The organism is Pseudomonas sp. MWU15-20650 (assembly GCF_023242475.1).
GTDB lineage: Bacteria > Pseudomonadota > Gammaproteobacteria > Pseudomonadales > Pseudomonadaceae > Aquipseudomonas.
Genome location: NZ_JALJFG010000014.1, coordinates 1 through 57,177 on the forward strand (window position 1 = coordinate 1; position 57,177 = coordinate 57,177).

Sequence of the window (57,177 nt, forward strand, 5' to 3'; positions counted from 1 at the left end):
TGATTGCATTTGCACTTCCAGACTCTAACAACAAGGACTTCCCCATGCGCACACTCGCCGCCTTGAGCCGCTTCGTCGGTAATACCTTCGCCTACTGGGTGTTGATATTCGCCGTACTGGCCTTCCTCGAACCCGGCTGGTTCATCGGCCTCAAAAGCGCCATCGTCCCACTGCTGGGCCTGGTGATGTTCGGCATGGGGTTGACCTTGAAACTAGAAGACTTCGCCGAAGTCGCCCGCCATCCGTGGCGCGTGGCCCTGGGCGTGGTCGCACATTTTGTGATCATGCCGGGCGTGGCGTGGTTGCTGTGCCGGGCCTTCAACCTGCCGCCGGAAATTGCCGTCGGCGTGATCCTGGTCGGCTGCTGCCCAAGCGGCACGTCGTCCAACGTCATGACCTGGCTGGCCCGGGGCGACCTGGCATTGTCGGTAGCCATCGCTGCCGTCACCACCCTCCTCGCCCCACTGCTCACACCCGCATTGATCTGGCTGTTGGCGTCGGCCTGGCTACCGGTTTCGTTCATGGAGCTGTTCTGGTCGATCCTGCAAGTGGTGCTGCTGCCGATTGTGCTCGGCGTGGTCGCGCAACGCTTGCTGGGGGACCGGGTACGCCATGCGGTCGAAGTGTTGCCGCTGGTCTCGGTGGTCAGCATCGTGATCATCGTCGCGGCAGTGGTGGCTGCCAGCCAGGCGAAGATTGCCGAGTCGGGCCTGTTGATCATGGCGGTGGTGATGCTGCACAACAGCTTCGGCTACCTGCTGGGCTACTTCACCGGGCGCCTGTTCAAGTTGCCCTTGGCGCAACGCAAGTCGTTGGCGTTGGAAGTGGGCATGCAGAACTCAGGGCTGGGCGCCGCCCTGGCCAGTGCGCACTTTTCACCGTTGGCGGCAGTGCCCAGTGCGTTGTTCAGTGTCTGGCACAATATTTCCGGGGCGTTGCTCTCGACCTACTTTCGCCGCATGAGCGAGAAGGAAGACCGCCGCGCCTTGGAAATCGCGCCATAAACTTGATCGACCGATCCATTTTCGGCACTCTATCGAGCTTCGCGGGGACGACCTCACGACGCTAGCAAGCGCCTATCAGGGGACGACCCCACTTTGTAGAAGCGAGGTCATGATGTCCTGGATCATTCTGTTTTTTGCCGGTTTGTTCGAAGTTGGCTGGGCCGTGGGGTTGAAGTACACCGTCGGTTTCAGCAAGCCGCTGCCCACGGCCTTGACGATCGCCGCCATGGCCACCAGCCTCGGTCTGCTGGGGCTGGCCATGAAGGAACTGCCGCTGGGCACCGCCTATGCCATCTGGACCGGCGTGGGGGCCGTGGGCACCGTGATCGCCGGGATTATCCTGTTCGGCGAATCCATGGCGTTGTTCCGGCTGGCCAGTGTGGCGCTGATCATTTGCGGCTTGATCGGCCTCAAGATCAGCACTTAGGCCGCGACTACCGCCATCGGGAGCGAGCCCCCTCCCACAGGTACAGCGCCATACCAGAAGTTGTGTAGCTATCTATGCCCCGATGAGGCCAGTACATCCAGCACAGAACTACCTGGCATTCCCACGCAAAACACCGACCACCGCCTGCAACTGCGCGGGCGTAGCCGCCTCTACCCCAACCGGCTCCCCCGCCACCAGCACCACCCGCGACCAGATGCGATGAAAGAAACCCTTGTCCGGATCGCGGCTGAAGAAACTCCCCCACAACCCCTGCAACGCCATCGGGATCACCGGCACCGGGGTCTCTTCCAGGATGCGCGTCACGCCACCCCGGAACTCATTCATCTCGCCATCAGACGTCAGCTTGCCTTCCGGGAAGATACACACCAACTCGCCGTCCCTCAGGTACTGGGCGATCCGTGTGAACGCCTTTTCGTAGATCTGGATATCTTCATGACGCCCGGCAATCGGGATGGCCCCGGCGGTGCGGAAGATGAAGTTGAGCACCGGCAAGCGGTAGATCTTGTAATACATGACAAAACGAATCGGCCGACGCACCGCGCCTCCAATCAGCAGCGCATCGACAAACGACACGTGGTTGCACACCAGCAAGGCCGCGCCTTCATCCGGGATCTGATCGAGGTTGCGATGTTCCACACGGTACATGGAATGGCTGAGCAGCCAGATCATGAAACGCATGGTGAACTCGGGAACAATCCTGAAGATGTAGGTGTTGACTGCGATGTTGAGCAGCGAGACCACCAGAAACAACTCCGGGATCGACAGCTTGGCCACGCTGAGCAGCAGGATCGACACGATGGCCGAGACCACCATGAACAACGCGTTAAGAATGTTGTTGGCCGCGATGACGCGCGCGCGCTCGTTCTCGGCGGTGCGCGACTGGATCAGCGCGTACAGCGGCACGATATAAAAGCCGCCAAACACACCCAGGCCGAGGATATCGAACAACACCCACCAGGCTTGGCCGTAACCGAGCACCGCGAGCCAATCGTTCGCTTGAACGTTCTGCGGGAAGCCCCCGGAGTGCCACCACAGCAGCAGGCCGAACACCGTCAAGCCGAACGAACCAAAGGGCACCAGGCCGATTTCCACTTTACGACCGGAAAGCTTTTCGCAGAGCATCGAACCCAGTGCGATGCCCACCGAGAACACGGTGAGGATCAGGGTCACGACGGTCTCGTCGCCGTACAACCACTCTTTGGCATAGGCTGGAATTTGCGTCAGGTAGATCGCCCCGACAAACCAGAACCATGAGTTGCCGACAATCGAACGCGACACCGCCGGCGTCTGCCCCAGGCCAAGACGCAACGTGGCCCACGACTCGCTGAAAATATTCCAGTTCAGGCGCAGCCCTGGTGTAGAAGCCGCTGCACGCGGAATGCCGCGACTGGCCAGGTAACCCAGCACCGCCACGCCGACAATCGCCACCGCCACAATGGGCGCGTAATGGGTCGACGACATCATGATGCCCGCACCAATGGTGCCGGCCAGGATTGCCAGGAACGTGCCCATTTCCACCAGGCCGTTACCGCCCACCAGCTCATCTTCGTGCAGGGCCTGGGGCATGATCGAGTACTTCACCGGGCCGAACAGCGCCGAATGTGTCCCCATGGCAAACAACGCCAGCAGCATCAGTTCCAGATGATTGAACAAGAAGCCCGTGGCGCCCACGCTCATGATCACGATCTCACCGATCTTGATCGCGCGGATCAACGCATCCTTGTTGAACTTCTCGCCAAACTGCCCGGCCAGGGCCGAGAACAGAAAGAACGGCAGGATAAACAGCAAGGCGCACAGGTTGACCCAGATCGAGCGATCACCGTCGAGGGTGAGCTTGTAGAGAATGGCCAGGATCAGCGACTGCTTGAAGATGTTGTCGTTGAAGGCGCCCAGTAACTGGGTCACGAAAAACGGCAGGAAACGCCGTGTGCGCAGCAAGGTGAATTGTGAAGGGTGGCTCATCGTCCGTGTTCCTGCGTGGCCTGGTAGGCTTGATTGCCTGTTTTTATAAAAAGACAGGCCACGACTTTACCTAATCCTGCTTATTTATTCCCTAACCCCGCAATGCATGGCGAAACAAAAAGCTCACCTTTATAAGCCCCCTGCACGGTGCGCTTGGCGACGATCAGCCACATCAGCGCCAAGGCCACCACCAGCACGCTGCCAAATACGCTGAAGAAACCCAGGTGCAGCAGGCTCGCCAGTTTCAACGTGGCCAAGGCGTAAACACCGAGCGGGAACGTAAACCCCCACCAGCCCAAGTTGAACGGGATGCCGGCGCGCAGGTAACGCAGGGTGATCAGCACCGCGATCAGCATCCACCACAAGCCAAAGCCCCACAGGGTGATGCCCGCCACCAGGCCCAGGCCGCTGGCTATCTCGCCGACGCCTGGCAAGCCATTGGCCGAGAAGATCGCCGGGGCATCGCCGCCCAGCAGCAACATGCCAAGGGCACCGGTGCCGATAGGGCCAAGCGCCAGCCAACTCGACGCGGCCATATTGGCATGGGGCAGTTTATGCAGGGCCATGCGCAACATCAGGATGGTCAGGATGCTGAACGCCACCGGCAGGGAAAACGCCCACAGCACGTAGCTGGTGACCAGCATGACCAGTTGCGAATGGGCGTCGGCCAAGTGCGGTGCAAGCAGGCCACCGCTGGCCGCAGCAACTTCGGCGGCGACCACCGGCAACAGCCATACGGCGGTCATTTGGTCGATGCTGTGTTCCTGGCGGGTAAACATCATGAAGGGGATCAGTACACCGCAGGCCAGGGCCATCGCCACGTCCAACCACCACAAGGCTTCGGCCAACGCAATCACACCGCTGCCCCAACGCGGCAGGCCAAACAGCAACAAACCATTGAGAATGGTCGCCAGGCCCATGGGGATGGTGCCGAAGAACATCGAAACCGTGGAGTGCCCGAAGATCCGCCGCGCCTCGTGGAAAAACATCACCCACCGCGCCGCATACAACAGGCTGAACAGCACAAACAGGGCGATGGTGAACATCCACAGCCCTTCGGCAATCGCATGCAAGCCAGGCAGGCTCACCGGTAACTGGGCCAATGCCAGCGCCAGCACGCCAGTGCCCATGGTCGCGGCGAACCAGTTGGGGGTGAACTGGCGAATCACTTCCCGTGGACGGGACAGGTGACGGAAGGGTTTGTAGTGGGCGGTAGTCGAACAGGTCATGATGGCAATCCTCTTCCTCGCATGAGGTTGGGACCATCATAGAACCTGATCGAATATCTATATAACGGGTAATATCTCTATAAGTTATCGGTTTTACAAATATATAGCGATGGCTAAGCCGCCGCCTTGCCTCGTACCGAATCCTGAAGCAGCAAACCCACCAGCGCACTGAGGGCCAGCACGATCAGCACAACACCGTAGCCATCGGAGGTGGCGATGAGGCCGAACACATGGCACAAGTAGCCGGCCAGCAGTGCCGGCACGCAGAACGCCAGATAACTCAAGACGTAAAAGGCAGACATCAAACCGGCCCGCTCATGGGGCAACGCCAACCCCACGATGCTGCGCACACTGCCCATGAACCCGCCGCCGAACCCCAAGCCGGCGATCACACTGGCAACAAAGAACAGCCACAACAGACCACTTTGCACAGCCACCAGCAGCAACGCCACACCCATCGCCAATAACGCGGCCGACAGTCGCATGACCTTATCGGCGGGGCGCTCACGCAGGCTATAAATCATCGCCGCGCCACTCAAGGTCACGACCGCCACCAGGCCGCCGCCGATCAGGTGCGAAGTCGAACCCGTCGCCGCCCGTACCAACGAGGGCGCCAGGGAAGAAATGAACCCACCCAGTGCCCACACTGCCACATTCAGCGGCATCGCCAGCCACAAGGCACGGCGCGCCCGCTCGGGCACATGCAGGGTGGGCGCCAGCGATTTCAAGGCGCCGGGTATGCGACTGACGGTTTCCGACAAGCGCCACACATACAGCGCCTGCAGCACCATCAACCCCAGCAGCGTGAAGTAAATCAATTGGGTCGGGCGTGGCGCGTACTCCACCAGCAAACCGCTGCCCAAGCCCCCGCTGGCCATGCCCAAAAGCGGCGCCAGGCTATTGAGCATCGGGCCACGCAGGCGGTCGGTGTCCAGCAGCGTCGCACTCAGCACGGCCGTTGCCATCCCCGTAGCGAAACCTTGCAACGCACGGGCAGCAATCAGGTGGCCAATACTGTCGGCGTTGATAAACAGCAGCATCGCCACAATATTGAGGCTTAACGCGACGAAAATCACCGGCTTGCGCCCCAGGTGATCCGACAGCGAACCCACGGTCAACAGCGCCGCCAGCAGGCTCACGGCATACACCCCGAAAATCACCGTGAGCATCGCTGCGGAGAAATGCAGGCTGTCCTGATAAACCTGATACAGCGGCGTCGGCGCGCTGGACGCGGCGAGGAAGGTCAACAGGGTGATGACCAGAAACGCCAGGCTGGAACGTTGAGAGATGACGCTAGGCATAGGCACACTCCGCTAAAGCTAATATTTTGCTTTTGCGAAGTGTGCTACCAGGGAGCGCTTAAAGCAAATTCTTTGTGTTAAGGTTTTACGCATGGCGATTAAAGAAGGGCTCCGCCCGGGGGGCCGTAGTGCCCGGGTCCAAGAATCAGTGCATAGGGCCGCGCGCGAACTGCTGGAAGCCCATGAGCGCTCCAGCGTCACTGTGCCGATGATTGCGGCGCGCGCGGGCGTCACGCCCTCCACGATCTACCGCCGCTGGGGAGACCTTTCCGCCCTGCTCGCCGACGTGGCCCTGGAGCGGCTACGCCCGGACAGTGAACCCGCCAGCACCGCCAGCCTGCGCGGCGACTTGTGTGCGTGGGGCGAGCAGTACCTGGACGAGATGAGCTCCGAACTGGGGCGCAACATGATGCGTGACGTGCAATGCAGCCATCCCAAAGACTATTGCAGCCACATCCTGATGGCCCAGCTGCAGATTATTCTTGATCGTTACCAAGACACTGCCCACCCGCTACCGACGCTGGACAGATTACTGAACCTGATTGCCGCGCCTACGGTGTATCGCAGCCTGTTTTCCAGCGCGCCGCTACCGGTTGAAGAGCTGCACGCGTTGATCGACTTGGCACTCAAAGGCTAGAGATCAAACACAACACCAAATGCCAGTCAGTTAAGGGTGAATGCTGTATCTGTGGCGAAGGAGTTTGCTTCCTCGCCACAGGTTACTTTTTAGCCTTTCTCCTTCTTGACTGACTGGCATTAGCAGGCCCCCTCCCAGCAATCAGCTCATCACGTACGCATCCCTCGCCCGCTCACCAGCAACCGCGCGCAACCGATATACAGCACCACCGTCGCCACGATCATGAAGGTGATCGCCACGCTTATCTTGATGTCCGACACGCCCAGGATGCCGTAGCGGAAGGCGTTGACCATGTGCAGCACCGGGTTGGCCAGCGACACGGTCTGCCAGAACGGCGGCAGCAAGGTGATGGAGTAGAACACTCCGCCCAGGTAGGTCAACGGCGTCAGCACGAATGTCGGGATGATCGAGATATCATCGAAATTGCGCGCAAACACGGCGTTGATAAAGCCCAGCAGCGAGAAGATCGTCGCCGTCAGCACCACCACCAGCAAGGTGACACCCAGGTGATGCACTTGCAGGTGCGTGAAAAACAGCGACAGTAGCGTCACGATCACACCCACCATCAAGCCACGCAGCACACCTCCCAAGGTGTAGCCGATCAAGATAGTGTGGGGCGACACCGGCGACACCATCAGTTCTTCAATCGAGCGCTGGAACTTGCTGCCGAAGAAACTCGAAACCACGTTGCCGTAGGAGTTGGTGATCACCGACATCATGATCAAGCCCGGCACGATGTACTCCATGTAGGTGAAGCCGCCCATATCACCGATTTGTCGGCCAATCAGGTTACCGAAGATCACGAAGTACAGAACCATGGTGATCGCCGGCGGCAGCAGGGTTTGCGGCCAGATCCGGGTAAAGCGCTTCACTTCGCGGTAGACAATGGTTTGCAGCGCGACAAGGTTGGGTTGCAGTTCGGAACTCATACCGCCACCTTCGCCAGATTTTTCTCCACCAGGGACACGAACAACTCCTCAAGGCGATTGGTTTTGTTACGCAGGCTCAGTACTTCGATGTTCTGGGCCGCCAACTGGGTGAACAGAGCCGTGATGCCCATGGCTTTATCCACCTGGACTTCCAGGGTATGGCCATCGACCAGGCGGCTGGGGTAGCCGAGCAGTTGCGGCGGCGCTGGCAGGTTGTTTTTCAGGTCGAGCAAAAAGGTCTCCACATGCAACTGGCCCAGCAGGTTACGCATGCTGGTGTTCTCGACGATGGTGCCGTGGTCGATGATGCCGATGTTGCGGCACAGCTGCTCAGCCTCTTCCAGGTAATGGGTGGTGAGGATGATGGTGATGCCCTTCTCGTTCAGTTCGGTAAGGAAAGCCCACATCGAACGGCGCAGCTCGATGTCCACCCCGGCGGTGGGCTCATCGAGAATCAGCAGGCGCGGTTCATGCACCAGGGCGCGGGCGATCATCAAGCGGCGCTTCATGCCACCGGACAACGAGCGCGAAGGCACATCACGCTTGTCCCACAACCCCAACTGGGTCAGGTACTGCTCGGCGCGCTCCTTGGCGATTTTCGCCGGGATGCCGTAGTAACCGGCCTGGGTCACGACAATGTCGAAGGTCTTTTCAAACTGGTTGAAGTTGAATTCCTGGGGCACCACGCCGATGGACCGCTTGAGCGCCGCCGGGGATTTGTCCAGGTCATGACCGAAGATATTCACTGTGCCGCTGGTCTTGTTGACCAGGGTCGAGAGGATGCCGATGGTCGTGGATTTGCCGGCACCGTTGGGGCCGAGCAAGGCGAAGAAGTCACCTTCGGCAACGTCCAGATCGATACCACTCAGGGCCTGGAAACCGTTGCCGTAGGTTTTGGTTAGCTGCCGGATGGACAGAGCGGAACTCATATCGGAATACGCACCAAAGAAGGGAATAGAAAGAGTAGATGAGGACGCAGCGCACGTAGTTCAACGGCGGCGCATGACAAGCATGGTGCTTGCCCGCGCCCTACAAGTACAGTCACCTGTATTAATAGTCAGTATTAAGTCAACGCGGTCATCACGGCCTTGCGGTAGGCCGGGCGTTCTTTAAGACGCTGGTACCAAGCCTCTAGATAGGGCATTGCAGGTCGTTCGATAGGCATTTCAAACCAGGCATAGATAAAGCTGCCCAGGGGAATATCACCCATGCCAATTTCGTTGCCCGACAGATACGGCTGTAGAGCCAGCGCCTGATCGACCGTCTTGAGCACATCGATACAGGTTTGGCGCCCTGCGTGGATGGCGTCCCAGTTCTGTTTTTCCGCCGGCGTACGCAGCACACCCCAGAACACGGTCCGGAACGGGTCGGCGAAGGTGGATGTGGTCCAGTCCATCCATTTTTCCGCACTGGCCCGCGCTTTCAGGTCGCTCGGGTACCAGCTCGACGCCTGCTTGGCGCAGAGGTAACGCACGATGGTGTTGGATTCCCACAGCACGAAGTCGCCATCTTCGATCATCGGCACCCGGCCGTTAGGGTTCAACGCGCGATATTGCGGCGTGTCGACCACACCAAAAGCCCCGCCCGCATCAATTGCCTCATAGTCCAGGCCGAGTTCCTCGGCGCACCACAGTGCTTTCCTGACGTTTGATGAATTTTTACGACCCCAGATTTTCAGCATGACCGCGCCTTATCGTTGATGAACATGGCTTGATGAACGCAGCAGCATACGCCGGTTCAGGCGCGGCTTAAATCGCTCTGCAGATCCCCTAACGCGCTCGGCATGTCGTCGGCAAACAGATGGGGGTAACACTGCTGGATATGCGCGAAAAAAAACCCTTCGGGCACATCGGGGAATTGCCCATGGTCCAGCACATACTCCATTGAACGCCGCCCTTGGCGGTTGTAGGCGTGAAATACGCTGTCGTTGATGCCATCGAACTCCAGCGGCGGCACGTCGAACACGTCGCACAGCTGCCGGTTAAATGCCGGCGTGGCCTTGACCCAGCGCCCCCGCAGATACAACTCGGTGTAACCGTGCATGGCAAACACATCACTTTTGAGCAACTCGAGCAAACGCGGCGTCGACAGGTGATTGCGCACATCCGCCAGGCCGATGCGCGCCGGGATCCCGCAATGGCGCGCGCACGCAGCGAGCAACGTGGCCTTGGGCACACAGTAGCTCTCACCGGCAGCCAGGGCGAAGCTGGCACTGAGCGTGCGGGGGTCGCGGCTGAACGTATAGGGGTTGTAGCGCACCGCCTCACGTACGGCGTAATAAAGACTGACTGCCTGGTCACGTAGATCCGCACTGGAACCGCGATGTTTTTCCGCGAACTCCACCACGGCAGGGTGGTCACTATCGATGAAGCGGCTGGGACTCAAGTACGCATTCATAAGCTTGATCTCCAAGGGAAGCCTGGAGTTTAACGACAGGTCTGCCCTAGCGATAACGACGATTCGGCCAAATGTCGGCGCTTGGCGATGGATGCTCCCAGTACAACTCGTTACACCCTGATCACCCCGCTTGTTCGGATGCCGACTAAGCTCCATGGTGGTTTTGCCCCTGGTTTCACGGAGGATTGAATATGCTGTTGTTGTGGATATTGGTTCTGGTGGTCGGCGTTGCCTACCTGGCACACCGTCGCACCGCGCCCCTGCCCGCTCTGGGCGTGGTCGCCGTTTACCTGCTGGCGATGGGCGCCTGGAGCCACGCACCCGGCTGGCTGCTGCTGATCTTCTGGGTGTTGATCGCCGTGGTGGCTGCGCCCTTGCTACTGCCGGACCTGCGCCGCCAGTACTTCACCAAGCCGCTGTTCAGCTGGTTCCAGAAAGTCCTGCCGCCGATGTCCGAGACCGAGCGCGACGCGATTGATGCCGGCACCGTATGGTGGGACGGCGAGCTGTTCAGTGGCCGCCCCGACTGGGACAAATTGCTGGCCTACCCCAAGGCGCAATTGACCGAAGAAGAACAGGCATTTATCGACGGTCCCACCGAAGCACTCTGCGCCATGGTCAGCGACTGGGAAATCGGCCAGGCCATGGACCTGCCGCCGGCCGCCTGGGAGCACATCAAGACCCACGGTTTCTTCGCCCTGATCATTCCCAAGGAATACGGCGGCAAGGGCTTTTCTGCCTATGCCCACTCACAGGTCGCGATGAAACTCGCGACCCGCAGCGGTGATCTGGCCTCCACCGTGATGGTCCCCAACTCCCTGGGCCCGGCCGAGCTGTTGCTGCACTACGGCACAGAAGAACAACGCAACCACTACCTGCCACGCCTCGCCCGTGGTGACGATATCCCCTGCTTTGCGCTGACCGGCCCGCTGGCCGGCTCCGATGCGGGCTCCATGCCCGACACGGGGGTGATCTGCAAAGGTGAGTGGGAAGGCAAGGAAACCCTCGGCCTGCGCCTGAACTGGGAAAAGCGCTACATCACCCTCGGCCCGGTCGCAACCTTGCTCGGCCTGGCGTTCAAGGCCCATGACCCGGACCACCTGTTGGGTGACAAAGAAGACCTGGGCATCAGCCTCGCGCTGATCCCGACCGACACCCCCGGCGTGGAAATCGGCCGTCGTCACCTGCCCCTGGGGGCGGCCTTCATGAACGGCCCCAACTCCGGCAAGGATGTGTTCATCCCCCTGGACTTCCTGATCGGCGGCCAGGAGATGCTCGGCAAAGGCTGGATGATGCTGATGAACTGCCTTTCGGTGGGCCGTTCGATCTCCCTGCCCGCCGTCGGCACCGGCGCCGCCAAGTTCACCAGCCTGGTGACCGGCCAATATGCCCAGGTGCGTGAGCAGTTCAACGTACCGCTGTCGGCCTTCGAAGGTATCCAGGAAGCGCTGGCACGCATCGGCGGCAACGCCTGGCTGATGGACAGCGCCCGCATGCTCACCGCCAATGCCGTGGACCTGGGGGAAAAGCCCTCGGTGCTGTCGGCGATCCTCAAGTACCACCTCACCGAACGCGGTCGCGAGTGCATCAGCCACGCCATGGACGTGCACGGCGGCAAGGGCATCATCATGGGCCCGAACAACTACCTGGGCCGTAACTGGCAAGGGGCGCCGATCTTCATCACGGTGGAAGGCGCGAACATCCTCTCGCGCAACCTGATGATCTTCGGCCAGGGCGCCATTCGTTGCCATCCATTCGTGCTCAAGGAAATGGCCCTGGCCGGTCGCGAAGACCATGACCAGGCACTGAAGGAGTTCGACGGCCTGCTGATGCAACACATCGGCTTTGCCGTGAGCAACGCTGCCAGCACCCTGGTGCTGAACCTGGGTGTGGGTCACTTCGAGAAAGCCCCGGGCAACCGCTTGAGCCAGGGTTACTTCCGTGCACTCAACCGCCAGGCGGCCGCCTTCGCCCTGCTGGCTGACTTGAGCATGATGCTGCTGGGCGGTGAGTTGAAACGCCGCGAACGCCTGTCGGCCCGCCTGGGTGATGTGCTAAGCCACATGTACCTGGCCTCGGCGGCGCTCAAGCGTTATCACGACCTGGAATCGCCGGATCACCTGGAGCCGCTGTTCACCTGGGCCATGGAGGAAAGCCTCGGTGAGTCCGAACGCGCGCTGGATGAACTGCTGAGCAACTTCCCCAACAAGGTGCTCGGTTGTCTGCTGCGGGTGATCGTGTTCCCGTTAGGGCGTCGCCATACCGGGCCGTCCGATGCGCTGGACGCTGAAGTGGCTGCGGTCATCGGTCGCGCCAAGGGCGACCCGACCCTGGAAGAATTGCTGGCGGGTTGCTATCGCCCGCAATCAGCGCAAGACCCGGTGGGCGCCTTGCAACATGCCTACGACCTGCTCGCTGCCAGCCACCCATTGCAGCAAAAACTGCACACCGCGCTCAAAAGCGGCCAGGTCAAACCGATTGCCGGGGAACACGCCATCGATACCGCACTGCATGCCGGCGTTCTGCAACCGGCCGAAGCGCAAACCTTGCGCGATGCCGAAGCGGCGCGGCGCAAGGTGATCGACGTGGATGATTTCAGCAAGGAAGCGCTGATGCAGGCGGAGGGTAAAGTCCGCTGATGCCCCACCCCCCATAAAACCGCAGTCATATAAAAACGGGCGCAAGAGGCATATACTCCCGCGCCCGTTTTTGCTTTAGAGGACTTATCTCGTGTCCAACGTCGTTGCCGATCATCTCGTCTTGCTCGACCACTTGCGCAGCATCCTGGTTGCCGTCGGCGAAGCCGAACAGGTGCCCGAGGAAAGCCACACCCTGTTTCTGGAGCGTTTCGACGAATTGCGCGCCCTGCTGCCGATTGACCCGATCGAAAGCCAGTACCTGGGCCAGGACCTGATGAGCCAGGTCATCCTGCGTTACCCGCAAATTGCCCACCTGGTGCCGCGCGACCTGCTGTGGTTCTTCGGCGGTGATTGCCTGCACTTCATGCCCGACGAAGAGCTTGACCTGTACCAGGCCCTGGAAGAACGCCGCTTTGAAGCCGAGCAGAACGACGAGCCGTTCGACTGGAACCAGGAAAAGCAGCTGCTGGCCATGCCACAGGACCAAAGCAAGCACTGATGCTCAATGTAGGAGAGGGCTTGCCCCCGATGGCAGTGTCAACTGAGGATAAGCTGACTGACCCACCGCTATCGGGAGCAAGCCCCCTCCCACACTTGGATCTGCTGTGTGTCAGTGAGTGAAGGTGCTGACTTGTACTGGCTGTTCACCCAATGGGCCTGACACTGCACCGTAAAAAGGTGGGTGGGGGCTTGCCCCCGATGGCTGTGGGTCAGCTGAGGATAAGCTGACTGATCCACCGCGATCGGGAGCAAGCCAGCTCCCATATTTTGACCGCGCGTCTACCGGCGACGCAACGTCGGCTCCGCGGCCATGCACGCCACCAGATAATCAATAAACACCCGCAACTTGGGCGGCAAGTACCGTGTGGGCGAATGCAGCAACCAGGCCTCGCCATGGTAGGAAGCAATAAAATCCCACGTGGGCAATACCTGCACCAACAGCCCCTCCTCCAGCGCATGCCGCGCCGTAAAGTACGGCAAGCTGCCAATTCCCACATGCTGCAACACCGCATCCAGCCGCACCCCGGTGTGGTTCGCCGCATAACGCCCACGCACCCCCACTGTCACTGCCTTGCCGGCCTGGCGGAACTTCCAGCGTGAGTCGCCCGGGGTTTCCCCGAGGTAAATGCAGCTGTGCTCCAGCAAATCATGGGGATGGCTCGGCGTGCCATGCTCGGCCAGATACCGTGGCGTTGCACACAGTAAATGCTCGATAGGCAATAACTGCCGGCCGACCAGACCGGGCGGCGGGCTGTCGGTGATGCGGATACTCAGGTCAACGTTGTCGTCGATCAGGTCCACATGCCGGTCCTCAAGGATCAACTGCACATCCACCTTGGGGTAGCGCCGCAAGAACTCCGGCATATGCGGATGCACCACAAACCGCCCCACGGCCTTGGGTACGCTGACCCGTACCAGGCCCTCGGCTTCATGGGCAAACTGCCCGCTGACTTCCATCACCGACCGCGCCGCGTTGACCATCTCCTGGCAACGCTTGAACACCTCTTCACCGCCCTCGCTCAGGCGCAGCTTGCGCGTGGTGCGTTGCAGCAAGCGCGTGGCCAGGGCCTGCTCCAGACGCGAAATACTGCGACTCACCGCCGAAGGCGAAAGACTCAGCTGCCGCGCTGCTTCGGAGAAACTGCCGGCTTCTACCACCTTGACGAAAATCGCCATTTCGCCCAACAGCGGTAGAGGAAGATTGATGCTCATAGCGCACAGGTCCATTGATAACTGAGTGGATTATCACCCATCTGCGCACTATTTATACTGCCCACAGAACCCTGATGCGGATGTAGACGATGACCGAACGCCTGTTTTTTACCCATGACCACCTGACGGCCGAGCTTGAAGTGCTCAGTTGCACAGCGCACGAGGAACAGTTTGCCGTCATTTTGCAGTCGACGATTTTCCATCCCCAAGGCGGTGGCCAGCCGTTCGACACCGGGTGGCTCGGCGACAGCCAGGTCCTGCGCGTCATTCAGGCAGACGAGCACGTGGTGCACTACGTCGATCGGCCCCTGGAACCCGGCCCGGTCACTGCGCGGGTCGATGAACAACGTCGCGCGCTGCACACGCGTTTGCATTCGGCCGGGCATCTGATCGGCAATGCCGGCGAACGCCTGGGCTGGATGCCGATCAAGGCCCATCATTGGCCGGGCGAAGGCAAGATCACCTTTATCCGTGGGCAGGCCGCACACCCCCTGGACGCCGAGATGCTTCAACTGCAGGTCAACCAATGGATCGCCGCCGGCTATTCACGCCAGACCACAGTGGAAGAGGGCAGTCGAGAGGTCGGCTTCGGCGAATTGCCGGCTTATGCCTGTGGCGGTACCCATGTGCAGACGTTAAGCGAACTGGGCCCGGTGACAATCCTGGCCCTGTCGGAGAAAAAAGGGGCGCTGTCGGTGCGCTACAGCCTGGACTAAAGCGCAATCGCCCCCGCCCGCCCCGGCTCCACCACAAACGACTTGAGCGTCGACACCGTGGCGGCAGGGTCGCGCGGGTCGGTTATCACGCGAAAATTCGTCAGCATCTTCGAAGCCTCCAACTCCACCGACACATACCCGCGCTGGCGACTGTCGAAAAACTTCACATGGGGGTTGAGCGGCATGATCTGCATGAAGGCGTCATAAGGTGGCCCATCTGAAGTGACCGATGAGCCCACGAACTCAGTCGCCACAATCGGCGAGTCGGGGTTGTTGGCGTCCGCGTGCAGGTCCGTGGTCCAGAACGAATGAATATCCCCGCCCCAGAACACCGGGTTGCTGAGCCGATGACGCTCGATGGAAGCCAACATCCGTGACCGGTTCGCCATGTAGCCATCCCACCCATCGGTCCAGCGGCCCACCTTGTGGCTGGTCAAATCACGCTGAGTCAGCGGTGCCACCAGCAAGTCCTGGGCGATCACATTCCACTGGGCTTTTGACTGGGCAAACCCCTGGTCCAGCCAGGCTTCCTGCTGCCACCCAAGCATCGTGCGCCCGGGGGCACGCAAGTCGCTGCAGGTATTGGCCGCAACATGCCCTTGGTGACTGCCGTTGGCCGGGATACACGGTTGCTCGGAACGATATTGGCGACCGTCGAGCACATGAAAACGCGCCAGTCGGCCGTAGTCCAAACGCCGGTAGAGACGCATATCCGGGCCCTTCGGCACGCTGCTGGCGCGCAGTGGCATATGTTCGTAATAGGCTTGGTAAGCGGCCGCCCGCTGTTTGAGGAACTGCGCCACCGCAATCTTCGGGTCCTGGGACCAGCGGTTGGCATAGTCGTTCTGTACTTCGTGATCGTCCCAGGTCGCCACGCTGGGGGCCGCAGCGTGCAGGGCCTGAAGGTCCGGATCGGTCTTGTACAGCGCGTAGCGGTTGCGGTAATCGCTCAGGCTCACTGCGTTGCCACTGCCGTGGGAACGGAAGACTTTCCCGGAGTCCGCCGCGTAGGAACTGTCGTAGATATAGTCACCGAGGAAAAACACCAGGTCCGGTTGCTCGGCGGCAAGGTGACGGTAAGCACTGAAATAACCCCGTTCCCAGTGCGAGCAGGACACAAACCCCAGCCTGGCCGACGCCAGGGCATGCACCTGCGGCGTTGTGCGTGATTGGCCCACCGGGCTCTGCGCGCCGAGCCCTTCGAACTGATACCAATACGGCCTGCCCGCCTCCAGCCCTGCGACTTCAACATGCACGGCGTGAGCGAAACGTGCAGTCGCCATGACCTCACCCTGCTTCACAATACGCGTCATCGCTGCATCACTGGCCACGCGCCAGCGCACCGGCACCGCGCGGCTCAACCCGCCACGGCCATCGACCGCGTTGAACACAGGTGCCAGGCGCGTCCAGATCACGAAGCCATCCGGCAAAGGGTCGCCGGAGGCCACGCCAAGCGTAAACGGGTAATCCACCCCGGCACTGCGCGCAAATGGGCTGAGAATCGAAAACGCCGTCGCCACCGCCAGCCCGGTGAGTACCCGCCGGCGGCCTGGGTCCACAGCCCCGCTCACACCCGGCGCTCCCAGTCGTCACGCACGGTGGCAAACCCCAGCAGGTCCTCATACACCCCGTTCTTGAGAAACGCCTCGCGCAGGCACCCCTCATAGCGCAGGCCGATTTTCTCCATGACCCGTGCCGACTCCTTGTTGCGCCCAAAACACTGGCTGCCCACCCGCTGCAAGCCCAGTTCGGCGAACCCGAAGTCCATCACCGCGCTCGCCGCCTCAGCGCCATAACCCTGGTTGCGAGAGTGGGCCGCCACCCAGCCACCCAGGTGCCCGTAGTGATGACGAGCGTTCAGGCGCAAGCTGACCATGCCGACCAATTCGCCGGTTTCACGCACATGCATGCCCAGGTTCAGTAACTCACCCGCACGGTATTTTTCTGCCGTCCCGGCAATAAATTCCTGCGCCGTTTCCAAGGTGTAGGGCGACGGAATGTTGGCCGTGTTGTCGGCGATCTTCGGGCCGTTGGCGAGGCTGAAAAGCACCTCGGCCTGGTCCGCTTCCAGGGCGCGCAATAGTAGACGCGGGGTGTGTAGTTGAGGCAGCGCAATCGGCATACGGGGTGGCTCTGCAGATAAATGCATCAAGAATGTACGCCATTCGTGTCAGTTTCATTACGTCACAAAACTGCCAGGTAACTTCTCTGAAAGACGCGTCCTAGAGGCTTTAAAACGTAAATTAAAGTTAACCATTCGGTCATTTTCGGCTGTTAGCGTGTCGCCCCTAATTCAATGACGGGGTAACGGAATGAGAACCTGGGACGAACCCAAGAAACGCAAGGCGCACATCGAGTTGATCCCGATGATCGACGTGATGATGTTCCTCCTAGTGTTTTTCGTACTGGTGAGCTTGAACGTGATTCCAGCGCTCGGCATGAAGACGCAATTGCCCAGCGCCAGCAGTTCACAGCAGCTCAAACCGCAAAACAAATTCATCCTGACCCTGGGCTTGGAAGGCCAGTTGCAACTTGACGGCAAGGACCTCACGGTCGATGCGTTGGTACCGGCGCTGAAGGCGGCCGAAAAGCCCGATACCAAGTCGACGATCATCGTCAACAGCGACAAGGGCGTGGAAGTTTCTCGCCTGGTGGAAGTGATGGACACCCTGCGCCTGGGTGGCTTTACCTCCGTGTCCATTGCCACGCGTAAGTCCTGATCATGTACGTTCTGTTTCGTGCGCGTCGGCTGCTGGGCAGTGTCCCGGCCCTGATCGCCCTGGTGCTGATTGCACTGGGTATCCAGTCCCAGACCTTGAAGGTCCAGCCGGTGTATGACGAGTCGGCCGTCGAGTTGGCGTTGGTCGAGCCGGAGCCCGAGGTGATTCCCGAGCCTGTGGTGGAACAAGAGCCGCCACCGCCCGTGATCGAAGATGAAGAGGCCGAACCGGCCCCGCCGCCACCGCCACCGAAGCCGCTGCCAAAACCCAAACCGGAACCCAAGCCCAAGCCAGTGCCCAAGCCCGTGGTGGCAAAACCCGCGCCCACGCCCACACCGCCGCCCGTCGCCGCCGCCAAACCGGCGCCGCCTGTGGCTGCCCCTGCGGCACCGACGCCCGCACCGCCCGCGCCACCGAAAGTCGATGGCCAAGCGCTGGAAGGCGGCTACCTCAAGGGCCTGCGTAACGAGCTGGACACCTACAAGCAATACCCCACCGGGCGCCAGGCGTCCCTCGAACGCCCGACGGGCGAGGTGGTGGTGTGGCTGCTGGTGGACCGCCAGGGCCGCGTTCTCGACTCCGGTTTGCAGACCCAGGCGTCGAGCATGTTGCTCAACCGGGCCGCGACCAACAGCTTGCGTCGTATCAAGCAAGTCAAGCCGTTCCCCGAGCAAGCGTTTGGGGGGCGCAATGAGCAGCGCTTCACCGCCACCTTCAACTACAGCGTGCAATAAGCACCCAACACCAGGACGACAGTGATGAAGTTCACCCGCATTCATCTGGCACTCGTTGCCGCGACGAGCATGACCCACGGAATGGTCATGGCAGATACCAGCGACAGTGACGTCGGTACTATTGGGGTAAAGGGTAAGGCGACCGCGGGGGGCGGTTACATGGTCCAGGAAGAGAGCATCAAGGGCCGCTCCACCGTGACCAAGGAAGCGCTGGACAAGCAGACGGCGACAGGGAACGCCATCGACAAGCTCAAATACACGCCGGGCCTGAACATTTCCAGTGAAGACAACACCGGTCTGTCGGGCTTTCGCTTCACCATGCGCGGCATGAACTCCGACCAGGTGGGGATGTCGGTCGACGGCATGCCGATCAACGACTCCGGCAACTACGCGCTGTATTCCAACCTGCTGGGCGATCCGGAAAACATCGACCAGATCTTCGTCACCCAGGGTTCGTCGGAAGCCGACGGCCCGCACATCGGCTCCAGCGGCGGCAACATCGGTATCGTGACCATTCGCCCGACCAAGGAAACCGGTGCCTTCGTCAAACAGATCGTCGGCAGCAATGCCACCCGCAAGACCTTCGCACGCCTCAATACGGGTGAAGTCAACGGCCTGAGCAACTGGCTGTCGGTGTCCCATACCGAAGGTGACATGTGGCGCGGTTCGGGTGCTGTGCGCGCCGACAAGGTGGAATGGAACAGCTTCTTCGATGCCGGCAACGGCAACACCGCCAACCTGATCCTCAAGTACCACGAGCAAGACAACAACAGCTACAGCCAATTGACCAAGGCGCAGTTCCAGCAGTATGGCCGCAAATACGACCCGTACCCGGCGACGCCGACCGTGGGCAGCAATGGCAAGTACAACAGCTACTACGCCTTGGCGCAGAACCCGTTCCAGACCTTCACCGCTGTGCTCAACACCCAATTCAAACTGGCCGACAACCTCGCGCTGTCGGTGATCCCGTATTACTACTGGGGCAATGGCAGCGGGGTCAACTCGTCGAGCTATGCCCTGAACCGCGGTTCGAACCAAGGGGGTGTGTTCGACCTCGGCAACCTGCCGACCGCCGCCCAATACAACGCCGATGGCACCCCGAACAGCGGCGTCTACTACCGCCCTTCGCGCACACAGACCTGGCGTCCGGGCATCACCACCAAGCTGAACTGGGACTTGGGTGACCACAGCCTGCAATTGGGCTACTGGTACGAGCGTGCCCGCCAGAGCCAGACCCAGCCGTTCATTGCGCTCAAGAGCAATGGCAAGCCGGTCGACACCTGGCCGGATTCCAGCAGCGCAATCGTCGACGCCAACGGCAACACCATCCAGGGGCGCGACCGTTTCACCGTGACCCCGGCACAAAAAGTCTGGGCCCAGGACACCTGGTACATCAACCCGGACTGGACCCTGATCGCCGGCCTTGCGTACATGAATGTCGAGCGTGAAGGCACCAACCATGGCAGCCTCACCGAGCTGGCGGAAAAACGTAACCAGACCTACAACAAGCTGCTGCCCAACGCCGGCCTGAAATACCAGTTGGACGAGCGTGACCAGTTGTTCTACAGCCTGTCGCGCAACATGCGGGTGCCACAGAACTACGTGCTCTACGACAAAGGCGCCGGCTCCCTCGACTCCCAGCCGGAAACCAGCTGGAACCATGAGTTGGGCTGGCGCTACACCGGCGACGACATGACCCTGGCCGCTACCCTCTTCTACATGCAGTTCAAGAACCGCCAGGTTTCCTCCAAAGACATCAACGGTGACTTCGCCGATATCAACGCGGGTGCAGTCACCAATAAGGGCCTGGAGCTGGAATGGAGCGGCCTGTTGCCCAACCACTTCAACTACTACACCTCCTACACCTACACCAAGGCCGAGCAGCAGGATGACCTGACCGTCTACAACGCCGGCAAAGCCATCGTATTGCCCACCAGCGGCAAGCAGTTCGCCAACGTGCCCAAGAACATGCTGGCGGCCAACATCGGTTATGACGACGGGCGCTTCTACGGCACCTTCGGCGGCAAATACACCAGCCAGATCTTTGGCGACCTGACCAACGACGAGGCCATCTCCGGCCGCACCATTTTCAACCTCGGCGCCGGTATCTACCTGCCGGTGGACAAGAAGGTGGTCAAGGACGCGACCCTGCGCCTGAACATCGACAACCTGTTCGATAAAAAATACTTGGACGGCGTGTACACCACCAAGACCAACGCGGCCAGCTACAGCGGTTTCCGCGATGGCGACCCGGCGTACATCGTTGGCCTGGACCGCACCGTAACGGTTTCGCTGGAAGCGAATTTCTAAGACTTACCCAAGAGGAACACCATCATGGATATGAACCTGCTCCACGACGTTACCTTCTATGTGATGTATGCGGCGATGGCCATCGCGATCTTCATCGCCATCGAACGCGGCATCTACTTCGCCTACGTGCGCCGCCAGGCCCGTGCCCTCACCGAAGTGCTGGGCACCAATGTGCACAGCGAACGCGACTTGCCTGAGAGCCTGACCCGCCGCGACAGCCTGCCACTGAACATGGTGTTGCCGGTGCTGGCCCAGAAGTCGTCCAACGGCTCGCGCAAGGACCTCGATGACGAAATCGAGACCCAGTACCTCAAGACCCGTGCTCCGTTGGCCCGCAGCCTGTGGATCATCGAGACCATCACCACCGCCGCCCCGCTGCTCGGCCTGCTGGGCACTATCCTGGGCATCATCGACACCTTCAAGGCCCTGGCCAGTGCGGGTGTGTCCGATCCAGGGCAGATTTCCGGTGGCATCGGTACGGCCTTGTTCGCCACGGGCCTGGGTATCGCCATCGCGCTGTTCTGCGTGGTGTTCCACAACTTCTTCCAGGACAGCCTGGAACGCATCAACGACCAGCTGAAGATCCTGCTGATCCGCGCGGCTACCGGCGCTCGCGTACAAGGTGAAGTGCCCCAGCGGGTGCCGACCCCGCTGCACAGCCGCACGGCATAACCCGCCGGGCGGGCGCGTCCTGCGCCCGCCCCTTTTTTTGTCCGATGAGACGCCTATGTCCCTTTCGATAAAGTTTCGTATCGCCGGTCTCACCGGCTTGCTGCTCAGTCCGCTTGCCCAGGCGGACTTTTCCATTCCGGGCTTTGAACTGGTGCATACCGTGCCGGTGGACACTGCGCTGGGCACCACCGATTTGCGCCAGCCGGGCCCGGTGTGGATCGAGCTGTTCGACGGTGCGAAAAACAGCATCGATATCGGCCAGTTCTACGCCGCCGACCATCCTGGCTCGGTGATGGACAAGGTCATCGAACACCTGGAAGCCGCCGGCAAACGCGGTGTGAAAATTCGCTTTCTGTTGGAAGAGAAAGGTATTCGGTTATCGGAAGCTTCCACCCTGGAACGCTTGCGCGCGATCCCCAACCTGACCTTCCGCGTGCTGGCGTATGGGCAATTGAGCGGCGGGATCATCCACGCCAAATACATGGTGGTGGATGGCAAGCAGGCGTTTGTCGGTAGCCAGAATTTCGATTGGCGCTCGCTCGAACATATCCACGAGACGGGTTTGCGCATCAGCGATGCCAACGTCGTCAGCCAGGTGCTGGCGATCTTCAACCAGGACTGGCAAGCCCAGGCCGCCCTTGCGGAAAAACAACCCGTGCCGCTGCCGGCCGCCGGCCAGGAACCTGCGCGTACCGGCAACTACCTGGTGGCCAGCCCGCAACGCTACAACCCGCCTGGCGTGGGTGATTCCCAACTGGAACTGCCGCGCCTGCTGAGCGAAGCGAAAAAAGAAGTGCGCGTGCAATTGCTGGACTATGCACCGCTGTCCTACGGGCCGGATCGAACCCGGCCGTACTATGCGGTGATCGACAACGCCGTGCGCGCCGCCGCTGCGCGTGGGGTGTCGGTCAAGCTGATGGTGTCCAACTGGAACACTGACAAACTGGAACTGCCCTACCTCAAAAGCCTCGCCGTGCTGCCGAATGTCGAAGTCAGGATCGTCACCCTGCCCGAAGCCAAGCAAGGGTTTATCCCGTATGCACGGGTGATCCATAGCAAAACCATGGAGATCGACGAGCAGGTGGCCTGGATCGGTACCAGCAATTGGTTGGGCGGCTACCTGGATAACTCGCGCAACCTGGAAGTGGTGATGCACGATGCAGCGATGGCCAAGCGCGTCGGTGAGTTGCATGAGCAGTTGTGGGATGGGCCGTATGCCAAGGCGCTGGATGTCGCCGCGCAGTATCCAGACCCCCACCCGGGCAAACCGTGAAAGCCAGCGTAGCGCAATAAAAAACGCCGCATCGTGTGATGCGGCGTTTTCGTATCTGAGTCGGACATTTCCCTCATCCGGGGCTCCCCTACCCTTCCTTGGCGGTGTTAGTGTGTGAAATTATTTCTGACATTTTGATCAGAAATTTCCCACATCCACTTTGCAAAGGAATGCCTCTAACAATGCACGTTCCCCTCAAGAAACTGGTCGCGGCCACCCTCTTCGCCGCCGGCCTATCAGCCCTCGCCACACCCGCCTTCGCCAACATCACCCCGCAGCAAAGCGCGCAGATCATCAAAGGGTTCAGCGAGACGTCGGTCACCGATTTCCGCGGTTTCCTCGGCACCTTGGCCAAGGGTGACCTGGGCAAGACCAACGATGTGGGCCCGGCCATCAGTTCTTTTCTGAACAACAAAACCCTGAGCGCCGACCAGCAGAACGAAATCAATCGCCTGCTCGGTATTTACACACGGGTGAAGTACGGTAAAGCCGCGCTCGAAACCCTGCGCGAACTGGTAGAAATCCCGACGTTCAACGTGGATGGCCTACCGCAGTACAAAAACCCGGAATTCCTCAAGATCGCCGACAAGATCCAGGCGCTGGCCAAAGCCTTCAACTTGAACTTCCGCAACGTTGATAACCGTGTGTACGAAATTTCCCTGGAAGGCAGCGGCGACGAAGTCGTAGGCGTGCACGCCCACGCGGATGTGGTACCGGTGACGCCGGAAAACTGGGTACTCAAGGACGGCACCAAGCTCGACCCGTTCAAGGTCACGCTGATCGGCGACCGCATGTATGGCCGTGGTACCGAGGATGACAAGAACGGCATCGTCGTGGCCCTGTACGCGATGAAAGTGATCAAGGAAGAAAAGCTGCCGCTGGCACGCACCTTCAAGCTGCTGGTGGACACCACCGAAGAGACCTCCGGTGACGCCATCCCTTACTACTTCGAACACAACCCCGTGCCGCACTACAACCTGGCACTGGACGGTGGCTATCCGGTGGTGATTGCGGAAAAAGGCTCGGGCACCGTCATGGCGACCTTTGCGGTGCGCAAAGGCGACGGCAAAGGCGCAGAAATTATCGCGCTGACCGGCGGCAAGGCGACCAATCAGATCCCATCGGCTTCGGTTGCCACGCTGGTCAGCGATAAACCCGCTGAATTGGCCGCCAGCCTGCAAACAGCGGGCGCTGCGTATGCCAAGGACAATGGCGGCAACTTCGAGGTGGCGGCTGCGGTGGTCGGCAACGACGTCAAGCTGACCGTCACGGGCGTGTCGGCTCACTCTTCGGAGCCGGAATCGGGCGTTAACCCGGTGGCGCGCATGCTGGGGTTGATCCACAGCGTCGATGGCAAGATCGCACTGAAGCACAACCACATCACCGACGCGGCACGGTATGCCGCCGATAACTGGGGCCTGGATTACCTGGGTGGCAAATTGGGCGTGGGCTTCTCCGATGCGTTCATGGGGCCGCTGACCACCTCGCTGACGCTTATCAGCCAGGATGACAAAGCCTTCAAACTGGCGGTGAACCTGCGCGTGCCCAAGGGCAAATCGCCAGAGGCGCTCAAGGCGCAGCTCGAACAGAAACTGAGCGCCTGGGATAAGCAAAGCCACGTGGCGGTCACCTTCACTTACGCGGTCGAAGCCCCGATGTATCGCAACCCGGAAGGTGAATGGGTGAAGGCGCTGTTGGCAGTGGCCACGGAAAACCTGGGCATGGCCCACGAGTTCGGCACCTCGGCCGGCGCGACCTCGGTGCACGACTTGCCCAATGGTGTGCAATTTGGCCTGGCGCGACCTGAGGTGAAGTACACCGGGCACACCGACGGTGAGTTCAAGACCGTGGAGCAATTCCTGCTGGACCTGCAGATCGTCACTGAAATGATGGGCCGTGTCGGGCAGTTGCCGAAGCTCTGAGGCCGTCCGAGCCCGCCGCAACGGCGGGCTCGGTGCGCTTTACGCCTCAAGCATCAGGATATCTTCGAAGAACCCGCCCACCGGCTCCGTGGGGTGGCACAACTGAATCTCCAGCACCCAGACCATTTCGCTGGGTGTGATCTCCAACTCAGCCAGCTCCTTATGCTCGAACAGAGCGTGGGGGAAATCCGCGATACGGTGGCCGGCCAGGTTACGTGAGAGCTGCCAACCTTTCGCAACGGCGCGGCCTTCGGCGAAGTCGTAGAGCTCACAGCCGGTCATGCCGCGTTTCCAGGCATCGCGCGTTTCATCGAAGACTTCATGCAACGCCTTCGTGCAGGCCAGGTGCAGGGGCGATTCGCCAAAGACGAAGGTGTCGCCATAGTCGCCTTCATAGCCGTCCCAGACCGGGCCGAGGTCCACCACCACAATATCGGTGGCACGCAGTGTGCGCAGCGGATCGATCCCCTCCCGGGGCGGGCGTACGGTGTCGTCGCCAAAGCGGATGTAGGTCGGGTGCCAGGTGTGAGACGCGCCCATGGCCTGCAACTGCCGGCTCGCCATTTCGAGGGCGGCGCCGGTGGTCATGCCGACCTTCAACTGGCTGGCGATGGCGCCCAGGGCGCGCATGGTTTTTTCACGCGCGGCGAGCATGCCGTCCAGGGAATAGCGCGGGCCGACTTTCTCCCAGATCCCATGCCGTGTGTTCGCCAGCATCTGCGGGGTTGACTGGCCGCTGGGCACAAACGCTTCGGCGACAAAACGATGGGACGGCAAGCCCGCCTCCGAACACTGTGCCCGCACCTGGCTGATCATTGAACTGTTGCCACACGCATAGACTTGGGCCTGCGCCCAATGGTGGCCATGGCTCAACGCAACCTGTTGCACCCTGCCCGCTGATGACAGCACCGGATGCCAGCAAAAACGCGGATGGGCGCGGCTCATCTGATCAAGGAAAGACCTGTCGTAAAAGTCGGTCGAGTGCGTCCCACCCCAATACAAGGTCATCTCGACATTGGCAGCCAAGCCCGCCAACAGGATGGGTTTGATGCCGGCATAACCGGTACCCGTGGCGAACAGGATGACAGGGCCATCACCCTGTTCCTGCCAGGTGCAGGCACCAAAGGGCCCCTCCACCTGCAAACGGTCGCCGGCACCCAGGCCCGCCAGAATGTGTTCGGAGAAATGCCCCCCCATCACCCGGCGAATGTGAAAGACCAGGCGCCCTTCATCGTCGACCGGCAGATTGGCAATGGAGAAACTGCGCGAGTCGCCGTTGTCGAGGCGAAACTTGACGTATTGGCCTGCCCGTACCGCCAAAGGCGTGTCCGGCAGCAGCACCAGTTCGATGACATCCGGGCCCAGCTCACGCTTGCTGCTGACGTGCGCCTTGAACGCCAGGGCCGGGGTGTCCAGCGACCAACCGGGGATTTCCAGGCGCATGTCGGCGCAGGCGTGGCTCTGGCACAACAACAGTTCATTGGCCGCCAGCGGGTAGCACGGCGCCGGTGCGCCTGGCTCCAGGCGTTTGGCCCGGTATTGCCCCTGTGTGACCACCACCTTGCACGACCCACACGCACCGCGCCGGCAAGAGAACGGGACGGGCAAGCCGCTGGCCAGCATCGCATCCAGCAACAGCTCATCGCCGGCCTCAAAAGTGGTTCCCGAGGGAGACAGTTCGATGACGTGGCGTGTGTTCATAAAGACCTCGGGGCGTGAATGAGGTCTGATTGTTGCGCTAGACTAGGCCCATTAAAACCTCCAGATTTGGATAGTTCAGATGGTCCAGATGCGTAAATGGCGCCCTTTGCTCAACCTTGACGACGGTGTCACCCAAGCGTCCTACCGCAAGATTGCCGAAGGTCTCGTCACCGCGATCCTCGACGGTCGCTTGCCGCCTGGGACATTACTGCCGGGCACGCGGGAAATGGCACAGCTGCTCGACGTCAACCGCAAGACCGTGATCCTGGCCTATGAAGAGGCCATGACCAAAGGTTGGCTGATCAGCGAGCCGCGCCGTGGCACGTTCGTCAATACGCAACTGGCGCCACAACCCATGCCCAGCCGCGCGCAAGCGTCCTTCGCGCCCCCCATCCTGGATCAGCCGGTGGTGCCGTATTTCACCCATAACGCCCAGGTGGTCGCCCTGCAACATCGGCACGACGCGCTGTTTTTCGACAACGGCACCAGCGACCACCGCTTGCTGCCCCAGGCTGTTTTGCATCGCTACTATCGCCATGCACTGCGCAACAGCTTTGCATCCAACACCGTACGCTACGGCAGTGAGGGCACCGGCTATTATTTGCGCTGCGCGCTGGCCGAGATGCTGCGCAACAACCGTGGGTTGACGGTCAATGCCGAGAACATCTGCCTCACCCAGGGCACCCAAATGTCGCTGTACCTGAGCGCCAGCCTGCTGCTCAAGCCGGGGGACGTGGTGCTGGTGGAGCGCCTGAGCTACCCGCCGGCGTGGGAAATCTTCCGCAAGCTTGGCGCGCAACTGGTCACGGTCGACATCGACGATGAAGGCTGCCGCACGGACCAGATCGAACGGCTATGCCGCGAGCATGACGTGCGCATGATCTACCTCACGCCGCACCACCAGTTCCCGACCACGGTGAGCTTGCATGCCGCACGCCGGCAACACCTGCTGGCGTTGGCGGCGCAGCATGACTTTTGCGTGATCGAGGAAGACTACGACCACGAATATCACTTCAGCGGTCGGCCTTACCTGCCGCTGGCCAGTGACCGCGCACAGCGCCATGTGATCTACATTGGCTCGTTATCCAAGGTGCTGGGCTCAACGTTCCGCTGCAGTTATATCGTGGCGCCCGCCCCTGTCGTTGAAGCTCTGCAGCGCAATGGCGCACTGATGCTGGGCGACGCCGATGCGGTTGCCCAGACCATGCTGGCGGACTTGATCAATGACGGTGAGTTGAAGAAACACCTGCGCCGCGTCTCGAAAGAATACCGAGCACGCCGAGAAGTGTTGCAAGACTGCTTGCACCAGGCGTTCGGCGCTCGGATCAACCTGCGGGAGCCGGAAGGCGGCTTGGCGCTGTGGGTACGCTTCCAGGAAGAAACAGACGTGGATCGGTTGGTAAAAACCGCCCTGGAGCATGGGCTTGTCGTTCGCAGCGGCCGTCAGTTTTCACCCAACGACCTGCCGCAAAACGCCCTGCGCCTGGGCTTTGCATCCCTGGACCGGGATGAGATCCAGCAAGCCACGCGGCGGCTGGCCCAGGCGATGAAAGCGATGGAGCACCGCTCATCCTGAGGACTCCGCTCGCGGTCACCTAACCGTTCGGTCAGTTACCGTGCTGAAACCCTTTGCGTACCCTGCCCTCTGAATTCTGTCGGAGGAATCAGGATGTCCTTGATCAGTGCTGTCGAACGCGCCTGCACCCGGTTGGCGCCCGCTGGCTGGCGCGACCTGCTGCTGCACCACGGTTTGGACATCACCTCAGCCACTCTGCGCGAAGAACTGGCCAAACCCCTGCACGTTGATCGCACCCATCCGGGCTTCGAGGACTTCTCAACCGAAGGAATACGTGGCGTCGAAGCGGGACGCCCGGCGGCAAGCCTGCTGTTTCATGCATTCGCCTCGCCGAATGTGACCTCCGGAGCCAAGGGTGAAGCACTTACAGCCTTTCCCACACCCGCTGAATTGGAGCACATCCTTAACTATGTCTACGGTGCCAAGCCTCCCAGCCTGGAGGCTTTGAGGCTCGAAGCCGGGGGCGCGGAGCTCGCGCTCGCAGTGTTTGCCTATGAGTACCGGCCTCAACCTGAGACCGTGCATGGGCGCCAGGCGGACCTGTGCTTTTCCCGCACCGGGGTAGCCCGGGTCGGCACAGCACAAGTGCTTTATGACCCACAACAAAGAGGCTTTTTGCCTTTTGTCGCGGGCCAGCCGAGCCAGATGCGGGTGATCCCAGCGCGCTACGGCGCGTTCATTGCGGCAAAGTACGTGGGCCAGCCAGAACAATTCGGCCCGATGAACGCTCAACCCATCGACCACGACCTCGAGTTCTGGGTGCCCTTGCACAAAGTCTTCGATGGCGATGAGTGCCTGGCCGGGATGGACCTGAGCGTTCAGTTGGAAAATCACCAGGTCAATGAAAAGATCGGCCAGATCCACAGACGCTTTCGCGATACCGGCTGGCAAGAGCCTGACATTCTCAACCCACCTTTCGTGATTACAGAGGGGTTATGTCATTGGGCCGATGTCGAGACGTTTGCGCCAGGCTTGCTGGTGCCCAACGCCAGGGAAAGGCTGGTGGAATTGGCTTACTACCAAGGCCGTCCACTGTCCTTCATGATGCCCGCTGGCACGGGTGGCCTGGTGCATGGGCGCCATCATGTGCGTGATGACGGCTCGATTGAAGACCTCAATGAACGAGAAGATGTCGATGCCATCGTCAAGGCGGGTGGCTACCGAGCCCTGCACTATCAGGATGCAATGGCCGATGGCTGGGTGCGCGCGCACTGCCCTGCGCTGGAACTGGAGAGCATCGCCGCCTATTCGATCATCGGAGCACCGGATTTTTTCCCGTTGTGCGGGCAACGGGAACTCAAGCAATGGTCCAGCGACCCTGACATTTTTCCCTGCCCAACGCCGCCCTGCCCGCCGGTGTGGCACACACGGGTCAACCCCCTGTCCGATGTACGCTTTTTCATCAATCAATCCCTTGAGGGGGGTTATTTTTCCCCTGAAGACCGTAGCGTCACGTCGATTGTCTCCCACCCCCAATCTTCGACGATGCCACGCCCGGCCTACCCGGTGGCCTATGCCCGGCGGCAGTCCTGGCTGCCGGATTTCGCCAGCGGCGTCTTCGGGCCAGGCTGGGAGATAGGCCGCGGCTTGGTAGACGCCCCGTTCGCCAACGTGCTGTGTGGTTATCAATTAGCCAGCCCGTTCACCGAAGACGCGCGCATCTGTGCAGCGCTGGGTTCGTACTGGCCGGGGGTAGCACCTGACTCCACTCGCACATTTGAACCGCGCAGCGTTTCTGCCACGGTCATTCCGCTGACCGACAACGAAATCGGGCTGGGAGGCGGCCCCGCCTGGGATGGTCGCACCGGCCCTACCGTGATTGAACTGGCGGGGCGTAGACAGGTGCAATATCAAGCCTATGAGTACAGCGACTATACCCAGGCCGCACTGGACGGACGGTTATCACTGGCCGTCACCGGGCACACCAGTACTGAGCAGTACCATCAGCGAGTATTGGGGATGCAGCGTGCTTATCGGGCAGTCGGTGCGGGTTCAGACAAAGAACAGCGAAAACGCTGGCCACTGCTGTCATTTTTCCGGGTGCAAGTACCGGACGAAGCTTTCGAGGTCGCGCAGCACGAAGCCGGTTTCCAACTGGCAGGCGAGGCGCACTATTACCGGCTGTTCAAACACGGCGAGATCACTACCCCCTCGTACAACTTCAAGCTTCGCCACGTGGAAATAGAGCAAGAGGTCGAACTGTATATAAGCCAGGACGCGGTCCTTATCCGTCAGAACGGCGCATCTTGGCGACCATTCGATGAGTCACTTTGACGTCGTTGTCGTAGGCGCCGGCCCGGCCGGGTGCGCCACAGCGATCTACTGTGCACAACAGGGGCTACGGGTCGCCCTGCTGGAGAAGGCCCTATTCCCCAGACACCGGCCGGGGGAAACACTGCATCCTGGGGTTGAACCACTGCTGCACCAACTGGAGGTCACCGCCCTGGATTACCGGCGACACCCAGGCCATTGGGTGCACTGGGATGGCCCACCGCGTTTCAATTCGTTTGGTGCCGATCGCGATTCGGTCTGGCTGGGCTTTCAAGCCCCACGCGCGCTGCTCGACCAACAATTGCTTGAGCGGGCTCGCGCGTTGGGCGTGCAGATAGTGCCGGTCAGGCATGCCCGCCCGGTAGTGCAACCACAAGGCCGCGTTCAAGGCGTCCGGGTGGGCGCAAGGCAATGGATGGGTAAATTCGTAGTCGACGCCACGGGGCATAGCAGCTGGCTGCAACGTCAACTGCAGATACCCTGGTGCCGTTTTTCACCGCGCTTGATTGCACGGTATGGCTACTGCCAGGACAGCAGCCTCACAGAGGACAAACTCGGCTTGTTCGCCCACCCACATGGCTGGCACTGGATTACCCGTATCAGCCATACGTGCCTGCACTGGACCCAGATGGCGTTCACAGAGGCGGGTCAACACCGCCTGAGGCCAAAGGTACTGGAACCCTTCAAAGCGATCGGCCGGATTCGCGGTGCCGATGTTTCGTGGCGGCGGTGTCACACGACGGCCGGGCCCGGCTACTTTTTAGTCGGTGATGCCGCTGCGACGCTGGACCCTTGCGCCTCCCACGGTGTGATCAAGGCATTGATGTCCGGCATGCAAGCCGCCGCGGCGATTGTCGACTGCCTGTCTTGGCCGGCTGGGGAAGCAACCGTGCAAGCGGCTTATCAGGCGTGGGTACAAAAAGCCGTAGAGCGTGATGTGCTCGCCCTGCGTAGCTTCTATCGCGCCCATCCCTGTCCACCCGGCTGGCTGTAGGCGCCCTCAGCCCGCAGCCCCCAGAAACGGTAACGCCAGGAACAACTTGATCACCAGCGCATTGGTGATATCGATGAAAAACGCCCCCACCATCGGCACCACCAGAAACGCAATCTGCGACGGTCCGAAGCGTTGGGTCACTGCCTGCATATTGGCAATCGCCGTCGGCGTGGCGCCGAGCCCGAAACCGCAGTGGCCGGCCGCCAGCACCGCCGCATCGTAGTTGCGCCCCATCACCCGGAACGTCACGAAGATCGCAAACAGCGCCATCAACAACGCTTGCGCACCCAGCAGAATCACAATCGGCAAGGCCAATGCCGCCAAGTCCCAGAGCTTGAGTGACATCAGCGCAATCGCCAGGAACAACGACAAACTGACGTTGCCCAGCACCGACACTTCGCGCTCGAACACCTGATGCCAGCCCAACGCCGACAACCCATTACGCAGCACCACACCGACGAACAGCACACAGACAAAGGTCGGCAACTCGAAGGCGGTGCCTTGGATAAAACCATTCAGGAAAGTGCCTACCTGCAGGCTGATCGCCAGGAGGGCCAGGGTTTCGATAAACGAAAATGGCGTGATCAGGCGCTCCTGGTTTGGCTGCTCGAACCCCTTGGCCACGCTCGGCTGCGGCTGCCCGACACCTGGCACCTGGACGCGCTTGATGAGCAAGCGCGCAACCGGACCGCCGATCAGGCCACCGAGCACCAAGCCGAATGTCGCCGAGGCAATCGCCAACTCGGACGCCGAAGCAACGCCATACTTTTCGCTGAATACCGCGCCCCAGGCCGCGCCGGTGCCATGCCCGCCCGACAACGTCACCGAACCAGCCAGCAACCCCATCAGCGGGTCAAGCCCCAGCGCCTTGGCCAGAGCGATACCCATGGCATTTTGCACCACCAGCAGCGCGGTCACGACCAGCAGGAAAATAGCCAGTAGGCGCCCGCCTTTCTTCAGGCTGGCAAAGTCTGCGTTCAAACCGATGGTGGCGAAAAACGCCAACATCAATGGGGTTTGCAAAGAGGGGTTGAAACGCACCTCGATATCGCCCAGCGCACGCAATGCCAGGAGCACTACCGCGACCAGCAAACCACCGGCGACGGGCTCCGGGATATTGTAGGTGCGCAGGAAACCGATACGCGCGACCAGCCAGCGCCCCAGCAAGAGCACAAGGGAGGCGGCTACCAGCGTTGAATAGAAGTCGAGCTGAAACATCCGGGCAGTTCTCTGGAGTAAGCGAGGGATATGGGCTGGCCAGGGTAGAGATCACGGCACTGAAACGCACCCACCCTACAAAAAGTACAGACTATCCCTACATGCTTTACAAGAATGCCCTACGACCTAACTGAGCTTTTTTACAGGAAAGCACGCACACGGGGTCTATTGACGACGCCTTCGCAGCAAAGGCCAGCTGGAAGCGAGCGTGCCGGGCTCCAAACCACGCCCGTCAATCCGGGAGAGGTCGGGGAACTCAAGCAACAGCGCGCGATTGCCCCTGCCGATGTGCTCCATCACGGCCAGGGTAATGTTTTCACGCACCATGCCAGTCGAGACGTAATACATGGCCCAGGCTTGCTCTGGCGTACAGCGGCCGATCTGCTCCTCAATCTCCTTGTATGCTTTGTAGTCATCTGACTCCAAGTAGCACTGCTCACCACCTTGGCGCATGCCTTCTCCCTCCCAGTAACTCCTCGCCGCCCGAACGCTCTTTACAGGTACCGTTTTTGCAAAACCAAGCCGCATCACGTACCGCTCTTCACCTTGGTCCAGACACGGGTGCGGATACGCTCCATCTTCAACGGCAAGGGTTCGAGCGGAACCAGTGTGGCCATGGTTTTCTTATCGGGATAAATCCAGGGGTTATCACGCAACTTCTGCTCGACAAACTCAGTGGCATCTTTGTTCGCGTTGGGATAGAGCATGTAGTTCGAAGTCTTGGCAATCACCTGTGGTCGCAACATGTAATTGATAAATTCCAGGGCGGCCTTGGGGTGGCGAGCATCCTTGAGCAGCACCCAGTTTTCGGACCAGACCAGTGCGCCTTCACGTGGCAGGCTGTAGGCAATATTGCGTCCGGTCTTGGACTTTTCATTGATAGCCTGCGCTGCCAGGGCACCATTGGCCCAGCCCACGACGGCACAAATATTGCCATCTGCCAGATCCGCGTCGATCCTGGATGAGTCGAAATAGAGCACATAGGGACGGATTTTCAACAGCAGGGCCTGGGCCTTCTGGTAATCCTCAGGACTTGTGCTGTTGCTGGGGAGCCCTAAGTAGTGCAAGGCAATCGATATGATCTCACTGGGAGAGTCGAGCATTGCCACGCCGCACGACTTGAGCTTGCTGATGTTTTCTTCTCTGAAGATCAGGTCCCAACTGTCCACCGGGGCGTTATCCCCCAGTGCCGCTTTGACTTTATCCACGTCATAGCCGATGCCGGTGGTTCCCCATACATAGGGTACGGCGTATCGATTACCGGGATCATTGACCGCAAGCAGAGACAGGATGCCAGGGTCGATATGCGAAAAATTGCTCAGTTGAGCGCGATCCAGCGGCTGCAACACCCCGGCCTTGATCAGGCCGGGCAAGACATTAGAGGTGGCGACGACAACGTCATACCCGGTGCGCCCGGCCATGACCTTGCTCTGCATGATCTCAGCGCTGTCAAAGGCATCCATATGGAGCGTGGTGCCGGTTTCCTGCTCGAATTCCTTAGGGGTCTGCGGCTCAAGAAACCCGAACCAGTTATACAGATACACCGAAGATTGCGCGGCGACTGCCGGGGAGTTGATTCCGGCGCAGAGGAGCGAGGCTAAAAAAATAGCTCGCCAGTGTGAGTGACTCATATAACTATCCCTGTACACACGACATGCCTTCATGGCGATCGTAAGCTCGGGGTGAATATACCGGGCGTCGTCGAATAGTAAATACCTACAAATACTTAGCGCTGGCCTGTAAATCCTTAACCCTAAAGGGGTAGAAAATGCCGCTTGACCTTCATAGCCTGGCTTGGCACCGCTCGCTTGGAAAGCTGATCATGCAGCTCAACCGACCAGAATTCTGGAGCTCATTGGTTCGCGTATTAAATGAATATGTGCAAATCGATAATTGGGTCGTATTGGTTTTCAGCGACCGGCAGGTGCGCGTCATCAGCCTGCCCGAGGTCGCGGACAGCGATGAAGTCGATGCCTTTATTCATCGCTACGTAAAAGGCCTTTATCTGCTGGACCCGTTTTACATCGCCGATCGAGAAAACCCGCAGAGTGGTTTCTTCCACCTGCTCGATATTGCACCGGAGCACTTTCTTAACACCGAGTATTACCATCAATATTTCGCGCACTACATCTCTGTGGATGAAGCGCAATACAACGTGCGGCTCGATGCCGATAGAACACTGTGCGTGTCGTTTGGCAGTCACGTGCGATTCACCCAGGCGCAAATAACGCTACTGGACATTATCAAGCCTTGGGTGACGGCATTGATGCACCAACGCATGTGCTTTGAAACTGACCAGGAAAAAAACATCGCCGAGCCCGCGCCGTGGGCTGACGCGATCATCCAGTTAGAAGCACAAATAACGGCCCGCGAAAAAGACGTGCTGAAGTTACTGCTCAGTGGGTTTTCCAACAAGGAGATCGCCGGGAAGCTGTCACTGTCGACGGAAACTATCAAGGTCCATCGCCGCAACCTCTACAACAAGCTGAATATCAAATCACAGTCCGAACTGTTTGCCCGGTTTTTTAGGCCACGCCAGGAAACTCATGCGATCACTTGAATGAGCGCCTCCGGCACAGGCTGTGCAAACGAAAACGCCGATCATCACTGATCGGCGTTTTCGTTATTAATGCGGCGACTTCAACCGCCCTGCCTCACCCTGCCAGCCAGGTAACCTCCACCGAATGTTGATCGATTTGCCAGGTTGCGTCCCAGCCAGTCGTTTCGTTATGGGAGGGTTGATAAGCAGCGGCCAGCTCCTTGTTGACCTGCTGGGCGAACTTTTCACGCGGGTTGGGCGGGTCACCCCGATCAAGATGGCTGGCAGCCTAACCGCCCCACTGACTCAAGAGGCGCGAGGGCAAGTAAAGAATGGGTAAAGGGTGATGTTTATCTTGCTCGAGAAGAAGGCACTATGGCACTACTCGCAGGTCTTTCCTTTAGGCGAGGTCTAAAATATTCAATGGAGGCGACTGTGAGCATCAGAGACAACCCCGAGGACTATCAGGATCTCAAGCGGGCCGTCGGCTTACTGGAGTCCCCCTCCCTGACGGCGAGGCTGTCCGGCATGATCGGCTCCCCCATCGAAGGCGCGGTAAAGGCGCTGCCGGGTGTGGTTTCAAAAAGGATCAATGGCGCCGTGTCGGCGGCCCTGCACTCATCCGCTGGCGCGGCGCTGAAGAGCCTGGAGAACAGCCCGAAAAAGCCCGCTTCGACCCGCTTGCACAAGGCGTTCGCGGCGACCTCAGGCGCTATCGGCGGGGCATTTGGCTTTGCGGCACTGTTTGTCGAATTGCCGATCTCTACCACCATCATGATGCGCTCGGTCGCCGACGTGGCGCGCAGTGAGGGGTTCGACTTGGGCGACTTTGCGACCAAGCAGGCATGCATCGAGGTATTTGCCATGGGCGGCAACAGCAAAGCCGATGACGCGACGGAGACGGGCTATTACATGACCCGCAGTTTCACCACGCAGGCCATGCAACAACTGTCGAAGGAGTTGGCGGGAATCGCTGCCAAGCAGGGTTCCAAGGCCATCAGCAGCCTATCCCCAGGGCAAGCCGGAAAATGGCTGGCGATACTGATCGACCACGTCGCGACACGTTTTGGCTTTACCATTTCCAGCAAGTTCGCGGCGCAGGCCGTTCCCGTGATGGGCGCCTTTACCGGGGCGACGATCAATGCACTCTTTACCCATTTCTATCAGGACATGGCGCGAGGGCACTTCATCGTCAAACGGCTTGAGGAAAAATATGGTTTTGAGGCGGTCAAGCAGGAGTACATGACCATCAAGGCTCTCCCCCGGTTGAACTAGAAGCAGGTGAGGCAGTGTGCGGTTTCAGTTGATGCGCACGCTGCGAACACTTGGCTTTTTTCAGCACAAAAAAAAGCGCCACTCAATGAGTGGCGCTTTTCTGAATTTGGAGCGGGAAACGAGACTCGAACTCGCGACCCCGACCTTGGCAAGGTCGTGCTCTACCAACTGAGCTATTCCCGCAAATGGCGTCCCCTAGGGGACTCGAACCCCTGTTACCGCCGTGAAAGGGCGGTGTCCTAGGCCACTAGACGAAGGGGACACGCTACTGAAACACATGGTGTGTATTTCAGTGCCCAGAGGCCTCATCCGAAGACTTGGTCCTGGTTTCACTCAATGCCACCCGAAGGCAACACTGCTTAAAATTGGAGCGGGAAACGAGACTCGAACTCGCGACCCCGACCTTGGCAAGGTCGTGCTCTACCAACTGAGCTATTCCCGCATATGGCGTCCCCTAGGGGACTCGAACCCCTGTTACCGCCGTGAAAGGGCGGTGTCCTAGGCCACTAGACGAAGGGGACACACGTACAACATTCACTCCCTACCGCGTTTCGCTGTGTGCTTTACGCTGTAAGTGGCGCGCATTCTATGGATGGATTGAAAGGTCGTCAACCCCCAAGGATAAATTTATTTAAATCAATGACTTCGCACCCGTTTACCGGCCCGCGCGGGCATTGTGCGCGTCCGAGCCTTGACGCCTATATTCTGGCGTTCGACAAGGCGCTATAGTTCACCCAGGCAAATGATGGCAATGTGCATCTACGCAGGGGACGCTTGCCTATATAGAAGAAACTACCTGGGCAACTGGTCGATCTGTCCTATCCGCCGGATGGCTCAGTCACTACACTCCACAGCAAACCCTATTAAAGAGGTCACACCGGTGACACCACTCATGATCACCCTGCTGGTAATAGCCGGGATCGTAATACTGATCGCCATTGGCTACATGAACCACGTGGTGGAAAACAACAAGCTGGAAAAGAAGCGTACCGAGATCGAGCTTAACGATCGGCTGCGTCGCTGCAGTGAAATCACCGAGACCTTTCCGGGCCAACTGATGACCTGCGCGCTCAAGCTGTTGCTGACTCGCCTGGAGCTGAACGTCAACCAGCGCCTGTTGCATCTCAACAAGACCAGTGCGCCCCTCAAGGCGCGCATCGCAGAGTTGAATGCACTGATCGCCCAAGGCGAGTCGATCCCGGTGACCAACCCACCCGCGCCGATCCAGACCGAAGCCAAGGCCAAGGATGTGCGCTTCCTGCTCGAAGCCCTGCACGGTCAAGTTACCCGCGCAGCCCAGGACGGCTTCCTGCCGTCCAACGAGGCCAAGCACTGGATCAAGGAAATTCGCCATATCCTGGTGCTGTTGCACATCGAGTTCTTCAACAACCTCGGCCAGCATGCCCTGCAGCAAGGCCAACCGGGCCAGGCACGCCTGGCCTTCGAGCGCGGCGTACAGTATCTGCGCAAACAGCCGGAGCCGGTGCTCTACAGCGCCCAATTGCAATTGCTGGAGTCACAACTGGTTCGCGCCAACTCCACGGTGCTGACCAACAGCAAACCCGCCGAGGACGAAGTCAACGAGTTGACCGAAGGCTTGAAAGTCGTCGACGCCGACGCCGAGTGGAAAAAGAAAGCCATCTACGACTGACCGTACAGTCTCTGGGCGGGCCTGTGGTGAACGGGCTTGCCCCGCTCACCCCTGCATGCCATCACTTTGCATCTATCCCCCCGCCCCCGACTAGCGTAAAAAAGTGCCCCTCACTCCGTGAAGTTAGAGGCCCGCTATGCCTATTGCCGTGATTGATGGACAACCGCTGCACTATATCGACCAGGGCACCGGCCCGGCCGTCCTGCTGGGTTCGAGTTACCTGTGGGACCGCGATATGTGGGCTGCGCAGATTGAAGCGCTGTCACAACAATACCGCGTGATCGTCCCCGAGCTGTGGGGCTATGGTGAGTCGGGCCCGCTCCCGACGCACACCCAGTCCCTGGATGATCTGGCGCGCCAAGCCCTGGTGTTGCTGGACCACCTGGACATCGCGCAGGTCAATCTGGTGGGCCTGTCGGTCGGTGGCATGTGGGGCGCACGCCTGGCACTGCTGGCACCGCAACGCCTCAACAGTGTGGTGCTGATGGACACTTACCTCGGTGCCGAGCCCGAGGCCACGCGCCAGTACTATTTCTCCCTGTTCAAGATGATTGAAGATGCCGGAGCCATCCCTGAGCCGCTGCTGGACGTGATCGCGCCGATCTTCTTCCGCCCCGGCATCGACCGGGACTCGGCGCTGTACCAGGATTTTCGCAAGGCGCTGCAAAGCTTTTCCAAGGAGCGACTGTTGCAAAGCATCGTGCCGCTGGGTCGCTTGATCTTCAGCCGCGAAGATATCCTGGAGCAACTGCCACGCCTGGACGCCGACACCACCCTGGTCATGTGCGGCGAGCAGGACAAACCCCGGCCACCCGCCGAGTCCCACGAAATGGCCGAGCTGATTGGCTGCAGCCTGATCCTGATTCCAGACGCCGGGCATATTTCCAGCCGGGAAAACCCGGAATTCGTCAATGAAGCGCTGCTGACGTTCCTCGCCAACCACGCCTGAGCGCCCTGCCCTTTGATCGCGGCCCCCTTGCTGCGGTCAAAGGCGAAAATGCCCCACCATGCCCTTGAGTTCGGCCCCCAACTGCGCCAGTTGGATGCTCGACGCGGCATTGCCTTGCATGCTCAGCGCCGACTGGTCAGCACTCGCACGAATGCTGGTGACACTGCGGTTGATCTCTTCAGCCACCGAACTCTGCTGCTCCGCCGCTGCGGCGATCTGCTGGTTCATCTGCTGGATCAATGACACAGAGGCGGCAATGCTGCCCAACGCACTTTCGGTCTCCAAGGCATCACTGACCGCCAGTTTCACCAGTTCGCCGCTCTGCTGGATCTGCTGCACCGACGACTGCGCAGCACTGCGCAACGTGCTGACCAGGCGCTCGATTTCCTCGGTCGATTGCTGCGTACGCTTGGCCAGCGCGCGTACTTCATCGGCCACTACGGCAAAGCCTCGGCCCTGCTCACCGGCACGCGCGGCTTCAATGGCGGCATTCAAGGCCAGCAGGTTGGTCTGTTCGGCCACGCTTTTGATCACGCTCAATACTGTGCCGATATTCTGGATCTCCGCACTGAGGCTTTCGATACTGGCGCTGGCACTGGTGCTGGAGGTGGCCAGCAATTCGATACGTTGCAGGCTCTTGCGCACCACTTGCTGGCCGCTGTCGACCTTGTCATCCGCCATCTGCGCGGCTTGCGCGGCTTCTTCGGCGTTGCGCGCCACATCGTGCACGGTGGCCGTCATCTGGTTCATCGCCGTGGCGACCTGCTCGGTTTCTTCCTTCTGGCTACTGACCTCAACGTTGGTTTGTTCTGTGACGCTGGACAGCGAATGCGCCGAGCTGGCCAATTGTTCAATACCCGCCTGCAACCCGCTGACCATCTGGTTCAAGCCGCTGCCCATCTGTTGCATCGCCTGCATCAGTTGGCCGATTTCATCACGACGGCTGATGTCCATCCGCCCGCTCAAGTCACCCGACGCAATCTGCTGGGCCACCGCAATCACGCTACGCAGGGGAGCGACGATCAACCGGGTAATCACCCACGCAGCAATCAAACCCACCAGCAAGGCCAGGGCTGACGAGCCGATGATCAGCAACGTGCTTTTCTTCAGTTGCGCCTGCATGGACTGGTCTTCAGCGGCATACGCCTGGTTGACCCGGCTGACCACTTGATCGGCCCGGTCATGCAACTGCTTGTAGACCACTTTCTCCTGGGCCAGCAGCCCCGTGTACTCGTCGAGCTTTTCGCTGAACGCCGCGATATGCCCGGCGACTTCGTTGAGTACGGTCTGGTAGCCGGGGTCTTTGACTGCGGTTTTCAGCTTTTCGACTTCAGCCAGGGCCTGATCGGCCTGCGCGATCTTGCCCTGCTCGGCACTGTCGGCGTCCGCCTTGCGGCTTTGGTCCAGGCGGACTCGTGCTTCATTCATCGCTTGCAACATCAACCGTGACACCTGGCCGACCTGCCCCGCCTGCTCGATAAACTCGGCGCCGTCCTTGCCCTGGCTTTCCTTGAGGCCATAGGCACCGTCGTCCGCCAGGCCGGCTTGCAACACGTCCAGGTTATTGGCCACGCTGGATACCGACCAACTGGCCATTTCCAGGGCCAGGTCCTTGGCCTGGGTCAATTCGACAAACTCATCGAACGCTTTGCGATAGGCGGCCAGGGCCTGCTCGACATCGCTCATCACGGCCCCATTGGCGGCGGACTGGGCCTTGAGGCCCACCGCCAGCGCCGCCAGCGCGTCGACACTCTCATGCAGGGCATCGACAGACTTGGGGTCGGCGTGCAGCGCATAGTCTTGCTCGATCAAGCGCACCTTGAGCAGGCCGCTATTAAGCGCAGACATACTTTTGAGGCCCTCAAAACGCTGGCCAACCGTTTGCAGGGACCACACGCCAATAGCCGCCACAAGGGCCGTCAGCAGGAGCACCAGGGTGAAACCCAAGCCCAGTTTTTTTGCCATACCGAGGTTGGCGAAACGTCGTTGCACGGCCGAAATCATTGCACTTGAATCCTCTTGCAATGGCAGGTGCCATAAACCAGGTTTACAAGACGCGAGATTCGCAACCCCATGGCACCGAGCACAAGCCATTGGCGCCACAATAATGGCAAAAAGCTACATACTCGTCGTTTTCAGAATGGTCGAGGTCGATCTGGCAGGTCCCAGGGCGCGAAATAACGCCAACGCCCGCTGATCAGCAGCATAGGCCACATTGATACGTAACCATTCGCTGTATTCACCGGTCGGACTGAACAGCGCCCCAGGCGACAGCAACACGCCGAGCCGTCGAGCACACGCCTGCAGACGCGCGGGGTCCGCCACGCCAGGCCGTACCCACAGGAACATACCGCCGGCGGGCACGGTAAACACCTGCCACTCTTCATCCTCCAGCACCTGCAAGGTGGCAGTCATTTGCGAACCCAGGCGCTTGCGCAGACGCTGCACCCACTTGCGATAGGTACCGTTGGCCAACAGCGTGGCAACCACTGCTTCGGCAAAGCGCGAGGTGCCGATTCCCGTCAGGGTCTTGAGATGGGCCAACTGCGCAATGATCCCGGCACTGGCGCTGAGGTAACCGACCCGCAGTGCACTGCTCAGGGTCTTGGAGAAGCTCGAGACGTAGATCACCCGGTCATCATGAGGCAGCGCCGACAAGCGTGTACAACTGCCATGTTGCAGGTCGCCGTAGACATCCTCTTCAATGATCAGGAAGTCTTGGCTGCGCGCCAACTCCAGCAAACGCTCGGCCACCGCGAGGCACAGGCTGGTACCAGTGGGGTTGTGATACAGGCTGTTGATAAACAGGCACTTGGGGCGATGGCGCTGCAGCAGTGCTTCCAGCGCAACAATATCCGGACCGCCACGGGTTCGCGGCACCTCCAGCAGCACAACCCCCTGAAAGGCCAACTGGCGATAAAGGTTGCCATACCCTGGCGTCTCGACCACCACCGTATCGCCCGCCTTGAGCAACGTGCGTATCAGCAGGTCCTGGGCATGGCTGGCACCCTGGGTGGTGAGAATACGCTCAAGGCTGCTGGACACGTGTATCTGGGTCAGGCGCTTGAGCAATTGCTCGCGCAGCGCCGGCACGCCCAGGGGCGTGCTGTAGTTGAACAGCCCACCGGTGTCGGTGCGGCTGACTTCGCGGATGGCGTAGCGGATGTCATCGCTTTCGCGCCAGGTATCCGGCAACCAGCCACACCCCAGTTTCAGCTCGCCCAACGGACCTTCGGTAAAGGTGCCCCATGCATGTTCCGCACCTTCGTACCAATGGTTTTCGTGGTGGGCCGGTGGGTGGGCCACCACAAACCCCGAACCGGGTTTCGTGGCCAGCAGCCCCTGGGCCACCATCCGTTCGAATGCCTCGACCACATTCGACTGGCTGAGCAGGTTATCGAGGGCCAGTTGCCGAACAGACGGCAAGCGCGTCCCGGGGCTCACTCCATTCTTGCGAATCCACTCCGCCACCGCGCTGACGATTTGCTGAACCACCGGTACAAGGGCTTGTCGATCAATCCCTAAATCCATGAGCCACTCACTTCACTGTCTGTTATTCAACCCAAAGCAGTTAAGCACAGAAGCCCAGCAAACCCTGTCGCATATATTTATTAAAGTATTGATTTTATTGAGTTATTTACCTACTGATACACATTCGACAGCAACGCTTTGCCATCGATGGAAAAGCCCCACAACACCCCATTCCTTTTCGAATGGGGTATGGCGGGAAGTCTTAGATTGCCGTCGCCCCACCGTCCACCGCCAGGGCCTGGCCAGTGGTAAAAGCCGCGCCATCACAGCACAAGTACAACACGGCGCTGGCGATTTCCTCGACCGTTCCAATGCGCCCGACCGGGTGCATGGCCGCAGCAAATTCGGCCTTGCGCGGGTCGGCCTCGTAGGCACGGCGAAACATGTCGGTATCGATGACGGCCGGGCATACCGCATTGACGCGGATTTTCTTTTTCGCGTACTCAATGGCTGCCGACTTGGTCAAGCCGATCACTGCATGCTTGGACGCCGCGTAGATGCTCATCTTCGGCGCCGCGCCCAAACCCGCCACCGATGCGGTGTTCACGATCGCTCCGCCCCCCTGGGCCAACAGCAACGGCAGTTGATACTTCATGCACAGCCACACGCCCTTGACGTTGACCCCCATGATGGCATCGAACTCATCCAGGCTACCGTCAGCCAGCTTGCCCTTCTCGATCTCGATCCCGGCGTTGTTGAAGGCGTAGTCCAGGCGGCCATAGGCTGCGACGGTCCGCGCCATCAATTGCTGCACGTCCGTTTCGAGCGTGACGTTGCAGCGCACGAACAACGCTTCACCACCGGCCTGCTGGATCAGTGCAACGGTCCCCTCGCCGCCCACCACGTCCAGGTCGGCGACCACTACCTTCAAGCCTTCGGCGGCAAACGCCAGCGCGGTGGCGCGGCCAATACCGGCGGCGGCGCCGGTGACCAGGGCGACCTGGCCGGAAAACGTCATGCTCATGTGGGCTGTCCTATGGGGTTATTCGCGGTGGCGCGAGTCTAGCCAACGCGGGGCTCGGCGCGTCAGCATTATCAGAAGGCCCGTTGGCGCTGCATGAATCGCAGTGATAAGGCCGCCAGCCTGATTATCAGTGGTGCCTATTAACGGGCATTCGCCTGCCTCGGATGCCTTGCCCTCTTGCCGTTGTGGGTCTATCACTCATGTTTCACTTCTAATGAGTCCTTGCCATGACCGCCCAGACCAACCGCCAATTCCTGCTCGCCAAACGCCCGGTCGGCGCGGCTACACGCGAGACCTTCACCTATCAGGAAGTGCCGGTTGGCACGCCTCAGGACGGCCAGGTGCTGGTGCGCAATGAATACCTGTCACTGGATCCGGCCATGCGCGGCTGGATGAATGAGGGCAAGTCCTACATCCCACCCGTCGGTATTGGTGAAGTGATGCGCGCACTGGGCGTGGGCAAGGTGATTGCCTCGAACACCCCGAAGTTTGCGGTGGGGGATTACGTCAATGGCGCCCTGGGCGTACAGGACTATTTCCTCGGTGAGCCCCGCGGGTTTTATAAGGTCGATCCGAAACTCGCGCCCTTGCCGCGCTATCTGTCAGCGCTGGGAATGACGGGCATGACGGCTTACTTTGCCCTGCTGGAGACCGGTGCGCCCAAGGCCGGCGATACCGTGGTGATCTCAGGTGCGGCCGGCGCCGTGGGCAGCATCGCCGGGCAGATCGCCAAGATCAAAGGGTGCCGCGTGGTCGGTATTGCCGGGGGTGCCGACAAATGCAAGTTCCTGGTGGAGGAACTGGGTTTTGACGCGGCCATCGATTACAAGCACGAAGACGTGTCGGCCGCCCTCAAGCGCGAATGCCCCAAAGGCGTGGATGTATATTTCGATAACGTCGGCGGCGATATCCTAGACGCAGTCCTCAGTCGCCTGGCCCTGAACGCTCGCGTGGTGATTTGCGGTGCCATCAGCCAGTACAACAACAAGGAGGCCGTAAAGGGTCCGGCCAACTATTTGTCATTGCTGGTCAATCGCGCCCGCATGGAAGGTTTTGTGGTGATGGACCACGCAGCTAACTTCGCGGCGGCCGGGCAGGAAATGGCCGGCTGGATGGCGCAAGGCAAGCTCAAGAGCAAGGAGGATATTGTCGAAGGGCTGGAAACATTCCCGGAAACGCTGAGCAAGCTGTTCAACGGCGAGAACTTTGGGAAGTTGGTATTGAAGGTTAACTGACACACTGCCAGCCTACAGGTAGGAGGGGGCTTGCTCCCGATAGCGGTGTAACAGTCAACGTTGTTATTGACTGGTCACTGCCATCGGGAGCAAGCCCCCTCCTACATTAAGTGTCGGCGTGTTTGCCTCAACTATCAGGCGATCTCGGCGACCACCGCTGCCAGCGCCTTGGCCGGATCCGCCGCCTGGCTGATCGGACGGCCAATCACCAGGTAATCGGAACCTGCATCCAGCGCCTGACGCGGGGTCAGGATACGGCGCTGGTCATCCTGCGCACTGCCGGCCGGACGAATCCCAGGAGTGACCAGTTGCAGCGATGGATGGGCGCTCTTGAGGGCCTGGGCTTCCAGCGCTGAGCACACCAGGCCGTCCAGCCCGGCTTTCTGCGCCAAAGCAGCCAGACGCAACACCTGCTCCTGGGGTTCGATATCCAGGCCGATGCCGGCCAGGTCTTCACGCTCCATGCTGGTCAGCACGGTTACGCCGATCAGCAGCGGTTTCGGGCCGCTGCGCTGTTCCAGCACTTCGCGGCAGGCCGTCATCATGCGCAGGCCACCGGAGCAATGCACGTTGACCATCCACACGCCCATTTCGGCCGCAGCCTTCACCGCCATCGCGGTGGTGTTGGGAATGTCGTGGAATTTCAGGTCAAGGAATACCTCGAAGCCTTTGTCGCGCAGGGTGCCGACGATTTCCGCGGCGCAACTGGTAAACAGTTCCTTGCCGACCTTGACCCGGCAAAGCTTCGGGTCCAACTGGTCAGCCAGCTTCAGTGCGGCGTCACGGGTGGGGTAATCCAGGGCGACGATGATAGGAGTCTGGCAGACGGACATTGGAATGGGCTCTCAGGCAAGTCGAAATCGGCGCGGATTGTAGCGCAAGCTGCGCCGTTGCGGGATCCGATGATCGGTAAATACTGATCAACTGCCCAATACCGGACGTTTCAGAAACTGTGTCAGGCTCGATACATTCCCGACATGCCCCCAACACGCCCCCCGGCTAGCCTCGCGCACATGACCGCCCGTCCAGCACTTCCAGCCATGGAGCTGGGCGCCTATGCTGACAGCAACAACCAGGCAGATGATCGCACTATGCATACCCCTACCGTCTCTGTACACGAAGAGCAAAAAGGCGCGGTGATCGCCGAAGAAAAGCGCTGGAACACCCGTGCGCTGATCGTCGACGACGATGTACCGATCCGCGAATTGTTGATCGACTACCTGGCGCGCTTCAATATTCTCGCCTCGGGGGTGACAGACGGCGCTGCCATGCGCCTGGCCATGCAAGCCGAAACCTTTGATGTGGTGGTGCTCGACCTGATGCTGCCGGGTGAGGATGGGCTGTCGCTGTGCCGCTGGCTGCGCGCCGAATCGGACATCCCGATCCTGATGCTCACCGCTCGCTGCGAGCCCACCGACCGCATTATCGGCCTGGAGCTGGGCGCCGACGACTACATGTCCAAGCCGTTCGAGCCTCGCGAGCTGGTCGCCCGTATCCAGACCATCCTGCGCCGGGTACGCGATGACCGCACCGAGCAACGGGCCAATATCCGCTTCGACAACTGGCGCCTCAACAGCGTGCTGCGCCAGTTGGTGGCGGATGACGGCCTGGTGGTACCGCTGTCCAACGCCGAGTTTCGTTTGCTGTGGGTGTTTATCGAGCGCCCACGCCGCGTACTGAGCCGCGAACAATTGCTGGACGCCGCCCGTGGCCGTTCCATCGAAGCGTTTGATCGCAGCATCGACTTGCTGGTATCGCGCCTGCGCCAGAAGCTGGGGGATGACCCCAAGGCACCGCAGTTGATCAAGACGGTACGCGGCGAAGGCTATCTGTTCGATGCACGGGATATTGGCTGATGCGCAACGCCTTCAATACGCTGTTCGGAAGATTGTTCGGTGTATTGCTGGTAGCCATTGTGCTGGCTCATGTGCTGGCATTCTTCTGGTTTCACCACTATGGTCCACCCCCGCCGCCGCCGCAGGGAACCTTCGTCGAACAGCCTGACGGCACGATGAAGCCGCTGCCCAGGCGCCATCGTTCCTGGTTTGGTGGCCCGGTGGTGCCGCTGACGTTCCAGTTTATCTCGCTGATCATCGCCGCCTGGTACGGCGCCAAGCTGCTGAGCCGGCCGATCCAGCGCCTGAGCGCGGCGGCCGAACGCTTGAGCGTCGACCTCGACAGCCCGCCCCTCGATGAATCCGGGCCTCGGGAGGCGCGGCAAGCCGCATCGACCTTCAACTTGATGCAAAAGCGCATTCGTGAACAAGTCAGCCAGCGCGCACGCATGCTCGGCGCGGTCTCCCATGACCTGCGCACCCCGCTGTCACGCCTGAAGCTGCGCCTGGAACAGATCGAAGACACCAAGCTGCAAGGCCAGATGCGCCAGGACCTGAACGACATGATCGGCATGCTCGATGCCACCTTGAGCTACCTGCACGAACAGCGCACCAGCGAGACCCGGCATTGGCTCGACGTCCAGGCGTTGGTGGAGTCCCTCAGCGAAAACGCCCAGGACCAAGGCTGCGACGTGCAATTCTGCGGCACCTGCGCGCCGTTGCAGGTGCAACCGATGGCCCTGCGTTCCTGCCTCAACAACCTGATCGACAATGCCCTGCGTTATGCCGGTACGGCTCGCGTAGAGTTGGCGGACAGCCGTGGGGCGCTGGTGATCCGTGTGATAGACCACGGGCCTGGGATCGCGGCCGACAAGCGCGAAGCCGTGTTCGAGCCGTTTTATCGCCTGGAGGGGTCGCGCAACCGCAATTCCGGTGGTGTTGGCCTGGGCATGACGATTTCCAAGGAAGCCGTGGAGCGCCTGGGCGGCCACCTGAGCCTGGAAGACACACCCGGCGGTGGTTTGACCGCCGTGATGTGGTTACCCCGCGCCTAGCTCGACAACGGCTATGAAGGGTTGTCTTCGCGGCGCTCCTGCGCCTGGGTCGCACTCCAATCGGTCAACAAGCTGTAGGCCACCGCCAGCAGCGTCGGGCCGATAAACAGACCGATAAAGCCGAAGGCGATCAAGCCGCCAAACACACCCAGCAGCACGATCACCAACGGCAAGTTGCCACCCCGGCTGATCAGGTAGGGCTTGAGCACGCTGTCCACGCCGCTGATGATGAAGGTGCCCCACACACAGAGGAACACCGCGTAGGTGTAGTCCCCCTTCCACGCCAGCCAGGCCGTGGCCGGGATCCACACCAGCGGCGGGCCCATGGGGATCAGACTGAGCAGGAACGTGACAATCCCCAGCACCAGCGCACCCGGCACTCCGGCGATCAGGAAACCGATCAGCGCCAGCAGCGCTTGGGCGGCGGCGGTGCCGATCACACCGTTGACCACCCGCTGCACCGTGCCGGCCACCAGCTCGATGTAATAACCGGCACGCTCGCCGATCAGGCGCTCCAGCAGACGGTGCACGAACACGGCCAGCCGCGGCCCATCGCGGTAGAAAAAGAACACGAACACCAGGCTCAAGGTCAGTTCAAGAATACCGCCGCCGATCTGCGCACTGCGCGCCAGCAGCCAATTGCCGACCTGCCCCAGGTACGGCTTGATGCTGAGCATCAGTGCGGCGCCCTGCTGGTCGATGCTGTCCCACGTCGCCACCAGGCGGTCGCCGACAAAAGGCACCGACGCCAGCCAAGTCGGGGCGGCAGGCAAGCCATCGACCTGGATATCCTTGATCAAGCCCACGGCATCACGCACATGGTCGGCCAGGTTGAAACCCAGCCAGACCAGCGGCACCGCCACCAGCAACATCCAGCACAAGGTCAGAATGCCGGCAGCCAGGGACTCCCGACCGCCTAGCCAACGGGTGAGCAAACGCATCAGCGGCCAACTGGCGAATGCCAGTACCGCGCCCCAGAACAGCGCCGACCAGAACGGCGCCATGACCCAGAAGCTGGCACCAAACAGCACCAGCAGCAGGATTTGCACCAGTAGGCGATCGTTATTGAGCATCGGGTATCTCGAGAAGAAGGCTGTAGGAAGAGAGCTTAGGCGAACGGCACGGGTCCGTTCGCCTTGTAACGGTCAGCGTATCAGATGCAGGTGCAAACCCTTAGCATCACCTGCTGCGGTTTCCAGGCGTGCGGCACGTACACCGCTGTCGATCAAGCCCTGGCGCCAGGCTTCGGCAGTAGGGCCGGTCAAACTGACGCGCAAGGTAGCGTCGAGGTTCAACCCCCGGGAAATCAGGGTCAGCCAGGTGGCGTCCGGCTCGGCACCCAGCGCAGGAAAATCCAGCTCGCCCGTACTTTTCAGTTCTCGCAGCAGGGTCGCCGACGTGGGCAACAGATCACCCAACGGCGCGCTGGCCTCCAGTTGCTCGACATGCAGGTAAGCACGGCGGTTACCGCGGGTGATGCCGTACAGCGCTACCAGCGAGTTGCCCTGCGGTGCGGCCAGGCGCAGCAACACGTACTCCTGCTGGCCATCGGCCCCCACCAGCTTGGCATTGCCGAACACTTCATTGGCCCACAGGCTGCTTTCTCCGCAATCCCTGGCCTGGCACCAGAACAACAGCTGTGCGCCCTTGGACTGCAAGGCTTCGCGCGTGGCCGTGAAGGCGTCGCTGGAAGTGTGTTCGGCGGGCAGTTCATAGGTGATTGCAGTGGCTTGGCCGCGGGCTGTGGCTTGGCCTTCGTAACGCAATTGGCCGCTGATTTTGCGGATCGCGCCCATGGGGTAGATGCGTTCCTTTTCTTCAGCGGGGCGATAATCGACGATTTGCGCGTCAACCTGGCGGGATATACCCGGTAAGTCCTGGCTTCCCGGCACATCGGCAGCGAACACCAGCGGGCTGATACAGCACAGGCCGAGGGCACGGATACCTCTTTTACGCAGGCTCATCGGATCATTGAGCCCTGGCCATCGGAGGTCGCTGCAGTTTTGAGATCGGTGTTGAGATCGTACATGGTTGACTCCCTTTCAATCCGCCCAGCCTCGGCAGTTGACCCCGCCAAGTCAAGGCGTGGAGAAGAACCGATTGAAACAGTCTGCAACAAGGATCGCGCCGGACTCATCATTCAGGTGTAAATGATGGCCGCCTGGCAGCGTGGTTACGGTGAAGGGTAGCTGAGAAAGCAATTCGGAATGTTTCGCCAGCATGCCGTCAGCGGCGACGACCAACTGCGTAGGACACCTCACCCGCCTCACGAAAGCCATCGCCTGCTCATCGGTCAGACGCATCGGCGAAGCCAAGGTCAACCGGCTGTCGGTACGCCAGGTGTACCCCCCCGGCACCGGCATCAAACCGCGCTGGGCCAGCAGTTCGGCGGCTTCACGGCTGACCGCCACGACGCCTTTCATCCGCGCTTCGACCGCTCGATCCAGGTCGCTATAGACCGGCTTGCGCTTGTCCTGCAGGTTCAGTTGCGCCTGCAATGCCATGCCCAGGCGCTCGGCAGCGTTCTCGCCGCTGGCGGTCGGCGGGATGACACCGTCGATCAGCCCCAGGTGCGTCACCCGCTCCGGCAAGGCACCGGCCAGCACCAGGGAAACGATGGCGCCAAGGGAGTGGCCAAGTAATGCAAAACGTTTCCAACCCAGTTGCTCCGCCACTTGCAGCACATCGTGGACATAATCCCACAAGGCATACCCGGCCCCTATCGGACGATGTGCCGAATGCCCATGCCCGGCCATATCCAGCGCGACGATACGCAACCCCTGCAGCTTCGGCGCCAGGCGCGCAAAGCTGTTGGCATTGTCCAGCCAACCATGCAAGGCGATCACCGGCAAGCCATCCTCGGGACCAGACAGATGCGCCGCCAATTCGATATGCGGCAGGCTCAGGCGCACCTCTTCGACGGGAGTGCTCATGCGCAACTGCGCCCACGGGCTTGCCAGCGGGAGAACAGGTTCTTGATCAAGGTGGCGGTATCCTGGGGACGTTCGAGAGGGAACATATGGCCACCGGGCATGGTGAGCATTTCACCCATGGGCATACGGCCCACACCGCTGGCATGGTGACGCATCACCACCCGGCTCTGGCTACCGCGCACCACGGCCAGTGGCACCTTCAGCTGACGTACCTGGCCCGGGCTGGTGTGGGGCACGCCCCGGTAGATGCTGATCTCGGTGGCCGGATCGAAACGCAAGCGCAGCCGATCGCCCAAGGGCTGCAGGCCATGTTGCAGGTAAGCATCGAAGCATTCGGGGTCGAAGCCACGAAACAAGGTCTTGCCTGCGAAGTACGTGCGCGCGGCTTCCAGGTCGGTGAATTCTTCACGGCGACCCAGGGTGCGCCCGGCCGGGGTCAAGCGGTCGATAAAACCAAAACGTTTGGCGGCGCGAATCACCCAGCGGTCGGCGCGGGTCAACACCGGGGAATCCAGCATCACCACACCCCGGTACAACTGCGGGCAACGCATGGCCGCGTGCAAATGCAGCACACCACCGAGGGAATGGCCCACGCCCCACACGGGCTCCGGCTGCTGCTCCAAGTGATGGATCAGTTCGTCCACCAGGTTCTGCCAGTTATCATCCACCGGGAACCTGGGGTCGTGACCGTGCTGAGGCAAACAAGCCACCTCGTATTCCGGGGCCAGGGCGGCGAATAATTTGCCGTAGGTGGCCGAAGGGAAGCCATTGGCGTGAGTAAAAAACACGTGCTGCGACATACCGGTTCCATCAACAAAAACAGAGATAGATTGTCACCATGCCTGGCTCGCACAGCAATGACTGTAACTGCCAGGAATGATGACACTCACGCCACGCCTATCGTGCCGGCGGGTTCTCGCCCAGTGGCACCACGGCCATGGTCAGGCGCGAGACGCAGCTGGCCTTGCCATCATCGCTGGTCAAGCGAATGTCCCACACCTGGGTGGTACGGCCGATATGAATCGCCCTGGCCACCGCCGTCACCCGCCCGCTGCGCACACCGCGCAGATGGTTGGCATTGACCTCCAGGCCCACGCAGTAAAACTTGCTGGCATCGATGCACAGGTAGGCCGCCATGGAGCCAACGCTTTCCGCCAGCACCACCGACGCACCACCATGCAACAGGCCATAGGGCTGGTGGGTACGGTGATCGACCACCATGCTGGCGGTCAGGGATTCGTCGTCGAAGCTTTCGAAACGAATATCCAGCCACTCACCAATGGTGTTTTTCTGGATAGCGTTAAGTTGTTCGATGTTGGGTTGGGTGCGCCACAGGCTCATGGAATTGTCCTTATTGGTTTTATTACGACCCTAATCCTGCCACACAATGGACTCGGTGCGCTCGCTCCACACCAGGAACTGTGCGCCATAGGTCGACTCAATGACGTTGCGCCTTACCTTCAACGTCGGCGTCAGGAAGCCGTTCTCCACCGCCCAACTGTCTTTCATCACCACCAGCTGGCGCAACCGCTCATGTTTATCCAGGGCCGCGTTGACCTGTTCCAGCCAACGCTCAAGGCTAGTCTTCAGCGCTTGCGTGTCCTGGCCTGCCGCCGATAACACGCACAACCCCATCGGCGCGGTAAGCCCCTCACCGACCACGCACACCTGTTCAATCCGTGCATGCTCAGCCAAGCGGTTTTCTATCGGCGCCGGCGCCACGTATTTGCCTTTGCTGGTCTTGAAGATTTCCTTGAGGCGCCCGGTCAGACGCAGCCGGCCGTCAGCGTCCTGTTCGCCCTTGTCGCCGGTACGCAGGAAACCATCCTCGGTGAGTGTTTCAGCGGTTTTCTGGGGATCCTTGAAGTAACCGAGCATCGTCGCACCGCTGCGTACCTGCACTTCCCCGGTTGAGTCGATGCGCACTTCAACGCCAGGGGATGGCAGGCCGATCCAGCCGAATTTCTGCTCGCCAGGCCGGCTCACATGGGAATAGCCGCAGCTTTCCGTCATGCCATACACCTCCAGCACATCCAGGCCCAGGCGTTGATACCAGCGCAGCAGCGCCTCGGGCACCGGGGCTGCACCGGACAGGGCAATGCGCAACGCATCCAGGCCCAGACCCGCAAGGACTTTATGACCAACACGCGGGCCGATAAAAGGTAAGCGCAGCAACGTGTCCAGGCGTTTTTGCGGAATTTTGCCGTAGACGCCCATCTGGAACTTCGTCCAGATGCGCGGCACGCCGAACAACGCCGTCGGCCGTGCCCGACGCAGGTCGGCCAGAAAGGTATCGAGGCTTTCGGCAAAAAAAACCGTTTGCCCGGTGTAGATCGAGGCAAGCTCCACAAACATGCGTTCTGCCACATGGCACAACGGCAGGTAGGACAGCAGCCGGTCACCCTCCCCCAGGCCAAACAGCTCGGTGCCGCGCGTGGCCGCAAAGCCCAAGGCACCGAACGTTTGCATCACGCCTTTAGGCAGGCCGGTGGTCCCGGAGGTATAGAGGATGGTGGCCAGGCTCGAGGCGGCGGGTAGAGGGTTGTCCTGGATCGGTGAGCAGGCTTGCAGGTCCGCCCAGTTGAAATCGAACTCCCCAGGCGGGCACAGCGGCAGGCTGATGGTCGGCAAATCGGCCGGGATGCCTGGCGCCATCGCTGGCCAGTCGTCCAGCTTGCCGATCAATGCCAGCGCCGCCTCGGAATGGGTCAGCACATGGGCGACGGAATCGGCGGTGAGGTTGGGATAGAGCGGCACCGAGACATGGCCGGCCATCCAGATGGCCAAGTCGGCAATGACCCAATGCGCACAGTTTTTCGAGATCAGGGCAATATGAGAGCCCTGGGGCAACGCCCTGGCGCGCAGCCAATGGGCGGCGCAACGGGCTTGGTGGCCGACGTCGCCCCAAGTGAGGGTCTGCACGTCGCCGCCACCCAGAGGCTGCACGAGAAAGTTTTTGCGCGGGTGCCGCGCCTCACGTTCGAAGAAGACCTGCAACGGCAAACGAAAAGCGACAGGCATGGGACGCGCTCCTTTGTGATCCGATGATAGCCAACCAAGCACTTGCTCGGTTGACTATATAGCACACACAAAGTCGCGATTTACCCTACGGGTTCTTCACATCGACCAGGCTCATCAACCCTGCCAGCGGAAAGTCGCCCTCAAGCTCGGCCAGGCTGGCGGTGCACATCGGCTGCGGCTGGCGCTGGTGACCGTGCTGCAAAAAGCCGATCAGGCTGCCCACCAAGGGTTGGTGGCTGACCAGCAGCACGTTGTCATCGGTGTCGAGTTGCTCCAGCACCTGCAACGGGTTGCCGTCGGGAGTCAGCCACGGCACCGTGCGGATATCCGGCAGGAACCCCAAGGCTTCGCGCACCAGGTACGCCGTCTGCTGTGCCCGTGCGTAGGGGCTGGCGATGATGGCACTGATCGGCTGGTCAATCAGATGCGCAGCACTTTGCAACACTTCGGCACGCCCATGCTCGGTGAGATTGCGTTCGGCATCGGTGCGGGCGTGCCCTTCGGCCTCACCGTGGCGCAAGATCCACAGCTTCATAGCTTTGGCTCTTCATCACGCACCGGGTGCGGGGCTGGCGGCACGCTGTGGGCGGCCTCGCCTTCGGGTGCTCGCGGGGCTGGCCAATCGGCAAACGGCCAGGGCTTTTGCTCGGTGTGAAAGCTGCCGAAGCGGCCGATCTGCGCAAGGAACTGGCTGAGGCTGTCGCCAAAGCTCATCAAGCCCAGGTTGGGTGCGCCGTAGATCAGGCGGTAAACCAGTTGCACGATGACCAATGCACCGAGCAGGAACTGCGCCACCTGCCACACCAGCGCAAACACCAGCATCCACAGAATGCGCAAGGCAATGGACTCGTATTTAGGGGCTGCTTTCGGATCGTTCATGGCGCGTTCCTCAGTTGAAACCACTGGTGGAAATAAAGTCGACATCCGTTTTGGGCTCGGCCCGCATCAGCAACTCGATGACCTGGTTCAAGGTGCGCCCTTCAAACAGGATCGCATGCAGCCCGGCGACCAGCGGCATATACACGCCTACTTCCTGGGCCTTGGCCTTCAACACCTTGAGGGTATTGACCCCTTCGGCCACTTCACCCAGGCGCGTCACGGAGTCTTCCAGGCTCAGGCCCTGGCCCAAGGCGAACCCGACCTGGTAGTTGCGGCTTTTCGGCGACGAGCAGGTGACGATCAAGTCGCCCACGCCCGCCAGGCCCAGAAAGGTCATCGGGTTGGCGCCCTGGTTCACCGCAAAACGGGTCATCTCGGCCAACGCACGGGTGATCAACATGCTCTTGGTGTTTTCGCCCATGCCGAGTGCAACGGCCATGCCGGCAATAATGGCGTATACGTTTTTAAGCGCCCCTCCCAACTCGACGCCGAAACGATCACTGCTGGCGTAGACGCGGAAAGTGCGGCCATGCAGCACCGCCTGGACGCGCTCGCACAGCGCTTCGTCTTCACTGGCGACCACGGTGGCGGTCAACGCATGCTCGGCCACTTCCCGCGCCAGGTTCGGCCCCGACAGCACGCCAATGCGCGCCTGAGGCGCGATCTCTTCGAGGATTTCACTCATCAACTTGAAGGTGTGCGCCTCGATGCCCTTGGTCAGGCTGACCAGCATTTTGCCCGCCAGGCGCTCAGCGTGAGGGGCAAGCACCGAGCGCAAGGCGCTGGAAGGCAGCGCGACAAAACACAGGTCGCATTCAGTCAGCGTGGCCAGCAGGTCGGTGACGGGGTCGACCGCCGGGTGAATCTTGATGCCTTTAAGGTAACGGGGGTTTTCCCGATGCACGCGTATGGCCTCGGCCTGCTCGGGATCGCGCATCCATTGACGCACTGCATGGCCGTTCTCGGCCAGCAGGTTAGCCACGGCGGTACCAAAACTTCCGCCTCCCAGGACCGCAATAGGGCGCTGTTCAGTCATATGCAATCCGTTAATCCATACCAGTGGCGATGACGGCATTATACGGGGCGACCCGCTTGCGGCCAGCCCCTGTATCAATTCGCGCTTGTCGGAAAGTGGCATGCCGGTGTGAAGTAATTGCGAGGGCGACGACTGGCAAATAGCCTCACCTCAGTTAACATGGGCGGCTATCCGTAATTATCAAGGCCGCGCCGTGTACTTTGGGCCCCCTCGCCGCCCCTATCTGCTGTTAATGCTGCTGTGCAGTAGCCCGTTGCTGGCCGACGATCTGTTCCTCGACAGCCAACCGCTGCCGCAGGTATTGACCGCCACACGCCTCAAGCAATCGGCCGCCGCCGTGCCCGGCAGCATGACGGTAATCGACAGCGAACTGATCAAGGCCAGCGGCGCACGGGACATCGCGGAACTGCTGCGGCTGGTCCCCGGAATGATGGTCGGCTACACCACCGGCAACCAGGCGGCAGTGAACTACCACGGCACCAGCGCCAGCGATGCACGGCGCATGCAGGTCTTGATCGACGGGCGCTCGGTGTACCGCGCGGGCTTGGCCACCGTGGACTGGAGCGATATTCCAGTGGCCATGGAAGATATCGAACGCATCGAGGTATTTCGCGGCCCCAACACCGTCAGCTACGGCGCCAATGCGTTAATGGCGGTGGTGAATATCCTCACCCGTTCGCCGGCCAACAGCCAGGGCTCGCGGGTGAAGATCACCCGTGGCGAGCGCGGGATCAACGACTTCTATGCCAGCCAGGGCGTTGGCTGGGAAACCGGCAATTTGCGCCTTTCCCTGTCTGGGCAACAGGACGATGGTTTTGACAGCGACGCCGTCGGCGCCGATCGGCGTGACGGTCGCCGCCTCAACCGGTTCAGCCTGGCAGTGAGCCAGACCCTGAACACGCAACAGAGCCTCGATTGGCAACTGAACGTCAAGGAAGGCACCAATCAGCGCCCTTATACCTACACCCCGGTATTTGACGGGATTACCGAAGGTGGTACCAATTCCGACGCTACCGCCAAGGACTACGCGGGCTCTGTACGCTGGAACTTCGACTTCAATCCCGACCACAGCCTGTACATCCAGGGTTCGGCCCAACAATGGGACCGCCGGCAAATCTGGAAAGCCTGTGATGCCAAGGTCTCGTTCAGCCCGGAGTTGACCCAGCTGTGGCAACTCAACCCCAACTACGCCGAACTGCTGGCGCGACATATGGATACCTTCAGCCAAGGCACAGCCCCACCCGGCAGCGCCGCCGAACAGGCATTGGGCAACCAGGTGTTGGACCAGTGGCGCAACGGTGCCAACCAGAGCGTGTGCGGCGACATCAACCAAAGCACCCGCGAAAGCCGCTACGACCTGGAGGTCCAGGACACGCTCAGCCTCTCCGACAGCCTGCGCCTGGTCAGTGGCATGAATTACCGCTACGACCGTGCCGACTCCGACACTTACTTCAATGGCACACTGGACGACACTACCTGGCGCCTGTTCGGGCAACTGGAATGGCGCGCCAGTGAACACTGGCTGCTGCAAGGCGGCGCCATGTATGAAGACACGTACTTGAGCGGCAACTCGCTGACACCTCGTGTGGCGGTCAACTACCTGATCAACCCACGCCATGGCCTGCGCGCGGTGTATTCCGAGGCGATCCGCTCACCGGACATGTTCGAGAACAACGTCAACTGGAGTTACCGTGTCACCAATCTCAGCTCGCCGGCCTATGGGCAAAACTCCGGGCAATATTTTGTGGTAACACGCGGCCCCGGCAACCTCGATAAAGAGTTGATGCGCTCCCGAGAGTTGGGCTACAACGGTTTTTTTGCCGACTTGGGGCTCAATATCGACGTGAAGCTGTTCTATGACGAAATCACCGACATGATCAGCTCACCGCTGCGTAACAACCAATACAT

Annotated in this window: 50 protein-coding genes and 4 tRNA genes (1 of these 54 only partly in view); 23 read left to right on the forward strand and 31 right to left on the reverse strand. The window is 60.5% G+C overall.

Translation table 11 applies throughout. The features are described 5' to 3' along the window. Positions 1-44: 44 nt before the first annotated feature. The gene (locus M5B43_RS13010) at positions 45-1,004 is read left to right on the forward strand and encodes a bile acid:sodium symporter family protein (protein WP_248750498.1); all 960 of its coding nucleotides are present in this window, start codon (positions 45-47) and stop codon (positions 1,002-1,004) included. Positions 1,005-1,116: 112 nt separating this feature from the next. After that, positions 1,117-1,431, forward strand: coding sequence for a quaternary ammonium compound efflux SMR transporter SugE (gene sugE / locus M5B43_RS13015; protein ID WP_248750591.1), 315 nt, complete (start codon positions 1,117-1,119; stop codon positions 1,429-1,431). Positions 1,432-1,539: 108 nt separating this feature from the next. On the opposite strand, the gene M5B43_RS13020 is transcribed toward sugE, so the two are convergent. The 3 genes from M5B43_RS13020 to M5B43_RS13030 form a co-directional block, all read right to left on the reverse strand. Next, positions 1,540-3,414 (reverse strand): MFS transporter, encoded by a 1,875-nt coding sequence (locus M5B43_RS13020; protein ID WP_248750499.1) that lies wholly within the window; start codon positions 3,412-3,414, stop codon positions 1,540-1,542. An 80-nt stretch (positions 3,415-3,494) separates the two neighbouring features. Continuing rightward, entirely contained in the window at positions 3,495-4,643 is a 1,149-nt protein-coding gene (locus M5B43_RS13025) for a TDT family transporter (RefSeq protein WP_248750500.1), read from the reverse strand. Positions 4,644-4,756: 113 nt separating this feature from the next. Further along, the gene (locus tag M5B43_RS13030) at positions 4,757-5,944 is read right to left on the reverse strand and encodes an MFS transporter (protein ID WP_248750501.1); all 1,188 of its coding nucleotides are present in this window, start codon (positions 5,942-5,944) and stop codon (positions 4,757-4,759) included. 91 nt (positions 5,945-6,035) lie between these two features. Between M5B43_RS13030 and M5B43_RS13035 the strand changes: the two genes are divergently transcribed. Next, on the forward strand, positions 6,036-6,581 hold the full coding sequence (locus M5B43_RS13035; RefSeq protein WP_248750502.1) for a TetR/AcrR family transcriptional regulator: 546 nt from the start codon (positions 6,036-6,038) through the stop codon (positions 6,579-6,581). Positions 6,582-6,730: 149 nt separating this feature from the next. On the opposite strand, the gene M5B43_RS13040 is transcribed toward M5B43_RS13035, so the two are convergent. The 4 genes from M5B43_RS13040 to M5B43_RS13055 all read right to left on the reverse strand — a co-directional run bounded on the left by M5B43_RS13040 (position 6,731) and on the right by M5B43_RS13055 (position 9,907). Then, the gene (locus tag M5B43_RS13040; RefSeq protein WP_248750503.1) at positions 6,731-7,510 is read right to left on the reverse strand and encodes an ABC transporter permease; all 780 of its coding nucleotides are present in this window, start codon (positions 7,508-7,510) and stop codon (positions 6,731-6,733) included. Beyond that, positions 7,507-8,439, reverse strand: coding sequence for an ABC transporter ATP-binding protein (locus M5B43_RS13045; RefSeq protein WP_248750504.1), 933 nt, complete (start codon positions 8,437-8,439; stop codon positions 7,507-7,509). The genes M5B43_RS13040 and M5B43_RS13045 overlap by 4 nt, the downstream gene beginning before the upstream one ends. A gap of 134 nt (positions 8,440-8,573) precedes the next feature. Next, entirely contained in the window at positions 8,574-9,191 is a 618-nt protein-coding gene (locus M5B43_RS13050) for a glutathione S-transferase (protein ID WP_248750505.1), read from the reverse strand. A gap of 56 nt (positions 9,192-9,247) precedes the next feature. Continuing rightward, positions 9,248-9,907: a transglutaminase family protein gene (locus tag M5B43_RS13055; RefSeq protein ID WP_248750506.1), complete on the reverse strand. Its 660-nt coding sequence runs from the start codon at positions 9,905-9,907 to the stop codon at positions 9,248-9,250. Positions 9,908-10,098: 191 nt separating this feature from the next. Here M5B43_RS13055 and M5B43_RS13060 point away from each other — a divergent pair, with 191 nt between their 5' ends. Both M5B43_RS13060 and M5B43_RS13065 read left to right on the forward strand, forming a co-directional pair. After that, positions 10,099-12,546, forward strand: coding sequence for an acyl-CoA dehydrogenase (locus M5B43_RS13060; RefSeq protein ID WP_248750507.1), 2,448 nt, complete (start codon positions 10,099-10,101; stop codon positions 12,544-12,546). Positions 12,547-12,637: 91 nt separating this feature from the next. Then, complete coding sequence (locus M5B43_RS13065; protein ID WP_010567536.1) at positions 12,638-13,045, forward strand: PA2817 family protein; 408 nt, start codon at positions 12,638-12,640, stop codon at positions 13,043-13,045. A gap of 281 nt (positions 13,046-13,326) precedes the next feature. Here the strand turns inward: M5B43_RS13065 and M5B43_RS13070 are convergent, their stop codons facing one another. Continuing rightward, positions 13,327-14,259, reverse strand: coding sequence for a LysR family transcriptional regulator (locus M5B43_RS13070; protein WP_248750508.1), 933 nt, complete (start codon positions 14,257-14,259; stop codon positions 13,327-13,329). 89 nt (positions 14,260-14,348) lie between these two features. Here M5B43_RS13070 and M5B43_RS13075 point away from each other — a divergent pair, with 89 nt between their 5' ends. Continuing rightward, complete coding sequence (locus M5B43_RS13075; RefSeq protein WP_248750509.1) at positions 14,349-14,975, forward strand: alanyl-tRNA editing protein; 627 nt, start codon at positions 14,349-14,351, stop codon at positions 14,973-14,975. Here the strand turns inward: M5B43_RS13075 and M5B43_RS13080 are convergent. Together M5B43_RS13080 and M5B43_RS13085 are read right to left on the reverse strand one after the other, a co-directional pair. Further along, positions 14,972-16,546: an alkaline phosphatase D family protein gene (locus tag M5B43_RS13080; protein ID WP_248750510.1), complete on the reverse strand. Its 1,575-nt coding sequence runs from the start codon at positions 16,544-16,546 to the stop codon at positions 14,972-14,974. The genes M5B43_RS13075 and M5B43_RS13080 overlap by 4 nt on opposite strands. Then, positions 16,543-17,097 (reverse strand): GNAT family protein, encoded by a 555-nt coding sequence (locus M5B43_RS13085; RefSeq protein ID WP_248750511.1) that lies wholly within the window; start codon positions 17,095-17,097, stop codon positions 16,543-16,545. The genes M5B43_RS13080 and M5B43_RS13085 overlap by 4 nt, the downstream gene beginning before the upstream one ends. Before the next feature lie 190 nt (positions 17,098-17,287). On the opposite strand from M5B43_RS13085, the gene M5B43_RS13090 reads away from it, so the two are divergent. The 6 genes from M5B43_RS13090 to M5B43_RS13115 all read left to right on the forward strand — a co-directional run bounded on the left by M5B43_RS13090 (position 17,288) and on the right by M5B43_RS13115 (position 24,606). Next, the gene (locus M5B43_RS13090; protein ID WP_005786670.1) at positions 17,288-17,695 is read left to right on the forward strand and encodes a biopolymer transporter ExbD; all 408 of its coding nucleotides are present in this window, start codon (positions 17,288-17,290) and stop codon (positions 17,693-17,695) included. A gap of 2 nt (positions 17,696-17,697) precedes the next feature. Next, positions 17,698-18,429: an energy transducer TonB gene (locus tag M5B43_RS13095; protein WP_248750512.1), complete on the forward strand. Its 732-nt coding sequence runs from the start codon at positions 17,698-17,700 to the stop codon at positions 18,427-18,429. 24 nt (positions 18,430-18,453) lie between these two features. After that, positions 18,454-20,739 carry a TonB-dependent receptor gene (locus tag M5B43_RS13100; RefSeq protein WP_248750513.1) on the forward strand — a complete coding sequence of 762 codons (2,286 nt, stop codon included), beginning with the start codon at positions 18,454-18,456 and terminating at the stop codon, positions 20,737-20,739. 24 nt (positions 20,740-20,763) lie between these two features. Beyond that, positions 20,764-21,411 carry a MotA/TolQ/ExbB proton channel family protein gene (locus M5B43_RS13105; RefSeq protein ID WP_248750514.1) on the forward strand — a complete coding sequence of 216 codons (648 nt, stop codon included), beginning with the start codon at positions 20,764-20,766 and terminating at the stop codon, positions 21,409-21,411. A 55-nt stretch (positions 21,412-21,466) separates the two neighbouring features. After that, on the forward strand, positions 21,467-22,684 hold the full coding sequence (locus M5B43_RS13110; protein WP_248750515.1) for a phospholipase D-like domain-containing protein: 1,218 nt from the start codon (positions 21,467-21,469) through the stop codon (positions 22,682-22,684). A gap of 182 nt (positions 22,685-22,866) precedes the next feature. Continuing rightward, positions 22,867-24,606, forward strand: coding sequence for a dipeptidase (locus M5B43_RS13115; RefSeq protein ID WP_248750516.1), 1,740 nt, complete (start codon positions 22,867-22,869; stop codon positions 24,604-24,606). A gap of 39 nt (positions 24,607-24,645) precedes the next feature. Here the strand turns inward: M5B43_RS13115 and M5B43_RS13120 are convergent, their stop codons facing one another. Then, complete coding sequence (locus M5B43_RS13120; RefSeq protein WP_248750517.1) at positions 24,646-26,307, reverse strand: NAD(P)H dependent flavin oxidoreductase family protein; 1,662 nt, start codon at positions 26,305-26,307, stop codon at positions 24,646-24,648. Between the two features lie 79 nt (positions 26,308-26,386). On the opposite strand from M5B43_RS13120, the gene M5B43_RS13125 reads away from it, so the two are divergent. From M5B43_RS13125 to M5B43_RS13135, 3 genes are all read left to right on the forward strand, one after another. Then, positions 26,387-27,883 carry a PLP-dependent aminotransferase family protein gene (locus M5B43_RS13125; RefSeq protein ID WP_248750518.1) on the forward strand — a complete coding sequence of 499 codons (1,497 nt, stop codon included), beginning with the start codon at positions 26,387-26,389 and terminating at the stop codon, positions 27,881-27,883. A gap of 93 nt (positions 27,884-27,976) precedes the next feature. Further along, positions 27,977-30,157, forward strand: a complete 2,181-nt coding sequence (locus tag M5B43_RS13130; RefSeq protein WP_248750519.1) for a hypothetical protein — start codon at positions 27,977-27,979, stop codon at positions 30,155-30,157. Further along, the gene (locus tag M5B43_RS13135; protein ID WP_248750520.1) at positions 30,144-31,148 is read left to right on the forward strand and encodes an NAD(P)/FAD-dependent oxidoreductase; all 1,005 of its coding nucleotides are present in this window, start codon (positions 30,144-30,146) and stop codon (positions 31,146-31,148) included. The genes M5B43_RS13130 and M5B43_RS13135 overlap by 14 nt, the downstream gene beginning before the upstream one ends. Positions 31,149-31,154: 6 nt before the next feature. Here the strand turns inward: M5B43_RS13135 and gltS are convergent, their stop codons facing one another. From gltS to M5B43_RS13150, 3 genes are all read right to left on the reverse strand, one after another. Beyond that, complete coding sequence (gene gltS / locus M5B43_RS13140) at positions 31,155-32,366, reverse strand: sodium/glutamate symporter (protein WP_248750521.1); 1,212 nt, start codon at positions 32,364-32,366, stop codon at positions 31,155-31,157. Positions 32,367-32,531: 165 nt separating this feature from the next. Next, complete coding sequence (locus M5B43_RS13145) at positions 32,532-32,819, reverse strand: hypothetical protein (RefSeq protein ID WP_248750522.1); 288 nt, start codon at positions 32,817-32,819, stop codon at positions 32,532-32,534. A gap of 74 nt (positions 32,820-32,893) precedes the next feature. Beyond that, entirely contained in the window at positions 32,894-33,997 is a 1,104-nt protein-coding gene (locus M5B43_RS13150) for a polyamine ABC transporter substrate-binding protein (protein ID WP_248750523.1), read from the reverse strand. Between the two features lie 137 nt (positions 33,998-34,134). Between M5B43_RS13150 and M5B43_RS13155 the strand changes: the two genes are divergently transcribed. Together M5B43_RS13155 and M5B43_RS13160 are read left to right on the forward strand one after the other, a co-directional pair. Then, positions 34,135-34,926 carry a LuxR C-terminal-related transcriptional regulator gene (locus M5B43_RS13155; RefSeq protein ID WP_248750524.1) on the forward strand — a complete coding sequence of 264 codons (792 nt, stop codon included), beginning with the start codon at positions 34,135-34,137 and terminating at the stop codon, positions 34,924-34,926. A 402-nt stretch (positions 34,927-35,328) separates the two neighbouring features. Continuing rightward, on the forward strand, positions 35,329-36,180 hold the full coding sequence (locus tag M5B43_RS13160) for an EcsC family protein (protein WP_248750592.1): 852 nt from the start codon (positions 35,329-35,331) through the stop codon (positions 36,178-36,180). Positions 36,181-36,287: 107 nt separating this feature from the next. On the opposite strand, the gene M5B43_RS13165 is transcribed toward M5B43_RS13160, so the two are convergent. From M5B43_RS13165 to M5B43_RS13180, 4 genes are all read right to left on the reverse strand, one after another. Next, positions 36,288-36,363: transfer RNA gene (locus tag M5B43_RS13165), tRNA-Gly, on the reverse strand. Between the two features lie 3 nt (positions 36,364-36,366). Then, positions 36,367-36,442 (reverse strand) — tRNA-Glu (locus M5B43_RS13170). A gap of 104 nt (positions 36,443-36,546) precedes the next feature. After that, positions 36,547-36,622: transfer RNA gene (locus M5B43_RS13175), tRNA-Gly, on the reverse strand. Between the two features lie 3 nt (positions 36,623-36,625). Further along, a tRNA-Glu gene (locus tag M5B43_RS13180) sits at positions 36,626-36,701 on the reverse strand. Positions 36,702-37,060: 359 nt separating this feature from the next. Between M5B43_RS13180 and M5B43_RS13185 the strand changes: the two genes are divergently transcribed. Further along, entirely contained in the window at positions 37,061-37,831 is a 771-nt protein-coding gene (locus M5B43_RS13185; RefSeq protein WP_349292371.1) for a hypothetical protein, read from the forward strand. A 136-nt stretch (positions 37,832-37,967) separates the two neighbouring features. Then, the gene (locus tag M5B43_RS13190) at positions 37,968-38,780 is read left to right on the forward strand and encodes an alpha/beta fold hydrolase (RefSeq protein ID WP_248750526.1); all 813 of its coding nucleotides are present in this window, start codon (positions 37,968-37,970) and stop codon (positions 38,778-38,780) included. Positions 38,781-38,816: 36 nt separating this feature from the next. Here the strand turns inward: M5B43_RS13190 and M5B43_RS13195 are convergent, their stop codons facing one another. From M5B43_RS13195 to M5B43_RS13205, 3 genes are all read right to left on the reverse strand, one after another. Next, the gene (locus tag M5B43_RS13195; RefSeq protein WP_248750527.1) at positions 38,817-40,784 is read right to left on the reverse strand and encodes a methyl-accepting chemotaxis protein; all 1,968 of its coding nucleotides are present in this window, start codon (positions 40,782-40,784) and stop codon (positions 38,817-38,819) included. A 114-nt stretch (positions 40,785-40,898) separates the two neighbouring features. Beyond that, on the reverse strand, positions 40,899-42,311 hold the full coding sequence (locus M5B43_RS13200) for a PLP-dependent aminotransferase family protein (RefSeq protein WP_248750528.1): 1,413 nt from the start codon (positions 42,309-42,311) through the stop codon (positions 40,899-40,901). A gap of 202 nt (positions 42,312-42,513) precedes the next feature. Then, entirely contained in the window at positions 42,514-43,275 is a 762-nt protein-coding gene (locus tag M5B43_RS13205) for an SDR family oxidoreductase (protein ID WP_248750529.1), read from the reverse strand. Positions 43,276-43,502: 227 nt separating this feature from the next. Between M5B43_RS13205 and M5B43_RS13210 the strand changes: the two genes are divergently transcribed. Continuing rightward, positions 43,503-44,510 (forward strand): NADP-dependent oxidoreductase, encoded by a 1,008-nt coding sequence (locus tag M5B43_RS13210; RefSeq protein ID WP_248750530.1) that lies wholly within the window; start codon positions 43,503-43,505, stop codon positions 44,508-44,510. Between the two features lie 134 nt (positions 44,511-44,644). Here the strand turns inward: M5B43_RS13210 and pyrF are convergent, their stop codons facing one another. Then, positions 44,645-45,343: an orotidine-5'-phosphate decarboxylase gene (gene pyrF, locus M5B43_RS13215; RefSeq protein WP_048730044.1), complete on the reverse strand. Its 699-nt coding sequence runs from the start codon at positions 45,341-45,343 to the stop codon at positions 44,645-44,647. 258 nt (positions 45,344-45,601) lie between these two features. On the opposite strand from pyrF, the gene M5B43_RS13220 reads away from it, so the two are divergent. Then, positions 45,602-46,366, forward strand: a complete 765-nt coding sequence (locus tag M5B43_RS13220) for a response regulator (RefSeq protein WP_248750593.1) — start codon at positions 45,602-45,604, stop codon at positions 46,364-46,366. After that, a complete protein-coding gene (locus M5B43_RS13225; protein WP_248750531.1) occupies positions 46,366-47,400 on the forward strand; it encodes an ATP-binding protein in 1,035 nt (344 codons plus the stop codon). The genes M5B43_RS13220 and M5B43_RS13225 overlap by 1 nt, the downstream gene beginning before the upstream one ends. A gap of 11 nt (positions 47,401-47,411) precedes the next feature. Here the strand turns inward: M5B43_RS13225 and M5B43_RS13230 are convergent, their stop codons facing one another. The 9 genes from M5B43_RS13230 to M5B43_RS13270 form a co-directional block, all read right to left on the reverse strand. Next, on the reverse strand, positions 47,412-48,473 hold the full coding sequence (locus tag M5B43_RS13230; protein ID WP_248750532.1) for an AI-2E family transporter: 1,062 nt from the start codon (positions 48,471-48,473) through the stop codon (positions 47,412-47,414). A 72-nt stretch (positions 48,474-48,545) separates the two neighbouring features. Further along, positions 48,546-49,364 carry a DUF4892 domain-containing protein gene (locus M5B43_RS13235; protein ID WP_248750533.1) on the reverse strand — a complete coding sequence of 273 codons (819 nt, stop codon included), beginning with the start codon at positions 49,362-49,364 and terminating at the stop codon, positions 48,546-48,548. A 114-nt stretch (positions 49,365-49,478) separates the two neighbouring features. Further along, positions 49,479-50,333 carry an alpha/beta hydrolase gene (locus tag M5B43_RS13240; protein WP_248750534.1) on the reverse strand — a complete coding sequence of 285 codons (855 nt, stop codon included), beginning with the start codon at positions 50,331-50,333 and terminating at the stop codon, positions 49,479-49,481. After that, positions 50,330-51,133, reverse strand: a complete 804-nt coding sequence (locus tag M5B43_RS13245; protein ID WP_248750535.1) for an alpha/beta hydrolase — start codon at positions 51,131-51,133, stop codon at positions 50,330-50,332. The genes M5B43_RS13240 and M5B43_RS13245 overlap by 4 nt, the downstream gene beginning before the upstream one ends. A 97-nt stretch (positions 51,134-51,230) precedes the next feature. Next, positions 51,231-51,674 (reverse strand): hotdog fold thioesterase, encoded by a 444-nt coding sequence (locus M5B43_RS13250; protein ID WP_248750536.1) that lies wholly within the window; start codon positions 51,672-51,674, stop codon positions 51,231-51,233. A 30-nt stretch (positions 51,675-51,704) separates the two neighbouring features. Next, positions 51,705-53,354: an AMP-binding protein gene (locus M5B43_RS13255; protein WP_248750537.1), complete on the reverse strand. Its 1,650-nt coding sequence runs from the start codon at positions 53,352-53,354 to the stop codon at positions 51,705-51,707. Between the two features lie 85 nt (positions 53,355-53,439). Next, complete coding sequence (gene sixA / locus M5B43_RS13260) at positions 53,440-53,889, reverse strand: phosphohistidine phosphatase SixA (RefSeq protein WP_248750538.1); 450 nt, start codon at positions 53,887-53,889, stop codon at positions 53,440-53,442. Continuing rightward, on the reverse strand, positions 53,886-54,233 hold the full coding sequence (locus M5B43_RS13265) for a DUF4389 domain-containing protein (protein ID WP_248750539.1): 348 nt from the start codon (positions 54,231-54,233) through the stop codon (positions 53,886-53,888). The genes sixA and M5B43_RS13265 overlap by 4 nt, the downstream gene beginning before the upstream one ends. Before the next feature lie 10 nt (positions 54,234-54,243). Continuing rightward, a complete protein-coding gene (locus M5B43_RS13270) occupies positions 54,244-55,269 on the reverse strand; it encodes an NAD(P)H-dependent glycerol-3-phosphate dehydrogenase (RefSeq protein WP_248750540.1) in 1,026 nt (341 codons plus the stop codon). Positions 55,270-55,462: 193 nt separating this feature from the next. On the opposite strand from M5B43_RS13270, the gene M5B43_RS13275 reads away from it, so the two are divergent. After that, positions 55,463-57,177 carry the 5' portion of a TonB-dependent receptor gene (locus M5B43_RS13275; protein WP_349292372.1) on the forward strand. Its footprint extends 406 nt past the window's final position, so only the first 1,715 of its 2,121 coding nucleotides appear in the window; its start codon is at positions 55,463-55,465; the stop codon falls past the right edge of the window.

Excerpts from the sequence above, each read along its gene's own strand:
- M5B43_RS13060 (WP_248750507.1), top strand. The coding sequence starts at position 10,099 with ATGCTGTTGTTGTGGATATTGGTTCTGGTGGTCGGCGTTGCCTACCTG.
- M5B43_RS13160 (WP_248750592.1), top strand. The coding sequence starts at position 35,329 with ATGGAGGCGACTGTGAGCATCAGAGACAACCCCGAGGACTATCAGGAT.
- M5B43_RS13220 (WP_248750593.1), top strand. The coding sequence starts at position 45,602 with ATGCATACCCCTACCGTCTCTGTACACGAAGAGCAAAAAGGCGCGGTG.
- M5B43_RS13265 (WP_248750539.1), bottom strand. The coding sequence starts at position 54,233 with ATGAACGATCCGAAAGCAGCCCCTAAATACGAGTCCATTGCCTTGCGC.
- M5B43_RS13085 (WP_248750511.1), bottom strand. The coding sequence starts at position 17,097 with ATGCCGATTGCGCTGCCTCAACTACACACCCCGCGTCTACTATTGCGC.
- M5B43_RS13155 (WP_248750524.1), top strand. The coding sequence starts at position 34,135 with ATGCCGCTTGACCTTCATAGCCTGGCTTGGCACCGCTCGCTTGGAAAG.
- M5B43_RS13110 (WP_248750515.1), top strand. The coding sequence starts at position 21,467 with ATGTCCCTTTCGATAAAGTTTCGTATCGCCGGTCTCACCGGCTTGCTG.
- pyrF (WP_048730044.1), bottom strand. The coding sequence starts at position 45,343 with ATGTCCGTCTGCCAGACTCCTATCATCGTCGCCCTGGATTACCCCACC.
- M5B43_RS13095 (WP_248750512.1), top strand. The coding sequence starts at position 17,698 with ATGTACGTTCTGTTTCGTGCGCGTCGGCTGCTGGGCAGTGTCCCGGCC.
- M5B43_RS13205 (WP_248750529.1), bottom strand. The coding sequence starts at position 43,275 with ATGAGCATGACGTTTTCCGGCCAGGTCGCCCTGGTCACCGGCGCCGCC.
- M5B43_RS13090 (WP_005786670.1), top strand. The coding sequence starts at position 17,288 with ATGAGAACCTGGGACGAACCCAAGAAACGCAAGGCGCACATCGAGTTG.
- sixA (WP_248750538.1), bottom strand. The coding sequence starts at position 53,889 with ATGAAGCTGTGGATCTTGCGCCACGGTGAGGCCGAAGGGCACGCCCGC.
- M5B43_RS13105 (WP_248750514.1), top strand. The coding sequence starts at position 20,764 with ATGGATATGAACCTGCTCCACGACGTTACCTTCTATGTGATGTATGCG.
- M5B43_RS13270 (WP_248750540.1), bottom strand. The coding sequence starts at position 55,269 with ATGACTGAACAGCGCCCTATTGCGGTCCTGGGAGGCGGAAGTTTTGGT.
- M5B43_RS13120 (WP_248750517.1), bottom strand. The coding sequence starts at position 26,307 with ATGAACACACGCCACGTCATCGAACTGTCTCCCTCGGGAACCACTTTT.
- M5B43_RS13130 (WP_248750519.1), top strand. The coding sequence starts at position 27,977 with ATGTCCTTGATCAGTGCTGTCGAACGCGCCTGCACCCGGTTGGCGCCC.
- M5B43_RS13240 (WP_248750534.1), bottom strand. The coding sequence starts at position 50,333 with ATGAGCACTCCCGTCGAAGAGGTGCGCCTGAGCCTGCCGCATATCGAA.
- M5B43_RS13045 (WP_248750504.1), bottom strand. The coding sequence starts at position 8,439 with ATGAGTTCCGCTCTGTCCATCCGGCAGCTAACCAAAACCTACGGCAAC.
- M5B43_RS13135 (WP_248750520.1), top strand. The coding sequence starts at position 30,144 with ATGAGTCACTTTGACGTCGTTGTCGTAGGCGCCGGCCCGGCCGGGTGC.
- M5B43_RS13210 (WP_248750530.1), top strand. The coding sequence starts at position 43,503 with ATGACCGCCCAGACCAACCGCCAATTCCTGCTCGCCAAACGCCCGGTC.
- M5B43_RS13150 (WP_248750523.1), bottom strand. The coding sequence starts at position 33,997 with ATGAGTCACTCACACTGGCGAGCTATTTTTTTAGCCTCGCTCCTCTGC.
- M5B43_RS13250 (WP_248750536.1), bottom strand. The coding sequence starts at position 51,674 with ATGAGCCTGTGGCGCACCCAACCCAACATCGAACAACTTAACGCTATC.
- M5B43_RS13055 (WP_248750506.1), bottom strand. The coding sequence starts at position 9,907 with ATGAATGCGTACTTGAGTCCCAGCCGCTTCATCGATAGTGACCACCCT.
- M5B43_RS13225 (WP_248750531.1), top strand. The coding sequence starts at position 46,366 with ATGCGCAACGCCTTCAATACGCTGTTCGGAAGATTGTTCGGTGTATTG.
- M5B43_RS13115 (WP_248750516.1), top strand. The coding sequence starts at position 22,867 with ATGCACGTTCCCCTCAAGAAACTGGTCGCGGCCACCCTCTTCGCCGCC.
- M5B43_RS13255 (WP_248750537.1), bottom strand. The coding sequence starts at position 53,354 with ATGCCTGTCGCTTTTCGTTTGCCGTTGCAGGTCTTCTTCGAACGTGAG.
- M5B43_RS13030 (WP_248750501.1), bottom strand. The coding sequence starts at position 5,944 with ATGCCTAGCGTCATCTCTCAACGTTCCAGCCTGGCGTTTCTGGTCATC.
- M5B43_RS13200 (WP_248750528.1), bottom strand. The coding sequence starts at position 42,311 with ATGGATTTAGGGATTGATCGACAAGCCCTTGTACCGGTGGTTCAGCAA.
- sugE (WP_248750591.1), top strand. The coding sequence starts at position 1,117 with ATGTCCTGGATCATTCTGTTTTTTGCCGGTTTGTTCGAAGTTGGCTGG.
- M5B43_RS13050 (WP_248750505.1), bottom strand. The coding sequence starts at position 9,191 with ATGCTGAAAATCTGGGGTCGTAAAAATTCATCAAACGTCAGGAAAGCA.
- M5B43_RS13010 (WP_248750498.1), top strand. The coding sequence starts at position 45 with ATGCGCACACTCGCCGCCTTGAGCCGCTTCGTCGGTAATACCTTCGCC.
- M5B43_RS13100 (WP_248750513.1), top strand. The coding sequence starts at position 18,454 with ATGAAGTTCACCCGCATTCATCTGGCACTCGTTGCCGCGACGAGCATG.
- M5B43_RS13020 (WP_248750499.1), bottom strand. The coding sequence starts at position 3,414 with ATGAGCCACCCTTCACAATTCACCTTGCTGCGCACACGGCGTTTCCTG.
- M5B43_RS13145 (WP_248750522.1), bottom strand. The coding sequence starts at position 32,819 with ATGCGCCAAGGTGGTGAGCAGTGCTACTTGGAGTCAGATGACTACAAA.
- M5B43_RS13245 (WP_248750535.1), bottom strand. The coding sequence starts at position 51,133 with ATGTCGCAGCACGTGTTTTTTACTCACGCCAATGGCTTCCCTTCGGCC.
- M5B43_RS13125 (WP_248750518.1), top strand. The coding sequence starts at position 26,387 with ATGGTCCAGATGCGTAAATGGCGCCCTTTGCTCAACCTTGACGACGGT.
- M5B43_RS13040 (WP_248750503.1), bottom strand. The coding sequence starts at position 7,510 with ATGAGTTCCGAACTGCAACCCAACCTTGTCGCGCTGCAAACCATTGTC.
- M5B43_RS13025 (WP_248750500.1), bottom strand. The coding sequence starts at position 4,643 with ATGACCTGTTCGACTACCGCCCACTACAAACCCTTCCGTCACCTGTCC.
- M5B43_RS13230 (WP_248750532.1), bottom strand. The coding sequence starts at position 48,473 with ATGCTCAATAACGATCGCCTACTGGTGCAAATCCTGCTGCTGGTGCTG.
- M5B43_RS13035 (WP_248750502.1), top strand. The coding sequence starts at position 6,036 with ATGGCGATTAAAGAAGGGCTCCGCCCGGGGGGCCGTAGTGCCCGGGTC.
- M5B43_RS13190 (WP_248750526.1), top strand. The coding sequence starts at position 37,968 with ATGCCTATTGCCGTGATTGATGGACAACCGCTGCACTATATCGACCAG.
- M5B43_RS13070 (WP_248750508.1), bottom strand. The coding sequence starts at position 14,259 with ATGAGCATCAATCTTCCTCTACCGCTGTTGGGCGAAATGGCGATTTTC.
- M5B43_RS13075 (WP_248750509.1), top strand. The coding sequence starts at position 14,349 with ATGACCGAACGCCTGTTTTTTACCCATGACCACCTGACGGCCGAGCTT.
- M5B43_RS13195 (WP_248750527.1), bottom strand. The coding sequence starts at position 40,784 with ATGATTTCGGCCGTGCAACGACGTTTCGCCAACCTCGGTATGGCAAAA.
- gltS (WP_248750521.1), bottom strand. The coding sequence starts at position 32,366 with ATGTTTCAGCTCGACTTCTATTCAACGCTGGTAGCCGCCTCCCTTGTG.
- M5B43_RS13235 (WP_248750533.1), bottom strand. The coding sequence starts at position 49,364 with ATGAGCCTGCGTAAAAGAGGTATCCGTGCCCTCGGCCTGTGCTGTATC.